Origin of the sequence: uncultured Serinicoccus sp. (genome assembly GCF_947487915.1) — a bacterium.
Classification (GTDB): Bacteria; Actinomycetota; Actinomycetes; order Actinomycetales; family Dermatophilaceae; genus Ornithinicoccus.
This window is the reverse complement of record NZ_CANKYH010000012.1, coordinates 1-55639: the sequence shown is the minus strand read 5'-3', so window position 1 is coordinate 55639 and position 55639 is coordinate 1. Positions and strand designations below refer to the sequence as shown.

56 protein-coding genes (1 of these 56 cut by a window edge) are annotated in these 55639 nt (G+C 74.3%); 36 read left to right on the top strand and 20 right to left on the bottom strand.

Features of this window, described 5'->3' with window-relative positions; all coding sequences use genetic code 11:
• The 6 genes from mrdA to Q0795_RS15405 form a co-directional block, all read left to right on the top strand.
• Positions 1-202: the 3' end of a penicillin-binding protein 2 gene (gene mrdA, locus Q0795_RS15430; protein ID WP_298891129.1), read on the top strand. It extends 1868 nt beyond the left edge of the window; only the last 202 of its 2070 coding nucleotides appear in the window; its start codon lies off the left edge, out of view; it ends in the stop codon at positions 200-202.
• The gene (locus tag Q0795_RS15425; protein WP_298891128.1) at positions 199-735 is read left to right on the top strand and encodes a GNAT family N-acetyltransferase; all 537 of its coding nucleotides are present in this window, start codon (positions 199-201) and stop codon (positions 733-735) included. The genes mrdA and Q0795_RS15425 overlap by 4 nt, the downstream gene beginning before the upstream one ends.
• A gap of 10 nt (positions 736-745) precedes the next feature.
• A complete protein-coding gene (gene ppc / locus Q0795_RS15420; RefSeq protein WP_298891126.1) occupies positions 746-3538 on the top strand; it encodes a phosphoenolpyruvate carboxylase in 2793 nt (930 codons plus the stop codon).
• Between the two features lie 57 nt (positions 3539-3595).
• The gene (locus Q0795_RS15415; protein WP_298891125.1) at positions 3596-4222 is read left to right on the top strand and encodes a PepSY domain-containing protein; all 627 of its coding nucleotides are present in this window, start codon (positions 3596-3598) and stop codon (positions 4220-4222) included.
• Between the two features lie 46 nt (positions 4223-4268).
• Positions 4269-5105, top strand: a complete 837-nt coding sequence (locus Q0795_RS15410; RefSeq protein ID WP_298891123.1) for a DNA-formamidopyrimidine glycosylase family protein — start codon at positions 4269-4271, stop codon at positions 5103-5105.
• A 225-nt stretch (positions 5106-5330) separates the two neighbouring features.
• Positions 5331-6290 (top strand): hypothetical protein, encoded by a 960-nt coding sequence (locus tag Q0795_RS15405; RefSeq protein ID WP_298891122.1) that lies wholly within the window; start codon positions 5331-5333, stop codon positions 6288-6290.
• 174 nt (positions 6291-6464) lie between these two features.
• Here Q0795_RS15405 and Q0795_RS15400 read toward each other — a convergent pair whose 3' ends face one another.
• The 3 genes from Q0795_RS15400 to Q0795_RS15390 are packed head-to-tail and all read right to left on the bottom strand — an operon-like array spanning position 6465 to position 8321.
• Positions 6465-7199 carry a PIG-L deacetylase family protein gene (locus tag Q0795_RS15400; protein WP_298891121.1) on the bottom strand — a complete coding sequence of 245 codons (735 nt, stop codon included), beginning with the start codon at positions 7197-7199 and terminating at the stop codon, positions 6465-6467.
• Complete coding sequence (locus Q0795_RS15395; RefSeq protein WP_298891120.1) at positions 7196-8191, bottom strand: DNA topoisomerase IB; 996 nt, start codon at positions 8189-8191, stop codon at positions 7196-7198. Before Q0795_RS15395 ends, Q0795_RS15400 begins: the two co-directional genes overlap by 4 nt.
• A 4-nt stretch (positions 8192-8195) precedes the next feature.
• Positions 8196-8321 carry a hypothetical protein gene (locus Q0795_RS15390; protein WP_298891118.1) on the bottom strand — a complete coding sequence of 42 codons (126 nt, stop codon included), beginning with the start codon at positions 8319-8321 and terminating at the stop codon, positions 8196-8198.
• On the opposite strand from Q0795_RS15390, the gene rpsO reads away from it, so the two are divergent.
• Both rpsO and Q0795_RS15380 read left to right on the top strand, forming a co-directional pair.
• Complete coding sequence (gene rpsO, locus Q0795_RS15385) at positions 8320-8589, top strand: 30S ribosomal protein S15 (RefSeq protein WP_130014607.1); 270 nt, start codon at positions 8320-8322, stop codon at positions 8587-8589. The two genes, Q0795_RS15390 and rpsO, sit on opposite strands and share 2 nt — an antisense overlap.
• Positions 8590-8727: 138 nt before the next feature.
• Positions 8728-11208: a polyribonucleotide nucleotidyltransferase gene (locus Q0795_RS15380; RefSeq protein WP_298891116.1), complete on the top strand. Its 2481-nt coding sequence runs from the start codon at positions 8728-8730 to the stop codon at positions 11206-11208.
• Positions 11209-11299: 91 nt separating this feature from the next.
• Here Q0795_RS15380 and Q0795_RS15375 read toward each other — a convergent pair whose 3' ends face one another.
• The 3 genes from Q0795_RS15375 to Q0795_RS15365 form a co-directional block, all read right to left on the bottom strand.
• The gene (locus Q0795_RS15375; RefSeq protein WP_161937881.1) at positions 11300-11452 is read right to left on the bottom strand and encodes a hypothetical protein; all 153 of its coding nucleotides are present in this window, start codon (positions 11450-11452) and stop codon (positions 11300-11302) included.
• Between the two features lie 183 nt (positions 11453-11635).
• Positions 11636-12820 carry a heparan-alpha-glucosaminide N-acetyltransferase domain-containing protein gene (locus tag Q0795_RS15370; protein ID WP_298891114.1) on the bottom strand — a complete coding sequence of 395 codons (1185 nt, stop codon included), beginning with the start codon at positions 12818-12820 and terminating at the stop codon, positions 11636-11638.
• Between the two features lie 7 nt (positions 12821-12827).
• Positions 12828-13394, bottom strand: a complete 567-nt coding sequence (locus Q0795_RS15365) for a GNAT family N-acetyltransferase (protein WP_298891112.1) — start codon at positions 13392-13394, stop codon at positions 12828-12830.
• A gap of 96 nt (positions 13395-13490) precedes the next feature.
• Between Q0795_RS15365 and paaA the strand changes: the two genes are divergently transcribed.
• The 5 genes from paaA to paaE all read left to right on the top strand — a co-directional run bounded on the left by paaA (position 13491) and on the right by paaE (position 17307).
• Complete coding sequence (gene paaA, locus Q0795_RS15360) at positions 13491-14540, top strand: 1,2-phenylacetyl-CoA epoxidase subunit PaaA (protein WP_298891110.1); 1050 nt, start codon at positions 13491-13493, stop codon at positions 14538-14540.
• Complete coding sequence (gene paaB, locus Q0795_RS15355) at positions 14537-14824, top strand: 1,2-phenylacetyl-CoA epoxidase subunit PaaB (RefSeq protein WP_058891712.1); 288 nt, start codon at positions 14537-14539, stop codon at positions 14822-14824. The genes paaA and paaB overlap by 4 nt, the downstream gene beginning before the upstream one ends.
• Entirely contained in the window at positions 14821-15585 is a 765-nt protein-coding gene (gene paaC / locus Q0795_RS15350) for a 1,2-phenylacetyl-CoA epoxidase subunit PaaC (RefSeq protein WP_298891103.1), read from the top strand. The genes paaB and paaC overlap by 4 nt, the downstream gene beginning before the upstream one ends.
• A complete protein-coding gene (gene paaD, locus Q0795_RS15345; protein WP_298891101.1) occupies positions 15582-16112 on the top strand; it encodes a 1,2-phenylacetyl-CoA epoxidase subunit PaaD in 531 nt (176 codons plus the stop codon). The genes paaC and paaD overlap by 4 nt, the downstream gene beginning before the upstream one ends.
• Before the next feature lie 67 nt (positions 16113-16179).
• Positions 16180-17307 carry a 1,2-phenylacetyl-CoA epoxidase subunit PaaE gene (paaE, locus tag Q0795_RS15340; protein WP_298891099.1) on the top strand — a complete coding sequence of 376 codons (1128 nt, stop codon included), beginning with the start codon at positions 16180-16182 and terminating at the stop codon, positions 17305-17307.
• Positions 17308-17392: 85 nt separating this feature from the next.
• Here paaE and Q0795_RS15335 read toward each other — a convergent pair whose 3' ends face one another.
• The 3 genes from Q0795_RS15335 to Q0795_RS15325 all read right to left on the bottom strand — a co-directional run bounded on the left by Q0795_RS15335 (position 17393) and on the right by Q0795_RS15325 (position 20758).
• The gene (locus Q0795_RS15335; RefSeq protein WP_298891097.1) at positions 17393-18034 is read right to left on the bottom strand and encodes a nucleoside triphosphate pyrophosphatase; all 642 of its coding nucleotides are present in this window, start codon (positions 18032-18034) and stop codon (positions 17393-17395) included.
• Positions 18035-18434: 400 nt separating this feature from the next.
• On the bottom strand, positions 18435-19076 hold the full coding sequence (locus Q0795_RS15330) for a GNAT family N-acetyltransferase (RefSeq protein ID WP_298891095.1): 642 nt from the start codon (positions 19074-19076) through the stop codon (positions 18435-18437).
• Positions 19073-20758: a DUF885 domain-containing protein gene (locus Q0795_RS15325; protein WP_298891093.1), complete on the bottom strand. Its 1686-nt coding sequence runs from the start codon at positions 20756-20758 to the stop codon at positions 19073-19075. Before Q0795_RS15325 ends, Q0795_RS15330 begins: the two co-directional genes overlap by 4 nt.
• A gap of 54 nt (positions 20759-20812) precedes the next feature.
• Between Q0795_RS15325 and Q0795_RS15320 the strand changes: the two genes are divergently transcribed.
• The 4 genes from Q0795_RS15320 to Q0795_RS15305 all read left to right on the top strand — a co-directional run bounded on the left by Q0795_RS15320 (position 20813) and on the right by Q0795_RS15305 (position 24856).
• The gene (locus Q0795_RS15320; RefSeq protein WP_298891092.1) at positions 20813-21850 is read left to right on the top strand and encodes a hypothetical protein; all 1038 of its coding nucleotides are present in this window, start codon (positions 20813-20815) and stop codon (positions 21848-21850) included.
• The gene (locus tag Q0795_RS15315) at positions 21840-22649 is read left to right on the top strand and encodes a methyltransferase domain-containing protein (RefSeq protein WP_298891089.1); all 810 of its coding nucleotides are present in this window, start codon (positions 21840-21842) and stop codon (positions 22647-22649) included. Before Q0795_RS15320 ends, Q0795_RS15315 begins: the two co-directional genes overlap by 11 nt.
• Positions 22650-22724: 75 nt before the next feature.
• Positions 22725-24194 (top strand): sodium/glutamate symporter, encoded by a 1470-nt coding sequence (locus Q0795_RS15310; protein ID WP_298891087.1) that lies wholly within the window; start codon positions 22725-22727, stop codon positions 24192-24194.
• Positions 24191-24856 carry an MOSC domain-containing protein gene (locus tag Q0795_RS15305; RefSeq protein ID WP_298891085.1) on the top strand — a complete coding sequence of 222 codons (666 nt, stop codon included), beginning with the start codon at positions 24191-24193 and terminating at the stop codon, positions 24854-24856. Before Q0795_RS15310 ends, Q0795_RS15305 begins: the two co-directional genes overlap by 4 nt.
• On the opposite strand, the gene Q0795_RS15300 is transcribed toward Q0795_RS15305, so the two are convergent.
• Positions 24853-25104: an acyl-CoA carboxylase subunit epsilon gene (locus tag Q0795_RS15300; protein ID WP_298891083.1), complete on the bottom strand. Its 252-nt coding sequence runs from the start codon at positions 25102-25104 to the stop codon at positions 24853-24855. The two genes, Q0795_RS15305 and Q0795_RS15300, sit on opposite strands and share 4 nt — an antisense overlap.
• Positions 25101-26720 (bottom strand): acyl-CoA carboxylase subunit beta, encoded by a 1620-nt coding sequence (locus tag Q0795_RS15295; protein ID WP_298891081.1) that lies wholly within the window; start codon positions 26718-26720, stop codon positions 25101-25103. The genes Q0795_RS15300 and Q0795_RS15295 overlap by 4 nt, the downstream gene beginning before the upstream one ends.
• Positions 26721-26742: 22 nt before the next feature.
• Between Q0795_RS15295 and Q0795_RS15290 the strand changes: the two genes are divergently transcribed.
• The 4 genes from Q0795_RS15290 to Q0795_RS15275 are packed head-to-tail and all read left to right on the top strand — an operon-like array spanning position 26743 to position 30141.
• Positions 26743-27495, top strand: coding sequence for a biotin--[acetyl-CoA-carboxylase] ligase (locus Q0795_RS15290; protein WP_298891078.1), 753 nt, complete (start codon positions 26743-26745; stop codon positions 27493-27495).
• A gap of 9 nt (positions 27496-27504) precedes the next feature.
• Positions 27505-28323, top strand: coding sequence for an enoyl-CoA hydratase-related protein (locus Q0795_RS15285; protein WP_298891076.1), 819 nt, complete (start codon positions 27505-27507; stop codon positions 28321-28323).
• Between the two features lie 43 nt (positions 28324-28366).
• Entirely contained in the window at positions 28367-29071 is a 705-nt protein-coding gene (locus tag Q0795_RS15280) for a response regulator transcription factor (protein WP_298891074.1), read from the top strand.
• Between the two features lie 5 nt (positions 29072-29076).
• On the top strand, positions 29077-30141 hold the full coding sequence (locus Q0795_RS15275; protein WP_298891072.1) for a HAMP domain-containing sensor histidine kinase: 1065 nt from the start codon (positions 29077-29079) through the stop codon (positions 30139-30141).
• Here the strand turns inward: Q0795_RS15275 and Q0795_RS15270 are convergent.
• Positions 30114-30635, bottom strand: a complete 522-nt coding sequence (locus Q0795_RS15270; RefSeq protein WP_298891070.1) for a GtrA family protein — start codon at positions 30633-30635, stop codon at positions 30114-30116. The genes Q0795_RS15275 and Q0795_RS15270 overlap by 28 nt on opposite strands.
• A 41-nt stretch (positions 30636-30676) precedes the next feature.
• Between Q0795_RS15270 and Q0795_RS15265 the strand changes: the two genes are divergently transcribed.
• From Q0795_RS15265 to Q0795_RS15250, 4 genes are read left to right on the top strand one after another with little or no spacing between them, the layout of a single operon-like run.
• Positions 30677-31894 (top strand): 5-(carboxyamino)imidazole ribonucleotide synthase, encoded by a 1218-nt coding sequence (locus tag Q0795_RS15265; RefSeq protein WP_298891068.1) that lies wholly within the window; start codon positions 30677-30679, stop codon positions 31892-31894.
• A 41-nt stretch (positions 31895-31935) separates the two neighbouring features.
• Positions 31936-32433: a 5-(carboxyamino)imidazole ribonucleotide mutase gene (purE, locus tag Q0795_RS15260; protein ID WP_298891175.1), complete on the top strand. Its 498-nt coding sequence runs from the start codon at positions 31936-31938 to the stop codon at positions 32431-32433.
• Between the two features lie 21 nt (positions 32434-32454).
• Positions 32455-33480 carry an LLM class F420-dependent oxidoreductase gene (locus Q0795_RS15255; RefSeq protein WP_298891067.1) on the top strand — a complete coding sequence of 342 codons (1026 nt, stop codon included), beginning with the start codon at positions 32455-32457 and terminating at the stop codon, positions 33478-33480.
• A 44-nt stretch (positions 33481-33524) separates the two neighbouring features.
• A complete protein-coding gene (locus tag Q0795_RS15250; RefSeq protein WP_298891065.1) occupies positions 33525-34688 on the top strand; it encodes an acyl-CoA dehydrogenase family protein in 1164 nt (387 codons plus the stop codon).
• A 13-nt stretch (positions 34689-34701) separates the two neighbouring features.
• On the opposite strand, the gene Q0795_RS15245 is transcribed toward Q0795_RS15250, so the two are convergent.
• Together Q0795_RS15245 and Q0795_RS15240 are read right to left on the bottom strand one after the other, a co-directional pair.
• A complete protein-coding gene (locus tag Q0795_RS15245; protein WP_298891063.1) occupies positions 34702-36480 on the bottom strand; it encodes a serine/threonine-protein kinase in 1779 nt (592 codons plus the stop codon).
• Between the two features lie 38 nt (positions 36481-36518).
• Positions 36519-37775 (bottom strand): LCP family protein, encoded by a 1257-nt coding sequence (locus Q0795_RS15240; RefSeq protein WP_298891061.1) that lies wholly within the window; start codon positions 37773-37775, stop codon positions 36519-36521.
• Between the two features lie 85 nt (positions 37776-37860).
• Here Q0795_RS15240 and Q0795_RS15235 point away from each other — a divergent pair, with 85 nt between their 5' ends.
• Positions 37861-38838, top strand: a complete 978-nt coding sequence (locus Q0795_RS15235) for a glycosyltransferase family 2 protein (RefSeq protein ID WP_298891059.1) — start codon at positions 37861-37863, stop codon at positions 38836-38838.
• 3 nt (positions 38839-38841) lie between these two features.
• Here Q0795_RS15235 and Q0795_RS15230 read toward each other — a convergent pair whose 3' ends face one another.
• The 3 genes from Q0795_RS15230 to Q0795_RS15220 are packed head-to-tail and all read right to left on the bottom strand — an operon-like array spanning position 38842 to position 41067.
• Complete coding sequence (locus Q0795_RS15230; RefSeq protein WP_298891057.1) at positions 38842-39510, bottom strand: 3-oxoacid CoA-transferase subunit B; 669 nt, start codon at positions 39508-39510, stop codon at positions 38842-38844.
• Positions 39511-39512: 2 nt separating this feature from the next.
• Positions 39513-40310, bottom strand: coding sequence for a CoA transferase subunit A (locus tag Q0795_RS15225; RefSeq protein WP_298891055.1), 798 nt, complete (start codon positions 40308-40310; stop codon positions 39513-39515).
• Positions 40311-40320: 10 nt separating this feature from the next.
• Positions 40321-41067, bottom strand: coding sequence for a TIGR03089 family protein (locus Q0795_RS15220; protein ID WP_298891053.1), 747 nt, complete (start codon positions 41065-41067; stop codon positions 40321-40323).
• A gap of 61 nt (positions 41068-41128) precedes the next feature.
• On the opposite strand from Q0795_RS15220, the gene Q0795_RS15215 reads away from it, so the two are divergent.
• The gene (locus tag Q0795_RS15215; protein WP_298891051.1) at positions 41129-42064 is read left to right on the top strand and encodes a DNA-3-methyladenine glycosylase 2 family protein; all 936 of its coding nucleotides are present in this window, start codon (positions 41129-41131) and stop codon (positions 42062-42064) included.
• On the opposite strand, the gene Q0795_RS15210 is transcribed toward Q0795_RS15215, so the two are convergent.
• On the bottom strand, positions 42042-43085 hold the full coding sequence (locus Q0795_RS15210) for a coenzyme F420-0:L-glutamate ligase (RefSeq protein ID WP_298891049.1): 1044 nt from the start codon (positions 43083-43085) through the stop codon (positions 42042-42044). The genes Q0795_RS15215 and Q0795_RS15210 overlap by 23 nt on opposite strands.
• Position 43086: 1 nt before the next feature.
• The gene (cofD, locus tag Q0795_RS15205) at positions 43087-44085 is read right to left on the bottom strand and encodes a 2-phospho-L-lactate transferase (RefSeq protein WP_298891047.1); all 999 of its coding nucleotides are present in this window, start codon (positions 44083-44085) and stop codon (positions 43087-43089) included.
• Between the two features lie 158 nt (positions 44086-44243).
• Here cofD and Q0795_RS15200 point away from each other — a divergent pair, with 158 nt between their 5' ends.
• From Q0795_RS15200 to Q0795_RS15190, 3 genes are read left to right on the top strand one after another with little or no spacing between them, the layout of a single operon-like run.
• Positions 44244-44513 (top strand): WhiB family transcriptional regulator, encoded by a 270-nt coding sequence (locus tag Q0795_RS15200; RefSeq protein WP_298891045.1) that lies wholly within the window; start codon positions 44244-44246, stop codon positions 44511-44513.
• A gap of 53 nt (positions 44514-44566) precedes the next feature.
• Entirely contained in the window at positions 44567-47734 is a 3168-nt protein-coding gene (locus Q0795_RS15195) for a glycosyltransferase (protein WP_298891043.1), read from the top strand.
• On the top strand, positions 47731-49386 hold the full coding sequence (locus tag Q0795_RS15190) for a DUF5719 family protein (protein ID WP_298891041.1): 1656 nt from the start codon (positions 47731-47733) through the stop codon (positions 49384-49386). The genes Q0795_RS15195 and Q0795_RS15190 overlap by 4 nt, the downstream gene beginning before the upstream one ends.
• A 66-nt stretch (positions 49387-49452) precedes the next feature.
• Here the strand turns inward: Q0795_RS15190 and Q0795_RS15185 are convergent, their stop codons facing one another.
• Positions 49453-49839: a metallopeptidase family protein gene (locus Q0795_RS15185; protein WP_298891039.1), complete on the bottom strand. Its 387-nt coding sequence runs from the start codon at positions 49837-49839 to the stop codon at positions 49453-49455.
• Between the two features lie 89 nt (positions 49840-49928).
• On the opposite strand from Q0795_RS15185, the gene Q0795_RS15180 reads away from it, so the two are divergent.
• The 6 genes from Q0795_RS15180 to Q0795_RS15155 are packed head-to-tail and all read left to right on the top strand — an operon-like array spanning position 49929 to position 55430.
• Positions 49929-50297: a DUF3499 domain-containing protein gene (locus Q0795_RS15180; RefSeq protein WP_298891037.1), complete on the top strand. Its 369-nt coding sequence runs from the start codon at positions 49929-49931 to the stop codon at positions 50295-50297.
• 24 nt (positions 50298-50321) lie between these two features.
• A complete protein-coding gene (manB, locus tag Q0795_RS15175; protein ID WP_298891034.1) occupies positions 50322-51734 on the top strand; it encodes a phosphomannomutase/phosphoglucomutase in 1413 nt (470 codons plus the stop codon).
• 1 nt (position 51735) lies between these two features.
• Positions 51736-51951, top strand: coding sequence for a hypothetical protein (locus tag Q0795_RS15170; protein WP_298891032.1), 216 nt, complete (start codon positions 51736-51738; stop codon positions 51949-51951).
• Positions 51952-51968: 17 nt separating this feature from the next.
• Positions 51969-53261: an SIS domain-containing protein gene (locus Q0795_RS15165; RefSeq protein ID WP_298891031.1), complete on the top strand. Its 1293-nt coding sequence runs from the start codon at positions 51969-51971 to the stop codon at positions 53259-53261.
• The gene (locus Q0795_RS15160; RefSeq protein ID WP_298891030.1) at positions 53258-54202 is read left to right on the top strand and encodes a tryptophan 2,3-dioxygenase family protein; all 945 of its coding nucleotides are present in this window, start codon (positions 53258-53260) and stop codon (positions 54200-54202) included. Before Q0795_RS15165 ends, Q0795_RS15160 begins: the two co-directional genes overlap by 4 nt.
• A complete protein-coding gene (locus Q0795_RS15155; RefSeq protein WP_298891028.1) occupies positions 54195-55430 on the top strand; it encodes an aminotransferase class V-fold PLP-dependent enzyme in 1236 nt (411 codons plus the stop codon). The genes Q0795_RS15160 and Q0795_RS15155 overlap by 8 nt, the downstream gene beginning before the upstream one ends.
• The last annotated feature ends 209 nt before the right edge of the window (positions 55431-55639 follow it).

Here is a 55639-nt window from a genome sequence, read left to right as displayed (position 1 = left end):
CGCCGACTACCCCCTGGCCGGCAAGACCGGGTCGGCCGAGTCCTTCGGCCGCCAGGCGACCTCGTGGTTCGCCTCCTACGGGCCCGCCGACGAGCCCGAGTACGTCGTGCTCGTCGTCGTCGAGGAGGGTGGCATCGGGTCGGACACCGCGGCGCCGGCGGTGCGCCAGATCTGGGAGACCCTGCGCGAGGTGGAGCCGTGATCCGGGATGCGCGCCCGGAGGACGCCGGGCGGTGCTCGGCGATCTACGCGCCCTACGTCACGGGCACCTCCGTCACCTTCGAGACCGAGCCGCCGGGGGCCGACGAGCTCGCCCGTCGCATCGCCGCCGCGCAGCGTGCCCACGTCTGGCTGGTCACCGAGCGTCACGGCGTCGTCCTGGGGTATGCCTACGCCGGCGGCTACCGCGCCCGCAGGGCCTACGCGCGCACCGCCGAGACGAGCATCTTCCTCGCTCAGGACGCCGCGGGGCAGGGGCTCGGGCGCCCGCTCTACGCCGCCCTGCTCGACCGGCTGCGCGAGCTCGGCTACGGCACGGCGGTGGCCGGCACGACCCCGCCCAACCCGGCCAGCGCGGCGCTGCACCGGTCCCTCGGCTTCCGTCAGGTGGGGGCCTTCACCCGGGTGGGCCGCAAGTTCGGCCGGTGGCACGGGTGCGACTGGTTCGAGCTGGCCCTGCGCGAGGACGTCGACGAGCCCGGGATCGTTGCGGAGGGTCGGTCACGGTTGCCGTAGGGTCGACCCCGTGAGCGAGCCGACCTCCACCGACCCGATCAGCCCCGAGCTGCGTGCCGACGTGCGGCGCGTCTCGACCCTCTTGGGCCAGTCCCTCGTCCGGCACCACGGGCAGGACCTGCTGGACGCGGTCGAGCGGGTGCGCCTGGCCACCAAGGCGAGCAAGGAGGGTGACGAGGAGGCCGCCGCACAGGTCCGCCAGGTCCTCGCCGAGCTGCCCCTGAACGAGGCGACCGAGCTGGTGCGGGCGTTCTCGGCATACTTCCACCTCGCGAATGCCGCCGAGCAGGTCCACCGGGTCCGCACCCACGCCGCCCGCCCGGAGGGGGAGGGCTGGCTCACCTCCGCGGTGCGCGACGTCGTCGACGCCGGCGGGCCGCAGCTGCTCGAGGACAGCGTCGCCGAGCTCGACGTGCGCCCGGTGTTCACCGCCCACCCGACCGAGGCGTCCCGGCGCAGCGTGCTCACCAAGATCCGCCACCTGTCGGACCTGCTCGCGACGCCGACCGAGCCGGAGACCCAGGCCCGGCGTCGCCAGGACCGCGACCTCGGCGAGCTCGTCGACCTCATCTGGCAGACCGACGAGCTGCGGCAGAACCGCCCCACGCCGCTGGACGAGGCGCGCAACGCGATGTACTACCTCGACGAGGTGCTCACCACCACCATGCCCGCGCTCCTCGGGCACCTCGCCGACCTCCTGGCCGAGCACGACGTCCGCCTGCCCGCGGGGCGTACCCCGGTCCGGTTCGGGAGCTGGATCGGCGGCGACCGCGACGGCAACCCCTACGTCACCCCTGCCGTGACCCGCGAGGTGCTCCGCCTGCAGGGGAGCCACGCCGTCAAGGTGGCCCTGGCCCTGGTGGACCTGCTCATCTCCCAGCTGTCCTCCTCGACCGTCGTGGTCGACGTGGAGGAGGAGCTCATGGCGTCGGTGCGCGAGGACCTGGCCCACCTGCCGGGTCTGGACAAGCGGGTCCTGGAGCTCAACGCCCAGGAGCCCTACCGGCTCAAGCTCACCTGTGTGCGGGCCAAGCTGCTCAACACGCGTCGCCGGTTCGAGGCGGGGACCACCCACGAGGACGGGCGGGACTACGCCGAGGTCGGGGAGATCCTCGCCGACCTGCGGGTGGTCGCCGACTCGCTGCGCCGGCACGGGGGCGACCTCGTCGCCGACGGCCGGCTCGCGCACGCGACCCGGACCATCGCCTCCACCGGCCTGCACCTCGCGACCCTCGACGTGCGGGAGCACTCGGAGAAGCACCACGAGGCGTTGGCGCCGATGCTCGACGCCGCCGGGGCCACCGGCGAGCGAGGGTATGCCGCGCTCGGGCGGGAGGAGCGCCTCGGCCTGCTCGGCGACGAGCTGGGCTCGCGCCGCCCCCTGCTCACCCGCGCCGCCCCGCGGGAGCAGACGCTGGCGGTCTTCGACGAGATCCGCGAGGCGCTCGCCACCTACGGGCCCGACGTGGTGGAGACCTACATCATCTCCATGACCCAGGGACCGGACGACGTCCTGGCCGCCGCGGTGCTGGCCCGGGAGGCCGGGCTGGTCGACCTGCACGGCGACACCGGCGGGGAGGGCGCCTTCGCGCGCATCGGGTTCGCGCCGCTGCTGGAGACCATCGACGAGCTGCGCGGCGCGGCCGGGCTCGTCGACGCGATGCTGTCCACGTCGGCATACCGGGAGCTGGTGCGCCTGCGCGGAGACGTGCAGGAGGTCATGCTCGGCTACTCCGACTCCAACAAGCAGGCCGGCGTGCTCACCAGCCAGTGGGGGATCCACCAGGCGCAGCGCGCGCTGCGCGACGTCGCCGCCCGGCACGGCGTGCGGCTGCGGCTCTTCCACGGCCGGGGCGGGTCGGTCGGGCGGGGCGGCGGCCCGACCTACGACGCGATCCTCGCGCAGCCCAACGGCGTGCTCGAGGGGGAGATCAAGTTCACCGAGCAGGGCGAGGTCATCTCCGACAAGTACTCCCTGCCCGCGCTGGCGCAGGAGAACCTCGAGCTGTCGCTGGCCGCCGTGCTGCGCGCCTCCGCCCTGCACCGCGACCCGCGCACGACCGCCGAGGAGCGGACCCGCTACGGCGCGGTGATGGACGTCGCCAGCGACGCCGCCTTCGCGGCCTACCGCCGGCTCATCGACGACGAGGACCTCCCGGCCTACTTCGTGGCCGCGACGCCCGTCGACCAGCTCGGCGCGCTCAACATCGGGTCGCGGCCCAGCAAGCGGCCGGACACCGGCAAGGGGCTGGACGGGCTGCGGGCCATCCCGTGGGTCTTCGGCTGGACGCAGACGCGGCAGATCATCCCCGGCTGGTTCGGGGTGGGGTCCGGGCTGCGGGCCGCGCGGGAGGCGGGTCACGAGGCCGAGCTCACCGAGATGCTGGACCACTGGCACTTCTTCCGGTCGGTCATCTCCAACGTCGAGATGACCGTGGCCAAGACCGACCTCGACATCGCCGCACACTACGTGCACACGCTCGTACCGGCGCCGCTGCGGCACGTCTTCGACACCATCCGTGCCGAGTTCGAGCTGACGGTGGCCGAGCTCAAGCGGCTCACCGGCGAGGAGCACCTCCTCGACGACCAGCCGGTGCTCAAGCGCACCCTCGCCGTGCGGGACAACTACCTCGACCCCATCTCCTACCTGCAGGTCGAGCTGCTGCGCCGGCTGCGCGAGCGTCCGGCGACCGAGGAGGGTGGCGGCAGCGGCCCGGCCTCCGACGAGGAGGTGGACGAGCTGCAGCGGGCGCTGCTGGTCACGGTCAACGGGGTGGCTGCCGGGCTGCGCAACACCGGTTGATCGGTGAGAGGACTCTCATGAGAGCCGCCCTCATCCGCGGTGTCCAGGCTGGTCCTCATGAGGATCTCCCGAGCCCCCCGAACCACGACCGCCCTGGCCCTCGCCCTGGCGCTGACCCTCTCCGCCTGCGGCGGCACCGGCGGCGCCACCGACGGCATCGAGGCCACCGCGGCGCCGACCGACGACTCCTCCGGGACCGGCGGTGACGACAACGCTGCCGGGGGGACCGACACGGGTGACACCGACGGGCAGGGTACCCAGGGTGCGGACGCCGGCGACGACGTCACCGCGGCCTCCCTCGCCGCGATCGAGGTGGCGCAGCGGGAGACCGGCGGCACGGCATACGAGATCGACGGCGATGACGACGGCACCTGGGAGGTCGACCTGCGGGTCGACGAGCGGTCGGTGACGGTGGAGGTGGACGCGGACGGTGCTGTGACCCGGGTGGAGGAGGACGACCTGGACGCCGAGGACCGGGCGGCCGTGGACGCGGCGCAGGTGTCCCTCGAGGAGGCCATCACCACCGCCGTCGACGAGGTCGGCGGCACCCTGGACGACGCCACCCTCGAGGAGGAGGGCGACCCGTCCTGGGAGGTGTCGGTGGACCTCGGCTCCGGCCCCGGGGACGACGTCGACGTCCGGGTGGACGCGGTGACGGGCGAGGTGCTCAGCACCGACGACTGACCGGGCTGGGTGTCGGGCCTCCCGGGGCACCTGAGAGCATCAGCCCATGCCCGAGGGTCACACGCTGCACCGCCTGGCGCGCTCGCTGGACGACGCCTTCGGCGGCAGCGTCCCCGCCGTGAGCAGCCCCCAGGGGCGCTTCGCCGAGGGGGCTGGGCAGCTCGACGGGTCCGTGCTGGAGCGCGCGTGGGCGCACGGCAAGCTGCTCTTCGTCGACTTCGCCGGTGGGCGGACGCTCTACGTGCACCTCGGGCTCATCGGCAAGTGGTTCGTGCTGCCGGTCGACCCGGTCGGCCAGGAGCCCCCGGCGACCGGCCAGGTGCGGCTGCGGCTGCTCTCCGAGGCCCACGTCGCGGACCTGCGCGGGCCCATGGCCTGCCAGGTCGTGGACGAGGCGGAGGTCGACCGGCTGGTCCTGCGCCAGGGACCCGACCCGCTGCAGCCGGTGAGCGACCTCAACGACCCGGACGCGGCATACCGCACGATCACGCGCTCGGGAAAGACCGTGGCCGAGCTGCTCATGGACCAGACCGTCCTCGCCGGGGTCGGCAACATCTACCGGTGCGAGGTGCTGTGGCGCCACCGGCTGCACCCGCTGCGGCCGGGGAGGTCGCTCAAGCAGGCCTCGTGGCAGCTCATCTGGGACGACCTCGTGCGGCTCATGCCGTTCGGGGTGCGCACCGGCACCATCATCACGCTCGACGACGTGCTGGAGGACACCGAGGCCGCCCTGGACCGGGGGGAGGAGCCTGTGGTGCCGCGCGAGTTCGCGGTCTACCAGCGCACCGGGCTGCCCTGCCTGCGCTGCGGCTCGGTCGTGCGGCACAAGGTCGTCGCCGGCCGCAACCTCTTCTGGTGCGGCAACTGCCAGCGACGCACCTGACGACCCGCACACCCGGCCCCGGCCCCGGCTCCTGCTCCTGCCCGCCCGGCCCCGGCCCCGCCGCCCGGGCCTCCGGCCATCCTGAGGCGCCTGAGCAGAGAAAGGCGCCCCAGACAGGGGTCGCAACCCCTGCCTCGGGGACTCTTCTTTGCTCAGGTTCGCTCCCGGGGGTGGCCGTTGTGGACAACCCCCGAGCAGGCCGGCCCGGCAGGGCAGGCTGGTCCCATGGGGAGGGATGCCACGGACCCCGTCGTCCGCCAGCTGCTGCAGGCTCGACCGGACGGTGTCACGACGGCCGAGCTGCACCGCCTCGGCGTGTCCGACAAGGTCATCCGGAGCCACGTCGCCGCGGGGGTGCTGCTGCGGCTGCGCCGGGAGGTCTTCGTCGACCGCCGCGTCTGGGACGACTCGGCCCCGTGGGAGCGGCACCGGCTGCGGGCACGTGCGGTCGCCGGCTCGTTGCCCTCGCTCGGCACCAGCCCCGGACAGGTGGCGCTCAGTCACCGCAGCGCCATGGCCGAGCGAGGCTTGGACGTGTTCGGCGTCGACGACGAGGTGCACGCGAGCCGCGTGGGCTGCGGGCGCGGGCACAGGTCGGGCGGCCTGTGGGTTCACGCCCCCGTGCCGGTCGACCAGGTCACCGAGCAGGACGGTATGCCGTCGGTCCGGCCCGCCCTCGCCTCCCTCCAGGAGGCGGTCGTCCACGGCGCGGAGGCCGGGCTGGTGGCGGCCGACTCGGCCCTCCGGGCCGGGGTCGCCACCCCGGAGGAGCTCCGCACCCTGGTCGGCCTGTCGTGCCTGCAGCGCGACCGGCCCGCAGCGCGGCTCGTGGCGGAGCTGGCGGACGGGACCCGGGAGAGCGCCGGGGAGTCGCGCACGGCCTGGTTGCTGCACCTGCTCGGCATCGCGGTCGAGTGCCAGGTCGAGATCCGCGACCCCGCCGGCTGGCTGGTGGGCCGCGCGGACTTCCGGGTGCGCGGGACGGCAGTCCTGCTCGAGTTCGACGGCCGGGTGAAGTACACCGACCGGGACGTCCTGGTCGCCGAGAAGCTGCGCGAGGACCGGCTCAGGGAGCTCGGCTACGAGGTGGTGCGGATCACCTGGGACGACCTGGCCCGTCCGTACCTCGTCCGGGCCAGGATCCGCGCGGCCCTGCAGCGAGCAGCACTCCGGCGCCCCGCCTGACGCCCGCCCCCGCGCCGGTCTGACGCCCGCCCCGGCGCCGGCATACCTGAGCAGAGAAGCAGGCTCGACGCAGGGGATCCGACCGCTGTCCCGGGCCCCTTTCTCTGCTCAGGCGCCGACCTGGAGGGCGGGAGGCCCCTTTCTCTGCTCAGGCGCCGACCCCGGAGGGCGGGCTCAGCGCTCCCAGACCTGGGCGGCCCAGCGGTAGCGCGTGGGGACGCCGTCGTCGCCGGCGCTGTCGGGATCGGCCAGGATGCTGCCGAGCAGCTCCCGCGGGGAGGGGTAGTCGGCACCGAGCGCGGAGAGGTACTCGCGGTGGGCCTCGAGCGAGGCGACCCCGCGCTCGAAGGTGCCGGTGACGTCGACCTCGTGCGTGGGGGAGTGCCCGGCGGAGGAGGCGATCCAGCGCACGCCGTCCCAGGGCTCGTGGCCCTCGGTGACGAGCTCGGGGAAGATCCACCGGTTGCCCGCGGCCGCGACGGCGTCGATCACGCTCAGCCCCACGGCCCGGTGGTCGGCCTGGTTGAGGCCGCCGTTGGGGAAGGTCTCGGCGTGGGTGATGGTCGTGACGACCTCGGGCCGCACGTCGCGGATGACCCGGGCCAGCTCACGGCGCAGCCGCAGGTCCGCCTCCACCACGCCGTCGGAGAAGCCCTCGAGGAAGAGCACCTCGTCCACACCGACCTCGCGGGCGCCGTCCCGCTCCTCCTGCTCGCGCAGCGGGCCGGCCTCGGCCGGGGCCATGGTGGCGATCCCCGCCTCACCGCGGGTGACCAGGAGGTAGGTGACGTCCTTGCCCTCCTCGGTCCACCGCGCCACGGCGGCCGCCGTGCCGTACTCCAGGTCGTCGGGGTGGGCGACGATGCACAGCGCCCGCTGCCAGTCGTGGGGGAAGGTCGTGAGGCTCATGACAGCATCTCTAGCACGGCACGCTCCAGGTCGCGCGTCCTCGCCGTCGGCGAGCGGTGTCGTCGCCGGGCGGCCTCGGCGATCGTCGTCCCCGCCTCGTAGAGGTCGATGACCCGGGGGTCGATGTAGGAGTTGCGGGCGATCGTCGGGGTGTTGCCGAGGTATGCCGACACCTCCTCCACGGCGGCCCGCACCGCTCGTCGTCGCGAGGTCCGGGTGTCGCCGGGCTCCTCCGTCAGCGCCAGGGAGGTCGCGGCGAGGACCGTGGCGTGCCAGGTGCGGAAGTCCTTGGCCGTGAGCTCGCCACCGAGCAGCCCGTCGAGGTAGGCGTTGACCGCGGCGGCGTCCAGGTCGATCCAGCGCCGCCCGTCCTGGTAGGCCAGCAGCCGGTTCCCCGAGCGCCGCCGGCGCATCCGGTCCAGCGCGGCGATGACGTCGCGGTCGTCGATCTGGACCCGGTGCTCCACCCCCGACTTGCCGACGAAGGAGAAGACCAGGACGTCACCGCGGGCCCGCACGTGCCGCCGCTCCAGCGTCGTGAGGCCGAAGCTGCCGTGCGCGTCGGTGTAGACGTCGTTGCCGATACGGAAGTAGCCCAGGTCGAGCAGGCGCACCGCGACCGCCTCGGCGCGCTGCACCGGCATACCCTCCAGCGCGAGGTCCCGGATGATGCGGCGGCGTGCCGCCGGGAGCCGGGCGGCGGCCTTGAGGACCCGCTCGAACTTGAGCTTGTCGCGCTGCTCGCGCCAGGCGGGGTGGTAGAGGTACTGCCGACGGCCGGCGTCGTCGGTACCGACCGCCTGCAGGTGGCCGTGGGGGTGCGGGCAGATCCACACGTCCTTCCACGCCGGCGGGATGACCAGTGCCTTGACCCGCGCCACGTCCTCGGCGCCGAGCCGGGCGCCCTGCGCGTCGAGATAGGTGAAGCCGCGGCCCGACCGGCGGCGGGTCCAGCCGGGGGAGGCGGGGGAGACCGTGCGCAGGCGGGGCATCTGCTCAGATTAGGGCGCCCCGGCGCACGCTGATAACCTGAATGGTGCCGTCATGACGGCCGCGGATCGAGAGTGCCCCGGTGAACAGGCCCGGGTTGGCGCCGCGCAACAACACGAAGGAGTCGCCCATGGCGATCGAGACTGCCACCAAGCAGGACATCATCAAGGAGTACGCCACGACCGAGGGCGACACCGGCTCGCCGGAGGTGCAGGTCGCGCTGCTGACCGCCCGCATCCGCGAGCTCACCGAGCACGCCCGCGAGCACAAGCACGACCACCACAGCCGCCGCGGGCTGCTGCTCCTCGTCGGCAAGCGCAAGCGCCTGCTGCGCTACCTGGAGGACATCGACATCGAGCGCTACCGGTCGCTGATCAAGCGGCTCGGCCTGCGCCGCTGAGTTTCGCACCGAGAGCGGTTCCCGTGAGGGGACCGCTCTCCGTGCGTGGGGGGTCGCCACCCGCGCCCCCCGTCTGCAGGACCGACGGGCACAACGACGATGCCCCTCGCGCTGAGAGTGAAGAGAAAAGGAGGGCCCATGGAGGGTCCAGAGATCACGTTCGCCGAAGCCGCCATCGACAACGGCAGCTTCGGCACCCGCACCGTCCGGTTCGAGACCGGGCGCCTGGCCAAGCAGGCCGGCGGCTCCGTCACCGCCTACCTCGACGACGACACCATGCTGCTGTCGACCACGACGGCCGGCAAGCACCCGAAGGACCACTTCGACTTCTTCCCGCTGACGGTGGACGTCGAGGAGCGCATGTACGCGCTGGGCAAGATCCCGGGCAGCTTCTTCCGTCGCGAGGGTCGCCCCTCGACCGACGCGGTCCTCACCTGCCGCCTCATCGACCGCCCGCTGCGCCCGACCTTCGCCAAGGGCCTGCGCAACGAGGTGCAGGTCGTCATCAGCGTCCTCTCGCTGAACCCCGACCACCAGTACGACGTGCTGGCGATCAACGCCGCGTCCCTGTCCACCCAGATCTCGGGCCTGCCGTTCAGCGGCCCGATCGGTGGCGTGCGCGTCTCGCTCATCGACGGCCAGTGGGTCGCCTTCCCGAACTTCTCCGACGCCGCGCGCTCGACCTTCGACATGGTCGTCGCCGGTCGGGTCGTCGACGGCGACGACGTCGCCATCATGATGGTCGAGGCCGAGTCCACCGAGGCCACCTGGGACCTGGTGAGGTCCGAGGGCAAGCAGGCCCCGACCGAGGACGTCGTGGCCCAGGGGCTCGAGGAGTCCAAGAAGTTCATCAAGGCCCTGTGCGAGGCGCAGGCCGAGCTGGCGGCCAAGGCAGCCAAGGAGGTGCAGGAGTTCCCGCGCTTCCTCGACTACGACGACGACGCCTACTCCGCCGTCGAGGAGGCCACCAGCGGTGACCTGGCCTCGGCGCTGCAGATCGCGGGCAAGGCCGAGCGCGAGGACCGGATCGATGAGATCAAGGCCGCGATGACGGCCCGGCTGGCCGGGGACGACGCCGCCTACGCCGGCCGCGAGAAGGAGCTCTCGGCGGCCTACCGCGCCGTGCAGAAGAAGCTCATCCGCGAGCGCATCCTGCGCGACGAGGTCCGCATCGACGGTCGTGGGCTCAAGGACATCAGGGCACTCTCGGCCGAGGTCGAGGTCATCCCGCGGTCGCACGGCTCGGCGATCTTCGAGCGCGGCGAGACCCAGATCATGGGTGTCACCACGCTGAACATGCTGCGGATGGAGCAGCAGCTGGACACCCTCTCGCCGGTGACCCGCAAGCGCTACATGCACAACTACAACTTCCCGCCGTACTCGACCGGTGAGACCGGTCGCGTCGGATCGCCCAAGCGTCGCGAGATCGGGCACGGTGCGCTCGCCGAGCGCGCCCTGATGCCGGTGCTGCCGAGCCGCGAGGAGTTCCCCTACGCCATCCGTCAGGTCTCCGAGGCCCTGAGCTCCAACGGCTCGACCTCCATGGGCTCGGTGTGCGCGTCCACCATGGCGTTGCTCAACGCCGGGGTGCCGCTGCGCGCGCCCGTCGCGGGCATCGCGATGGGCCTGGTCTCGGCCGAGGTCGACGGCCAGACGAGGTATGCCGCGCTGACCGACATCCTCGGCGCGGAGGACGCCTTCGGCGACATGGACTTCAAGGTCGCCGGGACGCGGGAGTTCGTCACCGCGATCCAGCTGGACACCAAGCTCGACGGCATCCCCGCCGACGTGCTCGGTGGCGCGCTCACCCAGGCCCGGGACGCCCGGATGCACATCCTGGACGTCATGACCGAGGCCATCGACGCCCCGGACGAGATGAGCCCCTACGCGCCGCGCGTCATCTCGGTGCGCGTGCCCGTGGACAAGATCGGTGAGGTCATCGGCCCGAAGGGCAAGATGATCAACCAGATCCAGGAGGACACCGGCGCCGACATCTCCATCGAGGACGACGGCACCGTCTACATCGGCGCGACCGACGGCCCGTCGGCCGAGGCCGCGCGGGCGGCGGTCAACGCGATCGCCAACCCGCAGATGCCGGAGATCGGCGAGCGCTTCCTGGGCACCGTGGTCAAGACCACGACCTTCGGGGCGTTCATCTCCCTGCTGCCCGGCAAGGACGGGCTGCTGCACATCTCCGAGATCCGCAAGCTGGTGGGCGGCAAGCGCATCGACGCGGTCGAGGACGTCATGGGCGTGGGCCAGAAGGTCCAGGTGGAGCTCAAGGAGATCGACCCGCGCGGCAAGCTGTCGCTCGCCGCGGTGGTCGCCGGTGAGCAGGGCGGCGCGTCCGGCCCTGCTTCGGAGGGCGCTGCGCCGGTCGTCGAGCCGGCGGTCGACGCCCCCTCCCCGGTGGCCGAGGTCCTGGAGGCGCCGGAGAGCGGTGCCGCCACCGAGGTCCCGGAGGCGCCCGAGGTCGAGGCCGCGGGGTCGGAGGAGACCGGCTCCGATCAGGAGGGTGGCGACCGGCCCCGCCGTCAGCGCCGTCGTCGTGGCGGCCGCGGTCGCGGGAGCAACGGCACCGGCACCGAGGGTGGCGAGAACGGCTCCGACGAGGGCTGAGCAGACGCGCGGACCACACCGCGACATGACGAAGGGCGGGCCCGATCGGGCCCGCCCTTCGGCGTCGTCGCGGCGTGCTCCGCGCCTCGGGTCAGGCGACCTGAGCGCGACGCCGGATCTGCGGCGCCGGGGCGCCGACGTGCCAGCGCATCTCCATCCGGGTGCGACCGGACGCGTCCGTCACCGGGACCCACGTGAGGGCCCGGGTCGGTCGCGCGGTCCGCAGCGGTCGAACGCTCGCCATGGGATCCACCTCCTCCAGGTCGGTCGAACGGTATGCCGTTCATCTTTTGTTCACCTAGCGTACCCCAAGACGTCGCAGAAGTGAACGACAGGTGAACGGGCGTGGCGCGGCGACCGGCGAGCAGCGGTCCCGTGCGGCCCGACGAGGCAGCGCGGGGGGAGGCGCCGGGGGAGGGGGGGCTGCTCAGGAGCGGGTGGAGGGCGACCTGGCGGGGGTGCCGTGGGTGGTCTCGTGCAGGAACCTCTCGAGCGGGCCGCGACGTCCGGTGGCCACGATCAGGGCGCCGGCCACGAGGGCCAGCACGCTGTGCAGCACGAGACCGGTCGTGGTGTCACGGGCCAGCGGCCCGGTGTCCCCGAGCGGGGTCGACAGGATGAGCACGTGGGCGACGTAGAGGGTGAGGGTCGTCCGCCCGGCGCCGGCGAGGACCGACCAGGGCAGGCGCCGCGTGAGCCGGACGAGAGCCAGGCAGCCGCCGAGGACGAGCAGGGCGGTGCCGGTGGTGTGGACGAGGTCCACGACGCTGCCGCTGTGCGGGGCCCAGACGCCCAGCCACCACGCGCTCCCCTCGGGGTGGGTGCCGTAGAACCCCGTACGACGGTCCGCGTCGAGCACGGCCCACGAGCCGGCGTCGAGGCCGACGCTGTCGAGCAGGGCGCTGCGCACCTGCTGGGAGCGCAGCACCAGGGCGGAGACCCCGAGCGCCAGGGCGGCCGAGGCCGCGCCCCCGACGAGGAGGGAGCCGACGACCGTGCGGTCGGCGCCGCCCCGCGCCTGCACCCACCTGCCCACGGCCAGTCCGGCGAACAGGTAGGTGGCCCAGGTCAGCACCGGGTAGTACCCGGTGACCAGCAGCTCGACGACCATCTGGAGCGGCGCGATGAGCAGGGACGCCAGGGACGGGACCATGAGGGTCGGCTCCGGGAGCACCTGTCGCACCAGCAGGCTGACCACCGGGCTGAGCAGACCCCACCCGAGCGCCAGCCATGCCAGGGACCGGGCCTGCCACCGCAGGACCGGCAGGGCGCAGCAGAAGAGCACGCCGTAGTAGGTGAGGATCACGGCGATGCCCGAGCTCGGGATCCCGATGACGAGGCCGATCGCCGCGATGAGCGCCGAGCGCACGAGCAGCCGGCGCCGGTGGAGGCGGGGGTCCTCGCGGACCGCGGCGATCGGTGCGGCCAGCGCGATGCCGACGCCCGCCAGCACCGCGAAGAGAGCCGAGGAGCGGCCGGCGACGAGCTGGAACACCCAGCTGACCCCGCCCGGGCCGCCGCCCTCCTGGACGGCCAGGTGCGCGGCGAACATGCCCAGCAGCGCGAGGGTGCGCGCCAGGTCGACCCCCACCAGCCGCCGTGACGTGGTCATCGGGGCCTCACGTCCACGCGACCAGCCGCACCTCGCGGACGGTGCGTCCGTCGTCACCGACGACCCGGTCCCGCCAGGCCCCGTCCGGCTCGAACCCGGCCGCCTGCAGGAACCCCCGCGTGGTGCCGGCCTCGGCGAGCACCCAGGTCGCGACGCCCTCGAGCTGGTCGTGGGCGGCGCGGAGGGTGTCGACGGCCGCGTTGAGCAGGCGGGAGCCGTGGCCGGCGGCCCGGGCCTCCGGGTGCACGCCGCCGTCCAGGAGCAGCGCGCAGGTCCCCTCCGGCAGGCCGGGTTCGTCGTCGGCCGGGCCGACCGCGACGTAGCCCGTCACCTGCGGGCCAGCGCAGGCCACGAGAAGACGGTGCCGTGGCGTCGGTGGGTGCTCCAGCGACGCGCGCCAGGCGGCCGCGAAGCGTGGCCCGGTCAGCGCGTCCAGGACCTCCTGGTCCAGCACGTCGGCGAGCTCGTGCTGCCAGACGAAGGCCTGGACCAGGCCCACGGCCGGGGCGTCGTTCGGGCGCGCGGTACGGACGCTGGCGTCGGCGGCGGGGGGCTGCTCGTGCTGATGGCTCACCCGACCAGTCTCGCACCGGCCCCGGTATTACAGACGCACCGTCACTTGACGTGCGTTGCGTTATACAACGGAGCTCATCTCTGGCACACTGGGACCATGTACGGCAACGACTTCGGCCAGCCCGGCGCCACGGACTCCCGGGCGGGCGCGCCCCCGCACCCCCTCAACGCCGCGGAGACGCCGGACTACACCGACGCGCTCGCGGAGTACTTCGACGGTCTCATCGAGCAGGACCAGCGGGTCGAGCCGCGCGACGCCATGCCGGAGGCCTACCGCACCACGCTGATCCGCCAGATGGCCCAGCACGCCCACTCCGAGATCATCGGTATGCAGCCGGAGGCCAACTGGATCACCCGTGCGCCCTCGCTGCGCCGCAAGGCGATCCTCATGGCCAAGGTGCAGGACGAGGCCGGGCACGGGTTGTACCTCTACTCCGCCGCCGAGACCCTGGGCGTGGACCGTTCCGAGCTGCTCGACAAGCTGCACTCGGGCCGGCAGAAGTACTCCTCGATCTTCAACTACCCCACCCTGACGTGGGCGGACGCGGGCGCGATCGGCTGGCTCGTGGACGGTGCGGCGATCATGAACCAGGTGCCGCTGTGCCGCTGCTCCTACGGCCCTTACGCGCGGGCCATGATCCGGGTGTGCAAGGAGGAGTCCTTCCACCAGCGCCAGGGCTTCGAGATCCTCTGGGTGCTCGCCCGCGGGACGAAGGAGCAGAAGGCCATGGCGCAGGACGCGGCGAACCGGTGGTGGTGGCCGGCGCTGCAGATGTTCGGCCCGCCGGACACCGGCGAGCACGCGAGCACCGGGCACACCGCGCAGAGCATGGCGTGGGGCATCAAGCGCTTCTCCAACGACGACCTGCGGCAGAAGTTCGTCGACATGACCGTTCCGCAGGCCCAGAAGCTCGGGATCACCCTGCCCGACCCGGATCTGGCCTGGAACGAGGAGCGCGGGCACTGGGACTTCGGCGCCATCGACTGGGACGAGTTCTGGCGTGTCCTCAAGGGCGACGGCCCCTGCAACGAGCAGCGCATCCGCACCCGGGTCGAGGCCCACGACGAAGGCGCGTGGGTGCGTGAGGCCGCGGACGCGTATGCCGCTAAGCAGGCCGCCCGGCACGAGCAGGGGGCGGTCGCGTGACCTCCGGAACCTGGCCGCTGTGGGAGGTGTTCGTGCGGGCCAAGCGCGGCCTGTCGCACGTGCACGCCGGTTCGCTGCACGCCCCCGACCGGGAGATGGCGCTGCGCAACGCGCGCGACCTCTACACCCGGCGTCAGGAGGGTGTCTCGATCTGGGTGGTGGCCTCCGAGGACATCACCGCGTCGAGCCCGGACGAGCGCGACAGCTTCTTCGACCCGGCGGCGGACAAGGTCTACCGGCACCCCACGTTCTACGACGTGCCGGAGGATGTGGAGTACCTGTGACCGAGCAGCACCACGTCGACTACCTGCTCGGGCTGGGCGACGACGCGCTCATCTACGCCCAGCGCCTCGGTGAGTGGCTCACGCACGCGCCGCAGATCGAAGAGGACATGGCCCTCGGCAACGTGGCCCTCGACCTCGTCGGCCAGGCCCGGGCCCTGCTGACCCACGCCGGGGAGGTCGAGGGAGCGGACCCGGTCCGCGACGAGGACGACCTGGCGATGCTGCGGCACGAGCGCGAGTTCCGCAACGTCCAGCTCGTCGAGCAGCCGCGCGGCGACTTCGCCCACGAGATGGCCCGGCTCCTGTGGTTCTCGACCTACCAGCGCGAGCTGTATACCGCGGTGCTCACCTCGACCGACGAGACCCTGGCGGGGGTCGCCGCCAAGGCGGTCAAGGAGGTCGACTACCACCGCGACCACGCGACCCAGTGGGTGCTGCGCCTGGGGGACGGCACCCAGGAGAGCCACGACCGGATGCAGGCAGCTCTCGTCGCGGTGCACCCCTATGTCGCGGAGTTGGGCGAGGACCACGACGCCGCGCGCTGGGCCGCCGAGCACAGGGTCGGCGTGCTGCCCTCGAGCCTGACGGACGCGGTCAACGCCTACGTCGTCGGGGTGCTGGAGCAGGCCACGCTCGCCATGCCGGACGCCCCTCGCTGGCACGCCCGGGGCGGGCGTGCGGGTGTGCACTCCGAGGTCATGGGCTACCTGCTGGCCGAGATGCAGCACCTCCACCGCAGCCATCCCGGTGCGAGCTGGTGAGGGCCGCCGTGCTGGACCCCGACCTCGTGGCCCGGGTGGAGCAGGACATGCGCGCCGTCCCCGACCCGGAGATCCCGGTCATCACCATCGACGACCTGGGGGTCATCCGCCGGGTCGAGACGGCTGACGTCGACGGGCATCCGGGGATGCGGGTCACCATCACCCCCACCTACTCCGGCTGCCCGGCGATGCACGCCATGGCCGACGCGGTCGTCGAGGCCGGCCGGGCCCACGGCATACCGGTCGAGGTCGTGACCCGGCTCTCGCCCGCCTGGACGACCGACTGGATGAGCGAGCAGGGCAGGGCCAGGTTGCGTCGGTTCGGGATAGCACCACCCACCGGGGAGCGGGCGCACGCCGCCCCTCCCGGGCCGGTGCCCGTCGGACTCCAGCTGCGGGTCGTCACCTGCCCGCAGTGCGGGTCCGACGACACCGAGGAGGTCGCCCGGTTCGGGTCCACGGCCTGCAAGGCGCTGCGCCGGTGCCGGACCTGCCGGGAGCCCTTCGACGAGTTCAAGACGATCTAGACGCCCGGGGGCTCCGCCCCCGGGTCCCCCCGCAGCTGGGGCTCCGCCCCAGACCCCGAGGAGACCGATGAGCCTGATCCAGCAGCCGACGCGGCGCCGCGCGAGGTTCCACGACCTCACGGTGAGCCGGGTGGACCGCCTGACCGACGAGGCGATCGCCCTGAGCTTCGCGGTCCCCGAGGACCTGCGCGAGGAGTTCGCCTTCGAGCCCGGTCAGCACCTCACGGTGCGGGCCACGATCGAGGGCCAGGACGTCCGCCGCTCCTACTCCTGCTGCATCTCCCGCGGCCGGTCCCGGGAGACCGGTGAGGTCCGGGTGGCCGCCGCGACGGTCCCCGGGGGTCTGATGTCCGGCTGGCTCAACGAGCAGGTGCAGCCCGGAGACACGCTGCAGGTCATGACGCCCATGGGGTCCTTCGTGTGCCCGACCCAGCCGACCGCCGCCAGGCACCACGTGGGCATCGCCGCCGGGTCCGGGATCACCCCGGTGCTCTCCCTGCTCACGACCGCGCTGGAGGAGGAGCCGGACTCCCGGGTGACCCTCGTCTTCGGCAACCGGCGGACCGACTCGGTGATGTTCCTGGAGGAGCTCATGGACCTCAAGAACCGCTTCCCGCAGCGGTTCACCCTGCTCAACGTGCTCTCCCGCGAGCCGCAGGACGCCGAGCTGCTCACCGGCCGCATCGACCGCGACAAGGTCGAGCAGCTCCTGGCCACCTTCATCCCCGAGGACCAGGTGGACGAGTGGTACCTCTGCGGGCCGTTCGGGATGGTGGAGACGGTGCAGGAGGTGCTGGCGGGTCGCGGGGTGGACCCCGAGCACGTGCACCACGAGATCTTCCACGTCGACAGCGACGGTGCGCCGGTCACCACCCCGGACGAGGACGCGACGCCCCGCGACCCAGGCGCCCCTCCCGAGGCGGTCGCCACCGTCACGCTCGACGGGCGCACCACCACCGTGCCGATGGCCAGTGCCGCCGAGACCATCCTGGCGGCGACCCTGCGGGAGCGTCCGGACGCTCCCTTCTCCTGCACCGGCGGCGTGTGCGGCACCTGCCGCGCCAAGGTCGTCGACGGCGAGGTCCGGATGGACCGCAACTACGCCCTGGAGCCCGACGAGGTCGAGCGCGGCTACCGCCTCATGTGCCAGTCGCACCCGGTGACCGAGAAGGTCACCATCGACTACGACGCCTGAGGGCGGGCCGGCGCCGGTGCTGTCGCACCGCCACGCCTGGAGCGAGGGCCCCAGGGGCCGACTCCGGTGAGTCCCCGGAGGGGCCTCAGCGGTCCAGCAGCTCGTGCCAGGCGACGCCCAGCTGGTCCAGCAGCTCGCGCAGCAGCGGCAGGCTGACGCCGACCACCGCGTGGTAGTCGCCCTCGATGCCTCGCACGTAGGGACCGCCGAGGCCGTCGACGGTGAACCCGCCGGCGACCTGCAGCGGCTCGCCGGTGCCGACGTAGTGGGCGATCTCGGCGTCGGTCAGATCCGCGAAGTGCACGACGGTGGACGCGGTCGCGCCCAGCGTGGCGCCGGTGCCGGGGGAGTCGGCCGCGTCCTCGCGGTCGTCGACGAGCCAGTGGCCGGTGTGCAGCGTTCCCGACCGGCCGCGCATGGTCTGCCAGCGCTCCACCGCGACCTGCGAGGAGTGCGGCTTGCCGAAGACCTGCCCGTCCAGCTCCAGCACCGAGTCGCACCCCAGGACGAGGGCGTCGACACCGTGCTCGCGGCTCACCTGCTCGGCCTTGGCCCGGGCGAGGGTCAGCGCGACGTCGGAAGCGTCGAGCTCCCCGTGCCGCTCCTGCGCGGCGGCCAGGGCCGCGTCCTCGTCCACCCCGGACACGATGACCTCGGGGGACACGCCCGCCCGGGTGAGCGTGGTGAGACGGGCAGGGGAGGCGGAGGCGAGCACGAGGGGGATCACGGACGAGAGCGTACCCGTGGCGGACCCCGTCCTCCGGGTGGCGCCCCCCGACCCACGCACCCCGTCGCCCCTGCGCCGTCCGCCCGTGCCCCGGTCGGACGCGTTCTCGCTGCACGCGTTCCCGACCGCGAATCCTCCCCGCCCCGTCGTGCTGTCCGCTGTCGTCACACGCGCCGCATCCGTCACGGCAGCCCCGTCCTGCGGAGACGATGACCGTTGCGCGGGATATATCCCCGGCATCTGCACGTTTCCTCGCACCGGGGGGCCCGTGGGGCCTATGGGTGTCATGGTGCGAGGCGGCGAGGCGCGGTCGCGACTCGGGACGGAGCCGGCGTCACGACCGGCCGCCGGTGTTGTCACGACCGGCCGCCAGCGTTCTCACGACCGACCGCCGTCGTCGTCACGACCGGCCGGAGGGCCCCTCGTGCTGCGGGCCCGGCTCGTCCTGCGCCACTGCGCCGGGGCCACCGGCGCCGGACTTCCACGTCTGCGCGTCGAGGGCGTGGACGAGGTGTCGCACCAGCTCGGGGTATGCCGTCGCGTCCACCCTCGGGTGGTCGAAGTCACGCGTCGGGTCGCGCCGCAGCCCGATGCGGCCCATGACCCGCAACGAGGGGGTGTTGACCGCCGGGGTGAACGAGACGATCTCCGCCAGCCCGAGCTCGGTGAAGCCGAGACGCAGCGCCTCCGTGGCCGCCTCGGTGGCGAAACCGTGGCCCCACGCCGGCCGCGCCAGGCGCCACCCCACCTCGACGGCCGGCCCCGAGGGCAGGAAGTCGGCGGGCCAGAGGCCGGTGTAGCCGAGGAACTCGCCGGTGTCGCGCCGCTCCAGGGCCCACAGCCCGTAGCCGCGCTCGGACCAGCAGGCGTCGATGCGGCGGACGAAGGCGTCCGAGCGCTCGCGGCTCATCGGGCCCTGCAGGTGGCGCATCACCTCGGGGTCGGTGTTCATCGCGGCGAACGGCTCCCGGTCGGCCTCGACGAACCCGCGCAGCACGAGCCGGCGGGTGGTCCGCCGCGGGGTCTGCGGGCGACCGCTCACAGCTCGCCGAGCACCGCCGCACGCAGGGTGTCCAGGCCGACGCCACCGATGTCCAGCGCCCGCCGGTGGAAGGCCTGGAGGTCGAAGGCGTCCCCCTCCCGGCGCCGGCACTCCTCCCGCAGCTCCAGCCACAGCCGCTCGCCGATCTTGTAGCTCGGTGCCTGCCCCGGCCAGCCGAGGTAGCGGTCGAGCTCGAAGCGCAGGGACTCCTCGTTCTCGGGCGCGTGCGCGGTGAGGAACCGCCACGCCTTGTCGTAGGTCCACTCGCCGCCCCCGACCTCGGCCGGTGCCTCGAAGCCGCAGTGCACCCCGATGTCGATGACCACCCGGGCCGCCCGCAGCGACTGCCCACCGAGCAGGCCCATCCGGTTGCCCGGGTCGTCCATGTGGCCCAGGTCGGCCATGAGCCACTCGGCGTAGAGGGCCCAGCCCTCCCCGTGCCCCGAGGTCCAGGACGCCAGCCGGCGCCAGCGGTTGAGCAGCTCGGAGCGGTAGACGGTCTGCGCGATCTGGAGGTGGTGGCCCGGGACCCCCTCGTGGTAGACGGTGGTGAGCTCGCGCCAGGTGGAGAAGCGGGTCACCCCCTGGGGCACCGACCACCACATCCGTCCCGGACGGCTGAAGTCCTCGCTGGGTCCGGTGTAGTAGATCCCCCCGGTCTGGCTGGGCGCGATCATGCACTCGATGCGCCGCACCGGCTCCGGCACGTCGAACTGCGTGCCGGCCAGCTCCCGCACCGCCTCGTCCGCCGTGACCTGCATCCACCCGCGCAGCGCGTCGGTGCCCTCGAGGGCGTAGGCCGGGTCGGCGTCCAGGATCGCGACAGCCTCCTCGACGCTCGCGCCCGGCCGGACCTGCTCGGCCGTCTCCTCCATGAGCCGGGTGATCCGGGCGAGCTCCTCCTGGCCCCAGCGGTAGGTCTCCTCGAGGTCGATGTCGGCCCCGAGGAAGCTGCGCGAGTGCAGCCGGTAGCGCTCCTGCCCGCACGCGTCCGACTCCGGCGCCTGCGGCTCCAGCTCCCCGGCGAGGTATGCCGCGAGCTCGCCGAAGGCCGCCTTGGCCCCGGTCACCGCCTCCGCGAGCTCGGTGCGCAGGGACTCGGGCTGGTCCGTCGCCTCACCGGCGAGGGCGTCGAAGCTGCTCGCGGTGTCACCGGCCTGGTCGCGGCACTGCGCGGCGACGGCGCGCACCTGCCGCACCGGCGGCACCTGGCCCTGCCCGGCGGACCAGGCGAGGGCGGAGACGAACTGCTGCAGCGCCGGCGGGACGGCCCGCAGCCGGGCGACGACGGTGCTCCAGTCCTGCTCGGTGTCCTTGGGCATGAGGTCGAAGATGTCGCGCACCGCCTGCGGCGCCGAGGCGATGACGTTGAGCTCCACCGGGGCCCGCCCGGACAGGACGAGGTCCGCGAGCTCGACCTCCAGGCCGAGCCGCTCGCGCAGCGCGGCCACGGTGACCCGGTCGGTGTCGTCGACCGGCCGGGCGCCCTCCAGGGCGGCCAGGGTCGCGGCGGCCTGCTCCCGCTGGGCCCGCACCCCGTCCAGCGACAGGTCGTCGATCTCGGCGTCCCGCCCGGGCACGCCCAGGTAGGTCGCCTCGAGCGGGCTGAGCGCCACCGTGGCGTCCAGGTGCGCCTCGGCGATGCGGTCGATGTCGGTGGCGGTGCGGCTCTGCGTTCTCACCCCCGCAACCTACCGCGCACCGGCGGGCGGTCACCCCGCGCATACCCTGTGCTCGTGCCCCGCCGACCCCGCCCCGCCGACCCCCGTCGCGAGACCGAGCGCTGGTTCCTCGCGCACGGCCTGTCCTACTTCGTGCCGGCCGAGCGGGCGGCGGCCCGGGCCGCCCTTCGCCCCCGCCACCTGGTGCCCGTGGGCCTGTTCGTGGTCGTCGTGACCGCCGCGCTCGGCGGGACCCTCGGGTGGGTCTCGCAGCAGGTCAGCGCGGCGCCGGCGGTGTGGCTGACGCTGCTCGTCGTGGCGGTCCTCGGGTATGCCTCGACCGCCCTGCACGCGCGCCCCATCCTCACCTTCGCGCTGCGCCGCACGGTCACGAGCGTCCCGCTCCTGGTCGGCACCGCGATGCGGGCGCTGCCGCTGCTGCTGCTCTTCGTGGCCTTCCTCTTCATCAACGCCGAGGCGTGGGAGATGAGCGCGAGCCTGCCGTTCGCCACGCACTGGCTGGTGGTCCTGCTCCTGCTGGGCGTCGGCGTCGTGTTCCAGCTGATCCGGCTGCCGGAGGAGGTCGACCGGGCCGACGACGCCGTCGACGAGGCCTTCCTCGAGCGCGCCTGCCGTGGCACGCCCATGCAGGCCACCCAGGCCCGGCTCGCCGCCGACCCGGGGGTGGACACGGCGTCCTACGCCCGCGTCACCGGCTTCGAGCGGTGGAACCTCATCATCGCCCTGCTGCTCATCCAGCTGGTGCAGGTCGTGGCCCTCATCGGGGCCGTCTTCGTCTTCCTGCTCGTCTTCGGGTCGATCATCATGCAGCAGCAGACCCAGCTGAACTGGACCGGTCTGGATCAGACCCGCCACGTGCCCTACCTCGGCAGCGTCTCGGTCGAGCTGGTCAAGGTCTCCTTGTTCCTCGCCTCGTTCTCCGGGCTCTACTTCATCGTGAGCGCAGTCACCGACGACACCTACCGGCACCAGTTCTTCTCGGTCGTCACCGACGAGCTGGAGCGGGCGGTCGGGGTGCGGGCGGTCTACCGGGCGCTGCGGGCGCAGGAGCGCAGCGACAGCCACAGCGAGGAGGGGCACCATGGACGCTAGCTGGGACCCTGACCACTACGCGCGGTACGCCACCGAGCGGGACCGCCCGTTCGTCGAGCTCATGGCCCGGGTGCCCGAGCTGGAGCCGCGCTGCGTCGTCGACCTGGGGTGCGGTCCAGGGCACGGCCTGCGCTGGCTGGCCGACCGGTGGCCGGGCGCCCAGGTGCTCGGCCTGGACTCCTCACCCGAGATGGTGGCCGCCGCCCAGGGGTCGGCCGGGGGTGGAACGGTCCGGGCGGAGGTGGGCGACCTCGTCGACTGGGCACGCGGGGGCGGCGGCGCGGGGGAGGTCGACCTGCTGGTCACCACCGCCACCCTGCAGTGGGTCCCCGGGCACCTGGCCCTGCTGCCGGACCTGGTCGGCCGCCTGCGCCCCGGCGGGGTCCTCGCGATGACGGTGCCCGGCAACTTCGGGGAGCCCAGCCACACCCGGCGTCGCGAGATCGCGGAGCAGCCGCGGTATGCCGCGCACCTCGCCGGGGTCGCCGGCCCGGCCGCCCACGACCCGGCCGACTACCTGCGGGTCCTGTCCGCCGCGGGGTGCGAGGTGGATGCCTGGGAGACCACCTATCTGCACGTCCTCGACCCCGCCGGCGAGGACTCCGACCCCGTGTTCACGTGGGTCAGCGCCACCGGGGCCCGCCCCACGCTGCAGGCCCTGCCGCCGGACCTGCGCCAGGACTTCGCCGACGAGCTCCGCGCGGCGCTGCGGGAGGCATACCCCCGCACCGACGCGGGGGTGGTGCTGCCCTTCCGGCGGGTCTTCGCGGTCGCCACCCGCAGGGACTCTTCTGACTGACCCTCGGCCGGTCGCTGGCGGTGGCGGACGACCTGTGCCAGGGTGACCGCACCATCAGACTGAGGGAGGGCGGCCATGTCCGCAGACCAGATCGGATTCGCGCTCATCGTGCTGGGGCTCTTCCTGCTCCTCGGCAAGGTGGTGAGGGTGAAGGTGGGATGGGTGCAGAAGCTCTTCCTGCCCAGCTCGATCATCGGGGGCTTCCTCATCCTGCTCGTCGGCCCGCAGGTGCTGGGCCGGGTCGGTGGTCCGGTCGGCGAGAACGGGCTCTTCACCCAGCCGATGCTCGACGTGTGGACCGCCCTGCCGGGCCTGCTCATCAGCGTGGTCTTCGCCACGATGTTCCTCGGCCAGGACCTACCCACCCCGCGGCGCGCCGGCAAGCTGGTCGGCCCGCAGCTGGCCCTCGGCGTCGCGATGGGGTCCGGCCAGTACGTCGTCGGCCTGCTCCTCGCCGCGCTGATCCTGGTGCCGCTGCTGGCCGCGGAGCCGATGGTCGGGGCCCTCATCGAGATGGGCTTCGAGGGTGGCCACGGCACCGCGGCGGGGATGCGTCCCGTCCTGGAGGACCTCGGCTACGGCGAGGGTGCCGACCTCGCGGTCGGTCTGGCCACCGTCGGCATCGTCGCCGGTGTCGTCATCGGCATCGCCCTCATCAACTGGGGGGTCCGGACCGGGCGCACCGAGATCCTCAAGGGCGACGTCCAGGCCTCGGTCGAGGAGCAGAAGGGGCTGTTCCGCAAGGACGAGTACTACCCGGCCGGCACCATGACCAGCCGCCCCTCCTCGGTCGAGCCGCTGTCGCTGCACATGGCGCTGGTGGCGGTGGCGATCCTCATCGGGTGGCTCTTCCTCGAGGCGCTGCGGTGGGTGGAGTCGCAGACCTACTCCAGCGTGCTCATCAACGGCGACACGCCGCTGGAGATCTTCGCCTTCGTCCCCCTCTTCCCGCTGGCGCTGCTCGGCGGCGTGGCCATCCAGGCCATGGCGGCGGCGCTCGGCGTGGACCACCTCATCGACCACCAGATCATGCTCCGCATCCAGGGCTGGGCCCTCGACTTCCTCATCGTGGCCGCGATCGGCACGCTCTCGCTGGAGGCGATCGGCTCCAACATCGGCTCGTTCCTGCTGCTGGCGGTGGCCGGCATCGCGCTCAACGTCGGGTTGTTCCTGTGGTTCGCCCCGCGGATCATCGGCCGCTACTGGTTCGAGCGGGGCATCGGCGACTTCGGCCAGTCCATGGGCGTCACCGCCACCGGGCTGATCCTCATGCGGATCACCGACCCGGACGCGGAGAGCCCGGCCTTCGAGGCGTTCGGCTACAAGCAGCTGGTCTTCGAGCCGTTCTTCGGCGGGGGGCTCGTCACGGCGCTCGCCGTGCCCATCATCGCCCTCACCGGGCCGTGGCCGCTGTTCTCGGTGATGCTCGTGCTGTTCCTGGTCGCCCTCGGGACCGGGTGGTTCTACTTCCGGCCCCGGGCCGACGCCGAACGACGCGAGCTGCAGGAGAAGGGCGCCGACGGCGTGGACGCCGTCACCACATGACCGCGGCGGCCCGCGTCCGCTCCACCAACCTCGCCCGGCCCAAGCCCGACCCCGGCACGCCGCGCACCACCGGCATCGACAAGCACCCGGTGGGCGGGATCGACGTCCTGGCGCCCGGTCCCCGGTTCGGGGACGGGTCCGGGGCCGTGGGGGACCACGTCGGCGACGCCCGGCACCACGGCGGCGACGACAAGGCCGTGTATGCCGTGGCGCGCGAGGAGCTCGACTGGTGGGAGGGCGAGCTCGGACGGGAGCTGCGGGACGGCACCTTCGGCGAGAACCTCACCACGTCGGGGATCGACCTGGACGGCCTGGAGCTCGGACAGCACCTGCACGTGGGCTCGGCGACGCTCCAGGTGTCGCTGCCGCGGCAGCCGTGCGCCACCTTCGCGCGGCACCTGGGTGAGCAGGGCTGGGTCCGTCGGTTCACCGAGCGCGGCGCGTGCGGGGCCTACCTCCGGGTGCTCGCCCCGGGGCGGATCTCGCCCGGGGACCCCCTCCGGCTCGGTGCCCCTCCGGAGCACGGGGTGAGCATGCGCACCGCCTTCGCCGCGGCGATGGGGGACCTCCTCGCGGCCCGGCAGGTGGTCGCCGCGGGAGTCCTGCCGGCGAGGTACCACGACGCCCTCGCCCGGCGGGTGGAGTCCCGGGCGTCCGGCTAGCGGGGCAGGGCCGAGGCGCGCCACCCGTCCGGCCCGACCGAGGGGCGGGGCCGGGCGAACCTCGCGCGCGCCGTCCACAGGGTGCGGGGGGCACCGGGGCGGTCCGGCGTCGTGTCGTTGCTGCTGCCTCCGGCGGCGGCGCTCAGGACCACGGTGAGCGCGGCGAGCTGGGCCGGCGTGGGGGCACCGCGCACCACGCGCACCAGCGCGGGCTGCTGCGCCTCCGGGGTTCCCGGCGTGTCGCTCACAGCGGGATGTTCCCGTGCTTGCGCGGTGCCCGGTTGGACCGCTTGGTGCGCAGGTGGCGCAGGGCGCGGGACACCTCGAGGCGGGTGTGCGACGGCTCGATGACCGCATCGACGTAGCCGCGCTCGGCCGCGACGTAGGGGTTGGCCAGGGTGTCCTCGTACTCCCGTATGCGGCGGGCCCGCTCGGCCTCCACGTCACCGCCCTCGGACTGCACCTGGGCGAGCTCGCGACGGTAGAGGATGTTGGCGGCGCCCTGGGCGCCCATGACGGCGATCTGGGCGGTGGGCCAGGCCAGGTTGATGTCGGCGCCGAGGTGCTTGGACCCCATGACGTCGTAGGCGCCGCCGTAGGCCTTGCGGGTGATGACCGTGACCAGCGGGACGGTCGCCTCGGCGTAGGCGTAGAGCAGCTTGGCGCCGCGGCGGATGATGCCCCCGAACTCCTGGTCGGTGCCCGGCAGGAACCCGGGCACGTCGACGAAGGTGAGGATGGGGATGTTGAAGGCGTCGCAGGTGCGCACGAAGCGGGCGGCCTTCTCCGAGGCGTCGATGTCCAGGGTGCCGGCCAGCTGCATCGGCTGGTTGGCGACGACGCCGACCGAGCGGCCCTCGACCCGTCCGAACCCCACGACGATGTTGGGCGCGAACAGCTCCTGCACCTGGAGGAAGTCGCCGTCGTCCAGGACGGCGCGGACGGCCTCGGTGATGTCGTAGGGCACGCCGGGGGAGTCGGGGATGAGCACGTCGAGCTCGGCGTCGGCCTCACCGACCTCCTCGTCGGGCTCCTCGTCGTAGACCGGGGGGTCCTCGAGGTTGTTCTGCGGCAGGTAGCCCACCAGCTCCTTGACGTAGCCGAAGGCGTCGTCCTCGTCGCTGGCCAGGTAGTGGGCCACGCCGCTGGTGGAGTTGTGGGTGCGCGCCCCGCCCAGCTCCTCGAAGGTGACGTCCTCGCCGGTGACGGTCTTGATGACGTCCGGGCCGGTGATGAACATGTGCGAGGTCTGGTCCACCATGACGACGAAGTCGGTGATGGCGGGGGAGTAGACGGCCCCGCCGGCGCAGGGTCCCATGACCAGGGAGATCTGCGGGATGACCCCGGAGGCGTGCACGTTGCGCTTGAAGATTTCGGCGTAGAGACCCAGGGCGACCACGCCCTCCTGGATCCGCGCGCCGCCGGAGTCGTTGATGCCGACGACCGGGCAGCCGATCTTCATCGCGAGGTCCATGACCTTGACGATCTTCTCGCCGTAGACCTCGCCGAGGGAGCCGCCGAAGACGGTGAAGTCCTGGGCGAACACGGCGACCGGTCGACCGTCGACGGTGCCGTAACCGGTGACCACGCCATCGCCGTAGGGACGGTTGCGCTCCTGCCCGAAGGCGGTCGAGCGGTGCCGCGCCAGCGCGTCGAGCTCGGTGAAGCTGCCCTCGTCCAGCAGCGCCTCGATGCGCTCCCGGGCGGTGAGCTTGCCCTTGGCGTGCTGCTTCTCGACGGCCTTCTCGGACCCGGCGTGGACGGCGTGGTCCACCCGTGCGCGGTAGTCCTCGAGCCGCCCGGCGGTCGTGCGCAGGTCCGGTCCCTCGGCGTCCTGGCTGTCGGCGCTGAGCTGGTCGGTCATGCCCCCAACTTAGCCTTGGACCATGACCCGACTGTGCTGGGCCACGCCGGAGCACCACGAGAGCCTCGGCTCGACCAACGTCGACGCCCTCGCCGACCCACGCCCCGGTCGCGTGGTCGTCGCCGACCACCAGAGCGCGGGGCAGGGCCGTCGCGGCCGCGCCTGGTCCTCGCCGCCCGGGACGTGCCTGGCGGTCAGCGCCGTCCTGCCGCCCGTCCCGGCACCGGTGGTGGGCTGGCTGCCGCTGGCGACCGGCGTGGCGGTGGTGGACGCGCTGGAGGCCGGCCGCTGGCCGGTGCGCGCCGTGCTCAAGTGGCCCAACGACGTGCTCCTCGAGGACGGGCCGGCCCCGGGCAAGCTCTGCGGGGTGCTGGTGCAGGTGGCGGACACCGGGGCGCTCGTCGTGGGCGTCGGCGTCAACGTCGACCACGACCCTGACCAGCTGCCGGTGCCGACGGCCACCTCGTGGCGCCTGGCCCGGGGTGGGGCCCCGCTCCCGGAGGGTGCGCGGGAGGACTTCCTCCAGGACTACCTGCGCCGGCTGCGCGACCTGCACACGCCCCTCGCCCGCGGCGAGACGGGGCCCGTGCGCACGGCATACCTCGCCCGGTGCGCGACCCTCGGGCGTGCCGTCGTCGTGCACCGGCCGGACGGGGCCACGGTGCGTGGGGAGGCGGTCGGGCTGGACGAGGGTGGGGCGCTGCTGGTGCGCGAGCGGGACGGCGCGGTCGGGGTGCACCACGCCGGGGACGTCGAGCACCTGCGCGACCAGTAGCCTCACCGCATGGACGCACCGACGATGCTGCAGGTGACCAGACACCCGTCCGCGGGCGAGGAGGGGGGAGGAGAGCCCGGGTCGGTGGTCGAGCTGACGCTGGACCGCCCGGAGGCCATGAACGCCATCTCCACGGCGTTCGCCCAGGAGATCACCGCGACGACTGCCGCCCTCGCCGCCGACCCGACCGTGCGAGCCGTGGTGCTCACCAGCGCCCACGACCGGGCCTTCTGCGTGGGCGCCGACCTCAAGGAGCGCAACGGCTTCACCGACGCGCAGATGATGGACCACCGCCTCGTGTCCAAGCTCGCCTACCGCGGCGTCCTCGACCTGCCGGTGCCGGCCGTGGCCGCGGTGGAGGGCTACGCGCTGGGCGGCGGGCTGGAGCTCGCGCTCTCCTGCGACCTCCTCGTCGCCGGGACGGGGGCGACCCTGGCGCTGCCGGAGGTCGGGGTGGGCGTCATCCCCGGCGGCGGTGGCACGCAGCTGCTCACCCGTCGGGTGGGGTGGTCGCGCGCGGCCTCGATGATCTTCACCGGGCGCCGGCTGGGCGCCCAGGAGGCTCACGACCTGGGGGTCGTCGACGAGCTGGCCGAGGCCGGGTCCGCGCGGGGCCGGGCCCTGGAGCTGGCGGCGACCATCGCGGCCAACTCCCCGGTCGCGGTGCGCAACGCCAAGCGGGCCATGCGGATGGGGATGGGGACCGACCTGGCCGCCGGCCTGGAGATCGAGGACGGTGCCTGGCGGGCCACCGCCTTCAGCCGCGACCGGGCCGAGGGCGTGGCCGCCTTCGCCGAGAAGCGCAGGCCGCAGTGGCCCGGACGGTGACCGAACGCGCATACTGTCAGGCAGCCACGCGGAGGGAGACGACGTGACCAGGGTGCTGCTCGCCGAGGACGACCCGACGATCTCGGAGCCACTCGCCCGAGCGCTGCGGCGCGAGGGCTATGAGGTGACGGTCGCTGCCAACGGCCGCTCGGCGCTGGCCGAGGCGACCGGGGACGTCGCGCACGACCTCCTCGTGCTCGACCTCGGGCTGCCGCAGCTCGACGGGGTCGAGGTATGTCGTTCCCTGCGCGACTCCGGGGTGCGGATGCCGGTCCTCATGCTCACCGCCCGCAGCGAGGAGGTGGACACCGTCGTCGGCCTGGACGCCGGCGCCGACGACTACGTCACCAAGCCGTTCCGCCTCGGGGAGCTCCTCGCCCGGGTGCGGGCGCTCCTGCGCCGGGGGCCCACCTCGAGCCAGACGCCCGGGGGCACGGCGCTGCGGATGGACATCGAGGCCCGCCGGGTCTTCCTCCACGACCGCGAGGTCCGCCTCACCACCAAGGAGTTCGACCTGCTGCGGGTCCTCATGCGCGAGGAGGGCCGGGTGGTGTCGCGCGAGGTGCTCATGCGCGAGGTGTGGGACACCTGGTTCGGGTCGACCAAGACCCTCGACATGCACGTCTCCGTGCTGCGCCGCAAGATCGGTGACGACGCCCACGACCCGCGGCACATCGTCACGGTCCGCGGCGTGGGCTTCCGCTTCCAGAACGACCCCGACGGCGCCGACGCCGACTCCGTGGACTGAGCGCCGTGCGCAAGGTGCTGCGCGACCTGGCGGTACGCATCGTGCTGACCGTGGTCGGGGTCTGCCTCCTCTTCGGCGCGCTCATCGCCTGGCTGCTGCGCGAGGCGCAGACCACGCGGTGGCAGACCGGTAGCGGGGAGATGCCCGACTGGTGGCTCCTCGGCACCCTGGTCCTCACCGGTGCGGTGATCCTGGCGATCGCGGTCCCGGCCGCGCGCTCGTGGGCGGACCGCGCCGCGGAGACCACCGCCCGGCCCCTGCGCCAGCTGGCCCACCGCACCGACGAGCTCGCCTCGGGCGGGTTCGTGCTGGACCCGCAGACCCGGCCCGGGCGGCTCGTGGAGCAGGAGCCGTTCCGCTCCGGGATCGCCGAGATCGACGCCGTGGCCCGCGAGGTCGACCGGCACCACCACACCTTCGCCCGGGCGCTCGTCTTCGAGCGGTCCTTCGCGGCGGACGCCTCGCACCAGCTGCGCACCCCGCTGGCCGCGCTGCTGCTGCGGCTGGAGGAGATCGCCCAGTCCGACGACGCGTCCGTGGCCCGGGCCGAGGCGGAGATCGCCATCAGCCAGGTGGAACGGCTGACCGGGGTGGTCGACGAGCTGCTCCAGCGCACCCGGGCGGGGCACGCCAGCGGTGGCGCGGTCAGCGCCGCCGACGCGGTGCTCGCCGGCCTCGACGAGGAGTGGACGCCGGCCTTCGAGGAGCGGGGGCGCTCGATCGAGCTCACCTGCGAGCGGGGGGTCATCGTCGAGGCGAGCGCCTCGGTCCTCTCGCAGGTGCTCAACACGCTCGTCGAGAACTCGCTGGTGCACGGACGCGGCGACGTGCGGGTGCACGTCGCGCACTCGGGGCCCTCGGCGGTGTTCACCGTCTCCGACCAGGGCCCGGGGATCCCTCGCGACCTGGCCCGGACCATCTTCGACCGCGGCACGACGAGCGGGCAGGGGACCGGGCTCGGGCTCGCGGTGGCGCGGGAGACGGCCGAGTCGATCGGCGGCCGGCTGGAGCTGACCCGCGCCTTCCCGCCGACCTTCGCCTGCTACCTGCCCCGGGCCGTCACGCCCTGACCGGTCGCGTCGAGCTCCAGCTCGCCGCGGAACACGAAGGTCCGGTAGGCCCAGAAGCGGAACATCGTGCCCAGCACCAGGCCCACGCCGTTGCCCGAGATGTTGTCGGCCAGCTGGCTGTCCAGCCCCAGCACGTAGCGGGAGAAGCCCAGGCAGGCCACCGCGATGAGGAGCCCGACCGCGTTGAAGAGGACGAAGAGGGCGAACTCGTGCGCCACCGGCTCGCTGCGCCGGTGCCGGAAGGTCCACCACCGGTTGCCGACCCAGGAGAAGACCGTCGCCACGCTCGTCGCGACCACCTTGGCCCACAGCGGCGTGGCGGACATGGGCCCCTCGCCCAGACCCGGCACCCCGAAGACGAGCAGGTTGTAGAGCGCCGTGTCGAGCACGAAGGCCACGGCGCCCACGGTCCCGAACTTCGCGAGCTCGGCCACGAGGACCTGGTAGGTCGCGCGGGCACGCGCCACGAGCCCGGAGGCGGCAGAGGGGGTCACGGGGCGGCAGTCTAGGTGGAGCGGCTGGGTAGGCTGATCACGTGACCTCTCCCAGCCCCGTCCGTGCCGAGGGCGGCTTCCCGGTGGTGGGCATCGTCGGCGGGGGGCAGCTCGCCCGCATGTGCCAGCCACCCGCGACCAACCTCGCCCTCACCCTGTCTGTGCTCGCCGAGAGCCCGACCTCCAGCGCAGCCCTCGTGGTGCCGCACAGCCCGGTCGGGGAGCACACCGACACCGAGGCCGTGCTGGCGTTCGCCCGGGGGTGCGACGTGGTGACCTTCGACCACGAGCACGTGCCGCAGGAGGTGCTCCTGGCCCTGCAGGACGCCGGGGTGGCCCTGCACCCCAGCCCGCAGGCCCTCGTCTTCGCCCAGGACAAGCTCGCCATGCGGCGGCGCCTCACCGCGCTGGGGCTGCCGTGCCCCCGCTGGGCGCAGGCCCGGACCGCTGCCGACGTCGAGGAGTTCGCCGCCCAGGTGGGGTGGCCGCTGGTGGCCAAGGCGCCGCGCGGGGGCTACGACGGCAAGGGGGTGCTCGTCTGCCGTGGCCCCGCCGACCTCGACGGGTGGCTCGAGGGCGTGGGGCGGGGCGGGCTCGCCGACGGCATCCTGCTGGAGGAGGCCGTGGACTTCTCCCGCGAGCTGTCGATCATGGTGGGCCGCAGCCCCTCTGGCCAGGCCGCGGCCTGGCCCGTCGTGGAGACCGTGCAGGAGGGGGGCATCAACACCGAGGTGCTCGCCCCGGCGCCCTCCCTCGACCCGGGTCTGGCCGCGGCCCTCACCGAGGGCGCGCTGCGGCTCGCCGGGGAGCTGGACGTCACCGGCGTCCTGGCGGTGGAGGCGTTCGAGGTGCGCGACCCGGGGACCGGCGCCCCGGCATACCTCGTCAACGAGCTGGCGATGCGGCCGCACAACAGCGGGCACTGGAGCATCGACGGCTCGGTCACCAGCCAGTTCGAGCAGCACCTGCGGGCGGTGCTGGACCTGCCGCTGGGGGACCCGTCCGCCAGGGCGCCGTGGACGGCCTCGGCCAACGTCCTGGGCGGGGACTACCCCGAGCTCTACGCCACCTACCGCCACCTGCTGGCCCGCGACCCGGGGCTCAAGGTGCACCTCTACGGCAAGGGGGTGCGACCGGGGCGCAAGCTCGGGCACGTCACCGTCTACGGCGGCGAGCAGGGCGACCTGGGCTCGCTCGAGGAGCTGCGCGGCCGCAGCAGGCACGCCGCCGACTACCTGCAGGGGGTGGTGACCGAGTGAGCAGCGGCGACCGCACCGCGCCGCCCCTCGTCGGCCTGGTCATGGGCAGCGACAGCGACTGGCCGGTGATGGAGGCCGCGGCGCAGGCGCTCGAGGAGTTCGGGGTGCCCTTCGAGGCCGACGTGGTCTCGGCGCACCGTATGCCGGCCGAGATGATCGACTACGGCCGCACCGCCGCCGACCGTGGGCTGCGGGTCATCGTCGCGGGCGCCGGCGGGGCCGCCCACCTGCCCGGGATGCTCGCCTCGGTCACCGTCCTGCCCGTCATCGGGGTCCCGGTCCCGCTGAAGCATCTGGACGGCCTGGACTCCCTGCTCTCGATCGTGCAGATGCCGGCCGGGATCCCCGTGGCCACCGTGTCGGTGGCGGGCGCCCGCAACGCCGGCCTGCTGGCGGTGCGCACCCTCGCCGCCGGTGAGGGCGAGCGGGCGCAGCGGCTGCGCGAGCAGCTGGCGGCCTTCGCCGAAGACCTGCGGGACCAGGCGCACGCCAAGGGCGAGCGGCTGCGCGCCCGCCGGGTCGGCCCGCCGGCACCCTGAGCGCCGCGTAGGGTCGGGGCCATGCGCTTCGGACTCTTCGTTCCCCAGGGCTGGCGGATGGACCTCGTCGGCATCCCCCCGCAGCAGCAGTGGGGAGCCATGCTCGACGTGGCCAGGCACGCCGACGCGGAGGAGGGCTGGACCTCGGTGTGGGTCTACGACCACGTGCACACCGTGCCCGAGCCCAGCGAGGAGGCCTGCCACGAGGCCTGGACCCTCATGGCCGCGCTCGCCGCGACCACCGGACGCGTGCGCCTGGGCCAGATGTGCACCTGCATGAGCTACCGCGCGCCGACCTACCTCGCCAAGGTCGCCGCGACCGTCGACGTCATCTCCGGCGGCCGGGTGGACATGGGCATCGGTGCGGGGTGGTACGAGCACGAGTGGCGCGCCTACGGCTACGGCTTCCCCGGCGCGGGGGAGCGGCTGGCACGGTTGCGCGAGGGCGTCGACATCTTCCGACAGATGTGGACGACCGGGTCGGCCACGCTGGACGGCGAGCACTACCAGGTCGACGGGGCGATGTGCTTCCCCCGGCCCCTGCAGGGCAGCACCGAGGGGTTCGGGGGCAGCCCGGGCAACGGCATACCGGTGTGGGTCGCCGGGGGCGGGGAGCGCAACACCCTGCGCATCGCGGCCGAGTATGCCGACGCCACCAACTTCGACGGCTCTCCCGAGGGCTTCCGGCACAAGTCCGCCGTGCTGGCCGAGCACTGCGCCGACGTGGGCCGTGACCCCGGTGAGATCGTCCGCAGTGCCAACTACAACGTCGTCGTCGGCCGGGACGCCGGCGAGGTGGAGGAGCGGCTCAGCGCGGTGAGCGAGCGCTACCGTCGCGCTGGGCTCTCCGAGGAGGCGGCGCGGGGCCAGGCCGAGAGCCTGCGCACGCAGCCCCTGGTCGGGACCCCCGAGCAGGTCGCCGAGACGCTGCGGGGCCTGGAGGCGCTGGGCATGACCTACGCCATCACCTACTTCCCCGAGGCGGCCTTCGACACCTCCGGCATCGAGCTGTTCGAGAGCGAGGTCATCCCCGCCCTGGGCGGGTGACGCGCACGTCAGGCCCGCTCGGGGCGGCGGGTACGCTGCCCCCCATGAGCACGAGCGAGTTCGACCTGTTCCGGATCAACGAGGATCACGAGGCCCTGCGTGCGGCGGTGCGCGAGGTGGCGGACGAGCAGATCGCGCCGCACGCCGCCGCCGTCGACGAGGAGGGCCGCTTCCCCGACGAGGCGCTCCAGGCCCTCGTGGCGACCGACTTCCACGCCCCGCACATCGCCGAGGACTACGACGGGGTCGGCGCGGACGCGCTGGCCACCTGCATCGTCATCGAGGAGGTCGCCCGGGCCTGCGCGAGCAGCTCGCTCATCCCCGCGGTCAACAAGCTCGGCACCATGCCGCTCATCCTCGCCGCCAGCGAGGAGGTCAAGGCCCGGTACCTCCCGGAGGTGGCCTCCGGGACGGCGATGTTCTCCTACGGCCTCTCCGAGGCCGGTGCGGGGTCGGACACCGCGGGCATGACCTGCAAGGCGGTCGCGGACGGCGACGACTTCGTCCTCACCGGGCAGAAGTCGTGGATCACCAACGCGGGGGTCAGCGAGTACTACACGGTCATGGCGGTCACCGACCCGGACGGTCCCCGGGGGCGCAACGTGACCGCGTTCGTCGTGGAGAAGGGGGACGAGGGGTTCACCTTCGGAGCGCCGGAGAAGAAGCTCGGCATCAAGGGCAGCCCCACCCGGGAGCTGCTCTTCGACGGCTGCCGGATCCCGGGCGAGCGCATGGTCGGTGGCCTCGGGGAGGGCCTGAAGATCGCCCTGCGCACCCTCGACCACACGCGGGTCACCATCGGGGCGCAGGCCGTCGGCATCGCCCAGGGCGCCCTGGACTTCGCCCTCGGCTACGTCAAGGAGCGGCAGCAGTTCGGTCGGGCCGTGGCCGACTTCCAGGGGGTGCAGTTCATGCTCGCCGACATGGGGATGAAGCTGGAGGCCGCCCGACAGATGGTCTACGTCGCCGCGGCGAAGTCCGAGCGCGGGGACGCCGACCTGCCGTTCTTCGGCGCGGCGGCCAAGTGCTTCGCCTCGGACGTCGCCATGGAGGTCACGACCGACGCGGTGCAGCTGCTCGGGGGCTACGGCTACACCCGGGACTTCCCCGTGGAGCGGATGATGCGGGACGCCAAGATCACCCAGATCTACGAGGGCACCAACCAGATCCAGCGGGTCGTCATGGCCCGCCAGCTGCTCCGGGGCTGAGCCGCAGCGGGTCTCAGCCGTCGTCGCCGCTGCCGGTGCCCTCGCTCTGGTCGTCGCGGTTGGTGTCGTCGCGGTTGGTGTCGTCGCCGTTCCCGTCCCCGCCGTCGGTGTCGTCGTTGTCGCCGTCGGTGTCGGCGTTCTGGCCGCCGTCGTCCTCGTCGGCGTCGGTCGGCTCCCCGGACCTGCTGCGCTCCACCGCCTGCCGGACCGAGATGCGGGCCTGTCCGTCCTCGCGGCCGATGCCGAGCGTCTCCTGCTGCTCGATGACGACCGGACCGTAGGTGTAGGTGACGACGGCGTCGACCTGGGCGGTGCCGTCCTCCCGCTCCTGCGCCCTCAGGTCGGCGACCGCGACGGAATCCAGCCCGTCCGCGATGTCGGGGGCGATGTAGGCCGACGGGGTGGTCAGCTGCTGCGCGGCCGCGAGACCGTCCTGCTCCAGCGTGGTGTAGAAGTCCTCCGCCAGTCTCTGCGCCTCCTGGGCGCTGACCGGCGTCCCGGGTGCCTGCGACGTCGGGCCCGGGTCGGCCGGGGTCCCACCGCCACCGGCGTCGGGACCCGTGGCGATGCTCCACACCAGCCAGCCCAGGAGCAGGGCCAGCGGCACGGCGAGCAGCCACCCCAGCCACACGCCGCGGCGGTGCTGGGTCCGGCCGTGGCCGCCGGGGTGCTCGGCCCCCTGGGGCCGGTGCTCGCGGTGGTAGGTCGGCGGGGGGGCCGCGGGGGCGTCGACGCCGGCGCGCGCCGGGTCCGGGGTGGCCCGGGGGAAGGAGCGCGTGGGGTCGGCCTGCGGCACCGCCTGGGTGTGGTCGGCGGCGTGGCCGGCCGCCGCGCCCGCCGCGCCCGCGGCGGCACCGGCGGCAGCGCCGGCGGCGGCACCGGCGGCGGCCGGACCCACGCCGCGGGTGGCCCCCTCGTCGGTGTCAGGGTCCTCCGCGACGGCGCTGAGCTCCCGGGCTGCCCGGGCGGCGTCCCACCGGCTCTCCGGGTCGGGGTCCAGCATGCCCCGCAGCGCCGTCGTGAGGGGCCCTGCGTGCTGGGGCGGGCGCGGCTCCTCCCGGGCGATCGTGTGCAGCTGGGCCACCGCGTTGGGCCGCTCGTCGTAGGGCCGTCGACCTTCGACGGCGGCGTAGAGCGTGGCGCCCAGGGCCCAGACGTCCGAGGCGGTGCTCGCCTCCTCTCCCCGGGCCAGCTCGGGGGAGAAGTAGGCGGCGGTGCCCGACACGAACCCGGTCCGGGTCAGCTGCGGGTCCTCGTCGGCCCGGGCGATGCCGAAGTCGGTGAGCTTGGCGTCGTGGCCCTCCCCACCGGTGAGCAGGACGTTGGCCGGCTTGACGTCACGGTGCAGGATGCCGGCGCGGTGGGCCGCGGCCAGCGCGGTCGCCATCTGTGCACCCACGGCGGCGACCTGCCCCGCCGGGAGTCGTCGGCCGTCGCTGATGAGCTCGGCCAGGGAGGGGCCCTCCACGAACTCCATGACGATCCAGGGAGAACCCTCGTGCTCGAAGGCGTCGTAGACGCGGACGACGTGCTGGTGGGCCAGCGTCGCGCTGGTGCGGGCCTCGCGGAACCCCCGGCTCAGCAGCACCTCGGTGTCGGGCTCGCCCCCGACCCGTTTCAGGGCGACCTGCCGCCCGAGGTTCTCGTCCGTCGCGAGCCACACGTGCCCGCCCCCACCGCGGCCCAGGGTGCGGACGATGCGGTAGCGCCCGGCCACCAGCGTGGGGTCCTGCGACGCCGGTGCGGGAGCTGTGGTCTCCGGCTCGTGGTCCGTCTCGTGCGGGTCCGCCATGGTCACCTCCGATCAGCGCAAGGGTAGCCCGACGGGCCTCACGGCTCGACAGTGATGGCCTGCCCCTGCCGGAGCGCGGTGAACAGCTGGCTGGCCCCCTGCTCGTCCCACAGCACGGTACTGCCCACCTCCGTCGGGTAGTTCGTGTCGGCGATGGGCACCGTCACCGAGTTGCCCTCGCCGGCCGCGACCTGGCGCATCGCCCAGGCCATCCGGCCCGCCTCGAGCATCGAGGTGTCGTCGCCCAGGCTCAGGGCCGACCCGGTGGAGGTGCCCACGTCGTGCAACCGCCAGGGCACGAGCACGGTGGCGGGGGTGAGCAGGCGGTCGACGAGGGCGGAGAGGAACTCGCGCTGCCGCTCGACGCGGCCGAGGTCGCCACGCGGGTCGCTGTAGCGCATCCGGACGTAGCCCAGCGCCTGCTCCCCGGCCAGCTCCTGGCACCCCGCGGGCAGGTCGATGTGCGCCTTCTCGTCCGCGATCGGCTGGTCCAGGCACATCTCCACGCCGCCGACCCCGTCGACGACGTCGACGAAGCCGCCGAAGCCGATCTCCAGGTAGCCGTCCACGGGGAGCCCGGTCGCCCGCTCCACGGTGTCCACCAGCTGCTCGGGACCGCCGTTGGCATGGGCGGCGTTGAGCTTGTTGAACCCCCCGTCGCGGATCTCGACGTAGCTGTCCCGGGGCAGGCTCACCAGGGTCGGCTCGCCGAAGGTGGGCACGTGCAGCAGCATGACGGTGTCCGCCCGGTGGCCCTCGGTGAACCCGGTGCCGAACTCGCCGCGCTGCTCGTCGGTCAGGGCCTCCCGGCTGTCCGTGCCGACCAGCAGGTAGTTGGCCCCGTCCGCCGCGGGCGGGCGGTCGGCCACGTCGGGGGTGGCGTCGATCCGGTTGACGCTGCCCCAGACCAGGGAGACGACGACGACCATCGAGACGAGGTAGGCGACCACGCCCAGCGCCACCAGGGCGGCGGTGCGGCGGAGGGCGTAGCGCGGTCGGCGCCGCCGCGGCGGGGGAGCGGCATACCGGTCCCGGCCGTCGGGCCGTTCGTCCCCTGCGTACCGGTCGTCGTCGTGGCGGCCCCGCTCGTCGTACCGCGACGGCGGCGTGTCGTGGTCGCGCTCGTCACCGCGCTCCTGCCACGCGTCGTGCCCCCAGGTCTCGTCACGGTTCGGACCGGTCCGGTCCACGTAGGGCAGCGGGATCCGCTCCGTGGCGTCGGGGTCGTGGCGAGCGCCCCCCCGCGGAGTACGCGGCATGGGGCGGGTCCAGTCGTCCTGCGGATGGTCGGGCACGGGACGACAGACTACGTGCTCGACCTTGCCCCGGGCTGGGAGTGCCGGACCGCCGCGCGCGTCCCGACCCGGGTAGCCTCGCGGCGTGAGCTCTGCGTCCCGGCCCGTCTCCGCCCCACCCGTGTCGGTCGTCATGACCGTCCTCAACGAGCAGGAGCACCTGCCGCATGCCGTGCGCTCGGTGCTGGCCCAGGACTACCCGGGCGCGATGGAGGTGGTGCTCGCGGTGGGCCCCAGCCGCGACCGGACGCGTGAGGTCGCCGACGGGCTCGCCGCCGCGGACGACCGCGTCCGGGTGGTCACGAACCCCTCGGGCCGGACCCCGGACGGCCTCAACGCCGCCGTCGCGCAGGCACGTCACGAGATCGTCGTCCGGATGGACGGCCACGGGGAGCTCAGCGAGGGCTACGTCCGGCGCGCGGTCGAGATCCTGGAGGAGACCGGCGCCGCCAACGTCGGCGGGATCATGCTGGCCGAGGGGACCGGCGCCATGCAGGAGGCGGTGGCGCTGGCGATGCGCTCGCCGCTGGGCATGGGCGCCGAGCGCTTCCACGTCGGGGGGGAGGCCGGGCCGGCGGACACCGTCTTCCTGGGGGTGTTCCGACGCGACTGGCTGCGCCGGGTGGGCGGCTACGACCCCGCGTTCACCCGCGCCCAGGACTGGGAGATGAACCACCGGATCCGGCAGGCCGGCGGCACGGTGTGGTTCACGCCGGAGCTCACGGTGACCTACCGCCCCCGGTCGACGTTCCGCGACCTCGCCCGGCAGTTCTACGGCAGCGGGCAGTGGCGGCGGCAGGTGGTGCGCCAGCACCCGGACTCGGTGAACGCCCGCTACCTCGCGCCGCCGGTGGCCCTCGGGCTCATCGCCCTGGGGACGGCCGGGGGCCTGGCGTGGCGTCCGCTGTGGCTGCTCCCCCTCGGGTATGCCGCCGCGGTCACCGCCGGCGGCGCCTGGATCGCCCGGGGGCGCGACCCGCGGGTCGTGGCGCGGATGCCCGCCGTGCTGGCCACCATGCACCTCACCTGGGGTGCCGGCTTCCTGCGGGGCCCGCGCGGCTGACGGCTAGACCGGGGGGACGGGCTCCGGGGTCGGCTCGTCGAGGGCGACCCGCAGGGGCGGCCCGGTCCGCTCGACGACCTCCTCGACGGTGACTCCCGGTGCCAGCTCGCGCAGCACCAGGCCGTCGGGGGTGACGTCGATGACAGCCAGGTCGGTGATGATGCGCTGGACGACCCGCAGCCCGGTGATCGGCAGGTCGCACTCCTCGACGATCTTCGCCGAGCCGTCCTTGGCGACGTGGTCCATGAGCACGACGACCTTCTTGGCCCCCATGACCAGATCCATCGCCCCACCCATCCCCTTGACCATCTTGCCCGGGATCATCCAGTTGGCGATGTCCCCTGCCGCGGAGACCTGCATCGCGCCGAGGATGGCGGCGTCGACCTTGCCGCCGCGGATCATCCCGAAGCTGGTCGCGGAGTCGAAGAAGCTGGCGCCGGGACGGACGGTGACCGTCTCCTTGCCGGCGTTGATGAGGTCGGGGTCCTCGTCCCCCTCGTACGGGTACGGGCCCACCCCCAGGATGCCGTTCTCGGACTGCAGGACCAGCTCGACGTCGTCCGGGACGTAGTTGGGGACGAGGGTCGGCATACCGATCCCGAGGTTGACGTAGTCGCCGTCGTGCAGCTCGGCGGCGGCCCTGGCCGCCATCTCCTCACGCGTCAGCGGCATGCTCAGGCCTCCTGGTCGGTCGTCGCGGTGGGACGCGGACGGGTGGTCCGCTTCTCGATGTCCTTGTCTCCGGCCTGCTGCGCGGTGAGGGGCAGCACGCGCTGGACGTAGATGCCGGGGAGGTGGACCTCGTCGGGGTCGATCTGGCCCGGCTCGACCAGCTCCTCCACCTCCGCGACCGCGACCTGTGCGGACATGGCGCACAGCGGGTTGAAGTTGCGCGCCGACTGGCGGAAGACGAGGTTGCCGTGCCGGTCGCCCCGCGCGGCCCGGACCAGCGCGAAGTCGGCGAAGATGGCGTGCTCCAGCACGTGGTCCCGGGTGTGCCCGCGCACCTCGAACCCGCGGGTCTCCTTGGCGGGGGACTCCTTGACCACCACGCCGTCGCTGTCGTAGAGCCACGGCATACCGCCCTCGGAGACCTGCGAACCGACACCGGTGGGGGTGAAGAAGGCCGGGATGCCGGCACCGCCGGCGCGCAGCTTCTCCGCCAGGGTGCCCTGCGGGGTCAGCTCGACCTCGAGCTCCCCGGAGAGGTACTGACGGGCGAACTCCTTGTTCTCCCCGACGTAGGAGGCGATGACGCGCCGGATGCGGCCCTGGGACAGCAACAGCCCCAGTCCGGCGCCGTCGACGCCGCAGTTGTTGGAGACGACCTCGAGGTCCGTGGTGCCCTGCTCGAGCGCCTGGTGGATGAGCACGGTGGGGATGCCTGAGAGCCCGAAACCGCCCACCGCGACGGTCATCCCGTCGGTGAGCCCCTCGAGCGCCTGCGCGGCGGAGGCGACGACCTTGTCCATGCCCGCGAGGCTACCGGTCGGTCTCGGGCGGTCCACCGCCGGTCCCCGGGCGGTGGTCGACGCCCTCGGACGCCCAGCGCGGGTCGTCCTGCGTCGCCGACCCACCGTGGACCAGGACCGCCGAGGCCCGGCGGTCCAGGAGCTGCAGCACCTGGCGCACGAACAGCCCGGGATCGCTGTCTGAGAGCATGGTCCGGGCGCCCTCCGGCACGTCCGGCAGCCCGGTGAGGAGGTCGGCGTAGGTCACCCGCTCCCCGGCGCTGACGAGAGCCGTGTCCCCCTCCTCCGCCTCGTCCCAGGCGGTGAAGTCATCGGCATAGCTCGCGAGCTCGGCCGCCTCGTCCATGACCCCGGAGCGCAGCTCGCCGCCGAAGCGTCGGGCCAGCGCCGGCAGCGACACCGCGACGACCTCGTCGCAGTCGTCCGCGACGGGCGCGTCGGGGTGGGCGGTGACGAGCACGTCGGCCCCCTCGTGGGCGTCCACGGTGAGCGTCGCGCCCACCGACCACACGGCCAGTGCCCAGTAGGCCAGCCGCCAGTGCGGGGCGGGCAGGTCCACGAGGACCACCGAGCCCGGCTGCACGTCGAGTCCCTCCTGCAGGGCGTTGGCGGCCTTGGCCACCCAGGTGCCGAGGACCTTGCGGGAGATCTCGATCCGCTCCCCGGCACCCTCGGGACGGTCGTCGTAGTAGGTGAGAGCCGGGCGGGTGGCGTCGGCGGCGACGGCCCGAGCGAGGATCTCGTGAGGAAGCTGCACGACGCCCACGCTAACCGGTGCCCTTGCGTCCGGGGCAACCAGCGAGGCAGGGTTGCGGGTCGTGGACACGGCCCGGCACCGCGTATGGCGCCCGCTCGCCCCCCTGGACGTGGGGGCGACCTGGGGCACCCTGCGCCGCGGGCCGGGGGACCCGACCTGGCAGGTCGTCGGGGGTGCGCTGTGGCGGGGGGTGTGCACCCCCCAGGGTCCGGCCACCCTGCGGCTGCCCCGACGGCCGGCGGACGCCCCGGTGGCGGCGCGGGCGTGGGGTCCGGGGGCGGAGTGGGTCCTGGAGCACCTCCCGCGCATGCTGGGGGAGGAGGACGAGCCGGACGGCTTCGTCCCGGTGCACGAGCCCGTGGTGCAGGCGCTGCGGCGGCACCCCGGCTGGCGGGTGCCGTGCACCGGGCTCGTGCTGGAGTCGCTGGTGCCGGCGGTGGTGGAGCAGAAGGTGACGGGGCAGGAGGCGTTCTCGGGGTGGCGCCGGATGGTGCAGCGGTTCGGCGAGTCGGCACCGGGCCCCGGGGCGGGGCTCGGCCTGCGGGTGCCGCCCTCGGCGGCCACTCTCCTGACCGTCCCGTCCTGGGAGTGGCTGCGTGCCGGGGTGAGCCCGCAGCGGGCGGACACCGTCCTGCGGGTGGTGCGCGTCGCCGCCCGCCTCGAGGAGTGCGCCGCGCTACCGCCCGCGGCGGCGCGGGCGCGGCTCACCGCCGTCCCCGGGGTCGGGGTGTGGACCGCCGCCGAGACGGCGCACCGGGCCCTGGGCGACCCGGACGCCGTGTCCTTCGGCGACTACCACGTCGCCGCCAACATCGGGTGGGCCCTGACCGGCCGACCCGTCGACGACCAGGGCCTGGTGGAGCTGTTGCGGCCCTATGCGGGGCACCGCTACCGCGTGCAGCGCCTGCTCGAGCTCCTCGGGGCGATGCGCCCGCGCCGGGGCCCGCGGATGGCCCCGCGCACCCATCTGCCGGTCACGCGTCACCGGTCCCGCTGACGACGCCGACCCCCGCCGGCAGGTCCTCACCGGCCAGCGCCACCTCCAACCGGGCGGCGACCCTGCCCGCGAGCACGGGGTCCGGCGCCCGCACGACGAAGCCGTCGGTCACGGTGCCGCTCACCCGGGCGCTCTCGTGGCCCAGGAGCGCCAGGGCCGTGGCGCGCCCCGCCCGCTGCTCCGCCGACTCGGGCACGACCCCGGGCAGGCCCACCTCCTGGGCAGCGGTGCTCCCCGGAGGGGCGCCGAGCGCCGCCCGGACCGCCTCCCGGTGGCCCAGGGCGAACCAGTCACCCGGCCCGGTGCGGACCAACCGGCGGGCGCCCTCGCCGGGGCCCTCGACGACCAGCGCGTCGAGCCCCCGCACGAGGACCGCCCCGACGCCGCTCGCCTTGCCCTTGACGAGGTCGGCCGCGGCCGCCAGCTCGTCCGCGACGGCGCGACTGGTCACCGACAGGGTCCGTCCGTCGGCGTCGGGCGCACCCCGGAGGTCCTCCAGCACGACCATCCCGCAGGCGCCCAGCGCCAGGTCCGTCTGCCCCTCCCTCCACGGCCGCCCGGCCGTGTCCGTGAGGAGGAGCCCGAAGCTGGTGGCGTCGTCGGTTGCGGCCGCCAGGTGCGCCCGCACGGCCCGGTGCAGGTCTGCGGCCGCCCGGTCCGGGTCGCGGGGCAGCACGAGCACCGCGTCCTCCGTCCCGGTGTTGCTGGCGTCGACCCCGGCCGCGGCCAGCACCGGACCGGCGACGGACTCGACGACCTGGGTCAGCCCCGAGGGCGTGAGTCGCTCGGCCACCACGCGCACGGTGTGCTCGCGCACCACGTCGAGCCGGTCCGTCGGCGCCGCGTGCCGCAGCCCGAGCGCCTTGGAGACGAGCTTGCTGGACACCACCACCACGTCACCGTCCTGCACCCCGCCCCAGCGGGCGGCGGCGCCGACCAGCGCCCCGGCGAGGTCGAGGCCCTCGGTCACCTCGGGGATCCCGGTCAGCGGCAGCACGTGCAGGGTGTCGGGCCCCGCCACGTCAGCCTCGACCCGCGGTCGCGCCGAGCAGGTCGCGCCCCAGCTCCAGGGCCGCTCCCGCCAGCCGGGCCGCTCCCTCCTGGTCCCGCATGAGCAGGTCGAGGGACCGGACGCGCAGCCCCGAGGGGTAGTCGACGGTGCCGGGGTCGTCGGCGGTGTCGACGAGCCAGCCGTCCAGGAAGTCGGCGTAGAGGCCGGCGACGCCGGACGCGCTGACCTCGACGCCCAGCGGGCGCAGACAGGCGTCGGCGTGTCCCCGGACCGGTCGCCCCCCCAGGAGCGGGCTGACCCCGACCACCGGGGCCCGCGTCCCGCGCAGCGCCTCCCGCACACCGGGGACGCCCAGGATGATCCCGATGGACACGACCGGGTTGCTCGGGGGCAGCAGGACGAGGTCGGCCGACCGGATCGCGTCGAGGACCTGCGGGGCGGCCGAGGCCTGCGCCAGGCCGGCCACCGTGAACCGGTGGGCCGGGAGGGCGGCATGGTGGCGCACCCACCACTCCTGGAAGTGCAGGGCCCGCTCCCCGCCCTCCTCGTCGTCCACCACCACGTGGGTCTCGATGGGGGTGTCCGTCGCCGGGAGGAGCCGCACCCCCTGCTGCGGCAGCCCCCACCGCGCAGCCAGCCGCTCGGTGACCTGGCTCAGGGTGAGGCCCTGCGCGAGCCACCGCGTGCGGGCCAGGTGGGTGGCGAGATCACGGTCACCCAGGGTGAACCACTCCGGCCCCACGCCCAGCGCGGCGAGCTCACGCGCGACGGCGGTCGTCTCCTCGGCCCGGCCCCAGCCCTGCGCCTCGTCGACCGCGCCGCCCAGGGTGTAGAGCAGGGTGTCCAGGTCCGGGCACACCCGCAGCCCCACCAGCGTGATGTCGTCGCCGGTGTTGCCGACGACGGTGACCGACGGGGGGTCGTCGGGTCCATCGGGAGGGAGGGCGTCGAGGAGGCCGCGGGTGAAGCGGGCGCCGCCGACGCCGCCGGCCAGAACGGTGATCTGCATGTCGGTATTGTCGCCGCGCCACGGCGTTTACCAGATGCGGGGTTGACTCCAGCGGATGACACGCGTGTAATTCAGGTGTTGCGATCTTGCGCCGGAGCACCTTCGGCCGCGGGGCGTGGCCGGCGGCAGGTGTGTAGGCGAGAGGTCGAGGAGGAGCCATGCACGAGCTGGAACTGATGTCCATGATGCACGGGATCGATGAGACGGAGGAGCAGTCCTGGCAGGAACGGGCGCTGTGCGCGCAGACCGATCCTGAGGCGTTCTTCCCGGAGAAGGGCGGGTCCACCCGCGAGGCCAAGAAGGTGTGCGTCGGGTGCGAGGTCCGGGCCGAGTGCCTGGAGTACGCCCTGTCCAACGACGAGCGCTTCGGGATCTGGGGCGGGCTGTCGGAGCGGGAGCGGCGCAAGCTGAAGAAGCGCGCGGTCTGAGCGGCCGCTCTACGCCGGTCGGCAGGACCGACCCGGTGGCCACGGACCCAGCCATGTCCCCGACACCTGCCCCGGCCCCGCCCGGCGCCCGCCCGGGCCGCGCGGTGGTGGACGACGTGCGGGTCGTCCTGCTGGGCGCCGGGGCCCCGCTCTCCGACCCGGACGACGGGTATGCCCGGACGCTGCGGGCGGTCGTGGGCCAGGAGCGGACGCCGGCGGAGGTTCTCGTCGTGCTTCCGGACCCGGAGGGGGAGCGGGCCGCGGGGCTGCAGGGGTTGGCCGCCGAGCTCGGGATCGGACTGACGCTCGTCGGGCACGCCGGGGCCGACCGGGACGCCCAGGTGGACGCCGCACTGAGCCGGCTGCCCTCCGGGCCGGGGCGGTGGGTCTGGTTCCTCACCCCCGGTGCGGTGCCCGAGCCCGGGGCGCTCACGGCCCTGGTCGGGGCGGCTCGGCGCAGCAGCCGGGTCGGGGTGGCCGGGCCCAAGCTGGTCCGGACCGACCAGCCGCGGCTGCTGCGCTCGATGGGCCACCACCTCACCCCCGCGGGGCGCGTCGTGGACCCGACGGTGCGGGCCCTCGTCGACCAGGGGCAGCTGGACCTGCGGCAGGACGTCCTCGGGGTCCCGTTGAGCGGGTCGTTGGTGGACCGGGACCTGCTGGAACGGATCGGCGGTCTGGACCGCGCCTTCGCCGCCGACGGGGTGGACGGCCTCGACGTCGGGTGGCGGGCGCATCTGGCCGGCCACCGGGTGGTCGTCGCCCCCGACGCCGTGGTCCGCCTGGACGACGCCGGCCTCGGGGTGGAGGACCCCCTGCGCACCCGTATCCGCACCCGACAGCTCGCCCTCGCCCGCGGCCCGGTGTCGGCGGCGCCGTGGCGCTCGCTCGGGGTGCTGCTCACGAGCCTGGCGGCGGCCCTGCTGCTCCTGCTCGTCAAGCGTCCTGCCGAGGCCGCGGGGGAGTGGGCGGACGTCCGGGCCGTGCTGGCGCCGGCGCGCGGCTGGGGGGCCCGACGGCGGTTCCGCCGGGCGCGGACCGTGGCCCCCCGCGACCTGGCCGGCCTGCACGAGCCCCGCGACGCCGGGTGGGGGGCGACCCTGGAGACGGTGGGAGAGGCGCTGGACCCCCGCTCGCGCCGGGCCCGGGGGTCGGGTCGCCGGCGCGCCGCCACCGGGTCCACGGACAGCGGCCCGGTGTCGGAGGAGTTCGACGAGCTCGCGGGAGAGGGGCGCGCCGCGCGGTGGTGGAGCTGGCCGCTGGTCGCCGTCGCCACCCTCACCCTGCTGCTCACCGCGTGGTGGGCCCGGGGGCTCTGGGGCGGCCTCGACCCCTCCGGCACCGGCTGGGCCGGCGGGGAGCTGGGGCCCGGGCTCGGCGACGGCACGGCGCTGTGGTCCTCCGCGGTCGACGGGTGGCGTGGGGGCGGTCTCGGGCACGACGACCCGCCCCAGACCTGGCTGCTGCCGCTGGCCACCCTGGCCGCCGTGACCGGCCTGCTGCCGGGAGCCGGGAGGGACACCGCCGGACCCGCGCTGGCCTGGCTCCTCGCGCTCGCGCCCCTGCTCAGCGTCGTCACGGCCTACCTGGCGTTGCGACGCGGCACCGCACGGCGCTGGGCCCGGGCCACCCTCGCTCTCGGCTGGGGCGTCGCCGCCCCCCTCGCCGCGGCCACCGGCCAGGGTCGGGTGGGCCCGGTCGTCATCCACGTGCTCGCGCCCCTGCTCGTCGCCGGGCTGCTGGTGGTCGCGCACCGCGGGCGGGGCACGCGGCGGGCCGCCGCCGCCTTCGCGACAGCCCTGGGGCTGGCCGTGGCCGCGACCTGGGTGCCGTCCGTCCTCGTCGTCGCCACGGCCGCCGGGGCGCTCCTCCTCGTGCTCGGCCGCGGGGCGGCCCGCTGGCGCGGGGCCGTCGTGCTGGTCCTGCCGTGGCTGCTCCTGCTGCCCTGGTGGGGCACCCTGGCGGCGCACCCGCTGCGGCTCCTGGGCGGTGCCGGCGCCACCACCGCCAGCGTCGAGCTCCCGTCACCCACGGCGCTCTGGCAGCTCCTCCTGCTCCAGCCGGCCGACGTCGGGGCGCCGGCTCTGCCGCTGTGGCTCGCCGCGACCTGGTGGCTCGCGGCGCTCGGTGGGTTGTTCCTGCCCGGCCGCGACGGGCGTCGGGTCGCCGCGCTGGTGCTCGGCGCCCTCGCCGCCGTCGGCGCCGCCCAGCTGGCGGCCCGGACCGCGCTGGGGGTCCTGGCGCCGGGGCACCCCGAGGAGGGACTGCTGGTCACCTCGTGGACGGGCCCGGCGCTGTCGCTGGCGGGAGCCGCGCTGCTGCTGGCGACCGCCACCACCGTGGACCGCCTGCTGCGACCGGGCGCTACCGGCCGGTGGGCCCGCCCGGCGGCGCTCGCCGCGGTCGTGGTGCTCGCCGCCCCGCTCGCCGCCGCGGTGTCGACGCCGTGGACCGCCCAGCGACCGGCCCTGGAGGTCGCCGGGCAGCCGCTCCCCGCCGTCGCCGTCGAGGAGGCCCACGGCCCGGGTGCCGTCCGCACGCTCGTGCTGCGTCCGGAGGGTGCGGGTCTCGTCGTCGACCTGCGAGGGGCCGAGCCGGAGCCGGGACGCATCCAGCGCGACCGGACCGTCGAGCTCCTCACCCCCACCCCCCGGCCCCAGCAGCTGGTGGTCGAGGGGGTCGTCGAGTCGCTGGTCGGCGGCGCGCCCGCCGACCAGGCGCAGGCCGAGCTGCTGGATCTCGGGGTCGGCTACGTCCTGCTGGAGTCCGACGACAGCCATCCCTCGGTCGCCCAGCTGGACCGGATCTCGGGGCTCGGGCGGGTGTCCAGCCCCAGCGGCTCGGTCCTGTGGCGCATGGTCGACGGTGATCCCGGGCGCACCCGGGTGCTGGACGAGGCGGGGGAGAGCGTGACCACCCTGCCCGCGGACGGCCCGCACGGCGCCGCATCGGGCCGGGTCGACGTGCCCGCCGGCGGATCCCTGGCGGTCGCCGAGCCCGCCGGGTGGTCGCAGGTGGCGCAGGTCCGTGTGGACGGCCGCGAGGTCGCGGTGGAGGACCCCGGCCGGGTGCCCCTCCCCCAGGGGGAGCACGTCGTGGAGGTCGAGCTCGAGCGACCAGGCCTGAGGACGCTCGTCCTGGCGCTGCTGCTGGGCGGCGTGACCGCGTTCCTCGCCTTGCCGGTGGGACGGTCCGAGGATGAGCCGGAGGAGGCCACGTGAGCGATGACGACGGGTCCCGTGCGGCCGTCTGGCTGCGGCCGGCCCTGGCGGCCGCAGCCGTGGCCGCGCTGGCCTGGACCAGCACGGTGCCGGGAGGGTGGGGTGCCGGCCAGGGCCCGGGTGCGACGCCGACGACCGGGCCGACCTCTTCCGCCGACGCCACGGCCGACGCCTCCGCCGACGCCTCCGCCGACGCGGGGGAGCAGGCGCTGGTCGAGCAGGCCGCCCTGGCCTGCGCGGGCCGTGAGGGCCTCCCGGGCCGGGCGCGGGCCGTCACCGCGCCCGAGCAGCTGCTGCCCGGCGACGGGCCGGGGGCGGGCAGCCTGCAGGTCCTCGGGCCGCAGGGGGTCGCCGCCGACCCCGTGCCGCTGGGGGAGGCGGCCGACGGCGTACCGCTGGCGGCGGGGGACTCGGCGCTGGTCCTCGCCACGGGCGGCGACGCCGCGGGCCTGGTGGCCGGGCAGGTCCTCGTCGGCGCCGGGGCGGAGCAGACGGCCACGTCGCCGCGCGGCGCGGCCCTGTCCGGGTGCGTGGCGCCGTCCGAGGACCAGTGGGTGCTGGCAGGGGGCGCCGAGCCGGGGCGGACCGAGAGCCTCGTCCTGACCAACCCCGGGGCCGACCCGGTGCTCGTCGACGTGGAGCTGCGCGGCGAGGCCGGACCGGTCCGGGTCACCGGGGGCGCCGGTCTCGTGGTGCCCGCCGGTGGCCGGCTGGTGCGACCCGTCGACGCCCTGGCGGACGGAGTGCAGGCGCCGGCCCTCAGGGTGCGGGCCGAGGGAGGCCAGGTCGCGGCCCAGCTGGTCGAGACCTACCGGGACGGGACCACCGAGCTCGGGACGACCGTCACGTCTCCTGCCGCCGCACCCGCTCGGGACCTGGTCGTGCCCCCCGTCCCCTCGGGCGGAGACGGCACGGACCTCGTCCTGCGCGTCCTCGCCCCGGAGGGGCCGGCCGTGGTGGAGCTGGGCTCGGTGACGGAGACGGGCCCCGCGACCCCCGACCCCGCCGCCGTGCGGGTGCCGGCCGGGTCCACCGTGGACGTCCCGCTCGCCGGGCTGGACGAGGGCGTGGCCGGGCTGCGGCTGCGGGCGGACGCCCCGGTCACCGCGTCGCTGCAGGTCCGGGTCGCTCCCTCCGGGGACGACCCCCTCGAGGAGTCGCAGGAGGCGACTGGCACCGGGGCGGACGAGACGGCGGCCACCACCGAGGCGCCCGCGGCCACCACCGAGGCGCCCGCGGACGGCTCCGAGGTCGTGCGCCCCGCCGGTGACCTCACCTGGCTGCCCGCCACGGCCCTCGCCGTGCGGCCGCTCGGCATCGCCGTGCCCGACCTCACCGATGTCCCCGGGGCCGAGGTGGAGCTGTCGCTCGCCGCGTTGGACGCGACGACTGCCGAGGTCCTCCTGCGGACCCGCGAGGGTGGCACGACCTCGCGGACCGTGGACCTGGACAACGACACCAGCGCCCTGGTCGAGATCCCTGCCGGGACCTCGGCGGTGTGGGTGCGTCCTGGGGGCGCGACGATGCCAGGACTCGCCGCGGCGCTGCACCTCACCGGTCAGGACGACCTCGGTCCCTACCGAGCGGCGACGACCCTGCGTGCCGTCCCGTGGACCCGAGAGGTCACCGCGATCACCAGCGTCGTCCCCTGATCCGGTGACCACCAGTGTTGCCCCCTCCGGTGATCACCAGCACCGCGCGGGGGGCTCTCTGTCCGCTCAGACCAGGTCGTCGGGGTCCCGGCCCAGCATGCGCGCCACCTGCTCGACCACGACTTCGGTGACGAGCGAGGCCAGCTCGCTCTCGTCGACCGCCCGGTGCTCGACAGGGCGGCGGTAGACGACCAGGCGGGCCGGGACGCCCCGCTCGGCGGGGAACAACCGACCGAGCGCGACACCGTGCTCCCACGGCGCGGGGTCCGACGGCGGGACCTCCTCGACGGCCAGCTCCACACCCAGGGGCGCGTCGAGCCGCCGCTCGAGGGTCTCGGCCGCGTCGAGGACGAGCTCGTCGAATCGGTCCCGGCGCGTGCGCATGACCGGGACGCCCGGCCGCGCCAGCGGACCCCGCATCCCGTGCCCCCGTCGGTCCCGGTGCCTGCTCATGGTCGCGACCCTAGGCCACCGGGCAGCAGTCCCGCCCGCCACGGGGTGGCAGCACGGGTTGGTGGGTGCGGGCGCCTAGAGTGTCGGGCGTGACCCTCACTCGCCAGTGCTCGAAGACGGCGTGCGTCCGCCCCGCCACGTCGACGCTCACCTACGTCTACGCGGAGCAGACCGCCGTGCTGGGGCCCTTGGCGACGTATGCCGAGCCGCACAGCTACGACCTCTGCGAGGAGCACGCCACCCGGCTCACCGCCCCTCGGGGGTGGGACGTCGTGCGCCTGGAGCTGCCCGAGGGCGAGCCCCGCCCCCCGGTCGACGACCTCGCCGCGCTGGCCGATGCCGTGCGGGAGCACCGAGGCACGATCGTGCGGGTCGACCAGGACGCCGCCCAGCGCGAGGGCGCGACCGTCACCGAGATCGCCCGTCGGGGTCACCTGCGCGTGCTCCGCGACCGCTGACGGGGTCGGTGGAGGGAGCACGGCATGCAGGTCGCCGACGTCATCACGGCCTATGACATCCGGGGCCGCGTCCCCGGCCCCCTGACCCCGGAAGTCGCGCGAGCGCTCGGTGCCGCCTTCGCCCAGGTCGTCGTCCTGCCCGAAGGACACCGGGAGATGGTGCTCGGGAGGGACATGCGGGAGTCCTCGCCCGCACTGGCCGACGCCGTCCTCGAGGGAGCGCGGTCGCAGGGGGTGGACGTCACCGTGCTCGGCCTGTGCTCCACGGACGCCCTCTACTACGCCAGCGGGTCGTCCGGCCGGCCGGGTGCCATGGTGACCGCCAGCCACAACCCGGCGGGCTACAACGGGATCAAGCTGTGCCGCGCCGGGGCGCGTCCCGTGGGCCAGGAGTCCGGGCTGGGCGAGATCAGGGACCTCGCCCAGTGGCTGCTCGACCGCGGTGCCCTGCACACGCTGCCGGCCGGCCCGGCGGGGACGGTCCGCCACGCGGACGTCCTGCCGGACTACGCCGCCCACCTGCACTCGCTGGTCGACCTCGAGGGCATCCGACCGCTGCGCCTGGTGGTGGACGCCGGCAACGCCATGGCGGGCCTCACCGTGCCGGCCGTGCTCGGGATCGAGGGCCTGCCGATCAGCGTCGACCCGCTCTACTTCGAGCTCGACGGCACCTTCCCCCACCACGAGGCCAACCCCCTCGACCCCGCCAACGTCCGCGACCTGCAGGACGCCGTCGTCCGGTCCGGCGCGGACCTCGGGCTCGCGTTCGACGGGGACGCCGACCGGGTCGTCCTCGTCGACGAGCGTGGCGTCCAGGTCCCGGCCGGTGCCGTGGCCACCCTCATCGCGACCCGCGAGATCGCCCGCGACGTCGCCGCGGGGAGGAGCCCGGGGGACATCACGGTGGTCCACGGCTCGGTCGTCCCCCGCGGCGTGGAGGAGGCGGTCGCGGGCGCTGGTGCTCACCTGGTGCGCTCGCCCGTCGGCCACTCCTTCGTCAAGGAGCGCATGGCGCAGCACGGCGCGGTCTTCGGTGCCGAGCACTCTGCCCACTACTACTTCCGCGACTTCTGGTATGCCGACAGCGGGCTGCTCGCGGCGCTGCACGTGCTGGCCGCGCTGGGGCGGCAGCAGGGCACCCTGTCCGCCCTGCTCGCCCCCGTCGACCCCTACGTCGCCTCGGGCGAGATCAACAGCGGCGTGGACGACGTCGCCGCCGCCACGGACCGGGTCCGCGGCTGGGCACGCGCCCACGGGGCCCTGGAGCGGGCGGGCGACGGGCTGCTCATGAGTCGTGACGAGGACCCCTTCTGGTGGGTGTCCCTGCGGGCCAGCAACACCGAGTCGCTGCTGCGGCTCAACGTCGAGGCGCAGGACGGTGAGACGATGGTCCGCGTCCGGGACGCCGTCCTGGCGCTCGTGAGACAGGAGGCCTGAGATGGCGCGACCGGAGTACGACCCCTGGGTGCGCAGCATCCTGCGCTGCCCGGTGGGGCACCACGAGCTCCTCGACCGGACCGACGAGCACGGCGCGCCCGTGCTCGAGTGCGCCGAGGACTGCGACGGGCCGGGGCGGCGTCGGCGCTACCCCTGGCGCGACGGCATACCCGTCCTCCTCGTCGACGACGCCGACGTCGTCACGGTCACCGACTGAGCCGCTGCGGAGGTCACGTGCCCTACATCGACGAAGCGCTGCTCGACGACCCCGACGAGCTGGCCCGCAAGGACTCCCGGGAGACCCTGCGCGCCCTCGCGAGTGCCGGCGCCCAGGTGCGCGAGGCGATGACCCTGACCGAGGAGGCCGGCATCGACCGGCTGGCCCGCAGCGAGCGGCCGAGATCGGTCCTCGTGGCGGCCATCGGCGGCTCCTCGATCGTCGCCGAGGTCCTGGAGCTGCTCGCGGAGCCGGGCTCACCGGTCCCCGTCCAGGCCAGGCGCAACCTGCCGCTGCCGGGCTGGGTGGGCCCGATGGACCTCGTGGTCGCCGTGTCCCTCTCCGGGCGTGCGCCGGGGCCGTTGGCCGTGGCCGCCGAGGCGGCGCGCCGCGGGGCGATGCTGCTCACCGTCGGGGCTGACGACTCGCCCCTGGCCGAGGTGTGCCGGCGTGCCCGCGGGGTGCACGTCGGGGTGGGCAGCGGTGGGCGCACGAGCTCGCGCACCGCCCTCTGGACCCTGCTGACCCCGGTGCTCATCGGGGCCGACCGTCTCGGCCTGCTCGAGGCCTCTCCGGACATGGTCGTCGGCGTCGCCGACCGGCTCGACACCCGCGCCGAGGAGTTCCGGCCCTCCTCGGACGCCTTCGTCAACCCCGCGAAGGTGCTGGCCGTGCAGCTGGCCGAGACCGTGCCGGTGGTCCTTGGCGACGGGCCGCTGGGCGGTGTGGCCGCGGCACGCGCCGCCTCGATGCTGGCCCGTACGGCGCGCATCCCGGCGACCTTCGGCGAGCTGCCCGACGCGGCCAGCGGCATCGTCGCCTGCTTCGACGGGCCCTACACCGCCATCGGCGGCCGCCGCCCCGGCACCTACGACGACGCGCGGATCCGGTTGGGGGACATCGACACCTCGCGCTGGGAGCCGCACCACTTCGCCGAGCCGGAGGGCGAGCTCATGGAGCGCCCCACCGGCCCCGGTGACGGGGGCCGACGGGACGACCTCTTCGCCGACCCCTATCTCGACGGTCCGGCCCCGCCGCGGCTGGGGCTGCTCATGCTGCGCGACGCGCCGGCGGAGCCGCCCACGCGGGAGTCCGAGCAGGCGGAGGCACTGACCGACGCGGTGCTCACCACCGCGCGTGAGGCGGGCGTGCGGGTCATGGAGGTGCAGGCCGAGAGCGGCCCGCCGATCGTCCGGCTCGCCGACCACGTGGCCGCCGTCGACTTCGCCGCGACCTACCTCGCGATCGGGTTGGGACTGGACCCCTCGGTCTCGCCGCACGTCGCCGACCTGCGGGACCGCACCCGATGAGCGGGTCGGACCCGGTGGCCGGCGGGGCACGGGGCGATGACCCGGTGACCCGGCACACCCGGGCCCAGCGCGACCTCGAGCACGGGATCGAGGACGACTTCGGGCGCAACCTCTCCTACGGCGCCTACCTCGACCTGCCCACCCTGCTGTCGGCGCAGCACCCGCGCGCGACGCCTCCCCAGCACGACGAGCTGCTCTTCATCATCCAGCACCAGACGACCGAGCTGTGGCTGCGCCTGGTGATCCACGAGCTGACCAGTGCCTGCGAGCTCATGGGTGCCGACGACCACCGGCAGGCGCTCAAGCGGATCGCCCGGGTCAAGCACATCCAGGCGTCCATGACCGAGCAGTGGTCGGTGCTGGCGACGCTGACCCCCAGCGAGTACGCCCGGTTCCGGGCCTTCCTGGCCACCGGCTCGGGCTTCCAGAGCTGGCAGTACCGCGCGGTGGAGTTCATGCTCGGCAACAAGAACGCCGGCATGCTCCCCGTCTTCGCCCACGACGAGGCGCAGCACGACGAGCTGGTCCGGCTGCTGCACCGGCCGAGCCTCTACGACGAGGTGCTGGCCTGGCTCGCCCGTCGCGGCCACGCGATCCCCGCCGAGGTGCTGGGCCGCGACGTCTCCCAGCCCTACCACTCCCACCCGGGCGTGGTCGAGGCGTTGGGGCGCGTCTACGCCGACCCCCAGCGGTTCTGGGCGGAGTACGAGACGGCCGAGGAGCTGGTCGACCTCGAGGACAACTTCCAGGTATGGCGCTTCCGTCACCTCAAGACGGTGGAGCGCATCATTGGCAGCAAGCGTGGCACCGGGGGATCGAGCGGGACCCCCTTCCTGCGCCGCGCCCTGGACCTGACTTTCTTCCCCGAGCTCTACGACGTGCGCTCGGCCATCCAGGACGTCGAGCCCGAGGGCTACCACGGAGGTGACGGTCGTGGTTGACCCCGACCTGCAGCACGCGCAGGAGCTCGACGCCCAGGACCCGCTGGCGCCCTTCGTGCCCCGCTTCGAGCAGGCCGACGGCGTGGTGGCCTACCTGGACGGCAACTCGCTGGGTCGCCCCGTCGCCGGGGCCGCGCAGGAGATGGAGCGCTTCGTCCGGCAGGAGTGGGGCACCCGCCTCATCCGGTCCTGGGACGAGGGGTGGATGCGCTGGCCGGAGGAGGTCGGCGACCTCGTCGGGGCGGCCGCCCTGAGCGCGGCCCCCGGCCAGACGGTGGTGGCCGACTCCACCACCGTGCTGCTCTACAAGGTGCTCCGGGCCCTCGTGGACCACCAGCTCGCGACGGACCCGGCACGTCGCGAGCTCGTGCTCGACACCGACAACTTCCCGACCGACCGCTACGTCGCGGAGGGCGTCGCGGCCGAGCGTGGTCTGGTCCTGCGGTGGATCGACGCCGCCCCGGCCGCCGGGGTGACCCCGGAGCAGGTCGCGGATGTCGTGGGCGAGCGCGCCGGGGTGGTCCTGCTCTCGCACGTGGCCTACCGCTCCGGCTTCGTCGCCGAGGCGGCCCGCATCACGGGGATGGTGCACGACGCCGGCGCCCTCGTCCTGTGGGACACCAGCCACAGCGCCGGCTCGGTCCCGGTGCGGGCCGACGAGTGGGGCTGGGACGCGGCCGTGGGCTGCGACTACAAGTACCTGTGCGGGGGGCCGGGGGCGCCCGCCCACGCCTACCTCGCGCGCCGCCACCACGACCTCCCGACGCTGCAGCAGCCGGTGCAGGGCTGGATGGGCCGTCGCGACCCCTTCCGCATGGAGCAGGGCTACCAGCCCGCCGCGGGCATCCGGGCCCTCGTGAGCGGGACCCCGCCGATCATCGGCATGGTGCCGGTGCGCCTGGGTGCCCAGCTGCTCGCCGAGGCCGGCATCGAGGAGGTGCGGCGCAAGTCCCTGCGCCTCACCGACTTCGCCTGGTCCGTCGTGGAGTCGTGGCCCACCGAGCTGGGCGTCGTCGTCGCGAGCCCGCGCGCGCACGAGCGGCGGGGCGGTCACCTGACGCTGCGCCACCCGGCCTTCGAGGAGGCATACCCCCGGCTCTGGGACCGCGGGGTGATCCCCGACTTCCGCTCCCCGGACGGGCTGCGGCTGGGCCTGTCGCCGCTGTCCACCACCTTCGTCGAGGTGTGGCACGGGCTGCAGGCCGTCCTGGAGGAGCTGCAGCGCTGAGCGGCGGCACCCCCGTCCTCAGAAGGGTGGGGGTGCGTCCGGAGGGGACGACCAGGGCGTTCCTGGCGGGATGTCTCGCGTGTCCGGGTCGCGGGCTGTGCCGGGGTCGTCGGGCTGGACTCCGGAGGGGGCGCCGGGGTCGTCGGGCTGGACTCCGGAGGGGGCGCCGGGGTCGTCGGGCTGGACTCCGGAGGGGGCGCCGGGGTCGT

Excerpts from the sequence above, each read along its gene's own strand:
- Q0795_RS15415 (WP_298891125.1), top strand. The coding sequence starts at position 3,596 with ATGAGGATCTCCCGAGCCCCCCGAACCACGACCGCCCTGGCCCTCGCC.
- Q0795_RS15410 (WP_298891123.1), top strand. The coding sequence starts at position 4,269 with ATGCCCGAGGGTCACACGCTGCACCGCCTGGCGCGCTCGCTGGACGAC.
- Q0795_RS15405 (WP_298891122.1), top strand. The coding sequence starts at position 5,331 with ATGGGGAGGGATGCCACGGACCCCGTCGTCCGCCAGCTGCTGCAGGCT.
- Q0795_RS15400 (WP_298891121.1), bottom strand. The coding sequence starts at position 7,199 with ATGAGCCTCACGACCTTCCCCCACGACTGGCAGCGGGCGCTGTGCATC.
- Q0795_RS15395 (WP_298891120.1), bottom strand. The coding sequence starts at position 8,191 with ATGCCCCGCCTGCGCACGGTCTCCCCCGCCTCCCCCGGCTGGACCCGC.
- rpsO (WP_130014607.1), top strand. The coding sequence starts at position 8,320 with ATGGCGATCGAGACTGCCACCAAGCAGGACATCATCAAGGAGTACGCC.
- Q0795_RS15390 (WP_298891118.1), bottom strand. The coding sequence starts at position 8,321 with ATGGGCGACTCCTTCGTGTTGTTGCGCGGCGCCAACCCGGGCCTGTTC.
- Q0795_RS15380 (WP_298891116.1), top strand. The coding sequence starts at position 8,728 with ATGGAGGGTCCAGAGATCACGTTCGCCGAAGCCGCCATCGACAACGGC.
- Q0795_RS15375 (WP_161937881.1), bottom strand. The coding sequence starts at position 11,452 with ATGGCGAGCGTTCGACCGCTGCGGACCGCGCGACCGACCCGGGCCCTC.
- Q0795_RS15370 (WP_298891114.1), bottom strand. The coding sequence starts at position 12,820 with ATGACCACGTCACGGCGGCTGGTGGGGGTCGACCTGGCGCGCACCCTC.
- paaA (WP_298891110.1), top strand. The coding sequence starts at position 13,491 with ATGTACGGCAACGACTTCGGCCAGCCCGGCGCCACGGACTCCCGGGCG.
- paaE (WP_298891099.1), top strand. The coding sequence starts at position 16,180 with ATGAGCCTGATCCAGCAGCCGACGCGGCGCCGCGCGAGGTTCCACGAC.
- Q0795_RS15315 (WP_298891089.1), top strand. The coding sequence starts at position 21,840 with ATGGACGCTAGCTGGGACCCTGACCACTACGCGCGGTACGCCACCGAG.
- Q0795_RS15310 (WP_298891087.1), top strand. The coding sequence starts at position 22,725 with ATGTCCGCAGACCAGATCGGATTCGCGCTCATCGTGCTGGGGCTCTTC.
- Q0795_RS15305 (WP_298891085.1), top strand. The coding sequence starts at position 24,191 with ATGACCGCGGCGGCCCGCGTCCGCTCCACCAACCTCGCCCGGCCCAAG.
- Q0795_RS15295 (WP_298891081.1), bottom strand. The coding sequence starts at position 26,720 with ATGACCGACCAGCTCAGCGCCGACAGCCAGGACGCCGAGGGACCGGAC.
- Q0795_RS15290 (WP_298891078.1), top strand. The coding sequence starts at position 26,743 with ATGACCCGACTGTGCTGGGCCACGCCGGAGCACCACGAGAGCCTCGGC.
- Q0795_RS15285 (WP_298891076.1), top strand. The coding sequence starts at position 27,505 with ATGGACGCACCGACGATGCTGCAGGTGACCAGACACCCGTCCGCGGGC.
- purE (WP_298891175.1), top strand. The coding sequence starts at position 31,936 with ATGGGCAGCGACAGCGACTGGCCGGTGATGGAGGCCGCGGCGCAGGCG.
- Q0795_RS15255 (WP_298891067.1), top strand. The coding sequence starts at position 32,455 with ATGCGCTTCGGACTCTTCGTTCCCCAGGGCTGGCGGATGGACCTCGTC.
- Q0795_RS15250 (WP_298891065.1), top strand. The coding sequence starts at position 33,525 with ATGAGCACGAGCGAGTTCGACCTGTTCCGGATCAACGAGGATCACGAG.
- Q0795_RS15245 (WP_298891063.1), bottom strand. The coding sequence starts at position 36,480 with ATGGCGGACCCGCACGAGACGGACCACGAGCCGGAGACCACAGCTCCC.
- Q0795_RS15230 (WP_298891057.1), bottom strand. The coding sequence starts at position 39,510 with ATGCCGCTGACGCGTGAGGAGATGGCGGCCAGGGCCGCCGCCGAGCTG.
- Q0795_RS15225 (WP_298891055.1), bottom strand. The coding sequence starts at position 40,310 with ATGGACAAGGTCGTCGCCTCCGCCGCGCAGGCGCTCGAGGGGCTCACC.
- cofD (WP_298891047.1), bottom strand. The coding sequence starts at position 44,085 with ATGCAGATCACCGTTCTGGCCGGCGGCGTCGGCGGCGCCCGCTTCACC.
- Q0795_RS15200 (WP_298891045.1), top strand. The coding sequence starts at position 44,244 with ATGCACGAGCTGGAACTGATGTCCATGATGCACGGGATCGATGAGACG.
- Q0795_RS15195 (WP_298891043.1), top strand. The coding sequence starts at position 44,567 with ATGTCCCCGACACCTGCCCCGGCCCCGCCCGGCGCCCGCCCGGGCCGC.
- Q0795_RS15185 (WP_298891039.1), bottom strand. The coding sequence starts at position 49,839 with ATGAGCAGGCACCGGGACCGACGGGGGCACGGGATGCGGGGTCCGCTG.
- manB (WP_298891034.1), top strand. The coding sequence starts at position 50,322 with ATGCAGGTCGCCGACGTCATCACGGCCTATGACATCCGGGGCCGCGTC.
- Q0795_RS15170 (WP_298891032.1), top strand. The coding sequence starts at position 51,736 with ATGGCGCGACCGGAGTACGACCCCTGGGTGCGCAGCATCCTGCGCTGC.
- Q0795_RS15160 (WP_298891030.1), top strand. The coding sequence starts at position 53,258 with ATGAGCGGGTCGGACCCGGTGGCCGGCGGGGCACGGGGCGATGACCCG.